Source organism: Rhizobium sp. P1_E6 (genome assembly GCF_056405875.1).
The window spans coordinates 1-57,417 of record NZ_JBFUBG010000066.1; the positions used below are offsets into that span (position 1 = coordinate 1).

Genomic DNA, 57,417 nt, shown 5'->3' on the forward strand with positions numbered 1-57,417 from the left:
ATTTAAAGGCTTTCAATTTAAAGGCTTTCAGGCGCCGCGTGGTACAGCATCATGCTCCTTGCGTGCTATCACCGTGGCGACGACAAAGACGAGCAGCGCGCCGACGGCAAGGCAGACTGACAGGAAGAACATCGGCGCAATCGTGCTTCCAGTCGCATCCTTGATCCAGGGCACGACGTTCTGGGCGACGAAGCCGCCAAGATTGCCGACGGAATTGATGGCGGCGAGGCCGGCTGCAGCCCCGGCCCCCTTCAGGAAGCGTGACGGAAGGCTCCAGAAGACCGGCTGCGGCGCGAAGATGCCGGCTGCGGCAATGCAGAGGAATATGAACTGCACCGTGTTGTTCGGCACGAGCGCGGAGAGCAGCAGGCAAGCCGCCCCAATGAAGGCCGGGATGACGATATAGGGCGTCTTTACCTTCACCTTGTCGGCAGCAGCCGGCACCGCCCAGAGTGCAATCGCGACCAGTATCCATGGGATGATGTTGATGAAGCCGTTTACCGTGTTGCTGACACCGAATGACTTCACGATGGTCGGCAACCAGTAGCTGAGGCCGTAAGCTGCGAGCGGAAAGGCGATGTAGCAGAGCGCCATCAACAGGACGCGGGGATCGACAAGCGCCTTGAAGCCGTTTCCGGCATTGTGGTCCATGCCGGAATTTTCGGATGCAAGCCGGTTTGCAAGCCAGCCCTTCTCCTCGTCACTGAGGAAACTTGCACTTTCGGGCCGGTCATAGAGATAGAAGAAGGTGACGATGCCGGCGATGACGGCCGGAATGCCGGTTGCCAGAAACACCCATTGCCAGCCGGCATGGCCAAGGAAGCCGTCAAGATCGAGCAGCATGCCGCCGACCGGCGCTCCGACGGCATTGGCAAGCGCGCTGAAGATCATGAAGAGCCCCACCATGCGGCCGCGATAATCCGAAGGGAACCAGAGTGTCAGAAGGTAGAGGACGCCCGGAAAGAAGCCCGCCTCGCAGACGCCGAGCAGGAAGCGCAGGATATAGAACATCGTCGCGTTCTGCGTATAGGAGAGCAGGATGGTGACGACACCCCAGGAGACTAGGATGCGCGCGAACCAGACGCGTGCGCCGAACCTGTCGAGAAACAGGTTGCTCGGCACTTCGAAGAGGAAATAGCCGATGAAAAAGAGCGAGGCGCCAAGGCCGTAGGCATATTCGCTCATACCGAGCGCATCGACCATTTCCAGCTTGGCGAAACTCACGTTTTGACGATCGATATAGGCAATGAGGTAAAGGATTCCGAGGAATGGCATGAGGCGCCAGGTAATCTTCGAGATCAACTGCTGTTCGTTGACCATTGCAAATTCTCCAAATGATTGTTGCTTTTCCCCCGAATAGATAGCGCGGCCCGACGATTATCAATCGCACCGAGAGGATAGTTGCCTTCGAGATTGACAATCCATATGCCGTCAGTCCAAGCGTAGGGAAGCGGTAAGCTTCCCCTCCTGTCGTATCTCAAGAGAGATCATCATGGCCCTGTCCTCTCCCCGCGAGTTCCTCACCAGCCTGTTTTCCGCGGCCGTTCGCGCCGCCGATCCGGTGACCGGCATCAAGGCGCATCTGCCGGAAAAGCCTGGCGGCAAGACGGTTGTGATCGGCGCCGGCAAGGGTGCTGCGCAGATGGCGCGCGCACTGGAAAGCGTGTGGGACGGCCCGCTCGAAGGCGTGGTCGTCACCCGCTACGGCTACGGCTGTGAAACACAGAATATCGACATCATCGAAGCCGCCCATCCGGTTCCCGATGCCGCCGGTCTTGCTGCCAGTAAACGCCTGATGGAAGCAGTCGCCGGCCTTGGCGAAAACGATCTCGTCATCGCCCTGATCTGCGGCGGCGGCTCGGCGCTCCTGCCCTCCCCGCCCGAGGGCCTGACGCTGCAGGACGAGATCCTGCTCAACGAGCTGCTGCTCGCCTCCGGCGCACCGATCTCTGCCATGAACGTCGTGCGCAAGCATCTTTCCACCATCAAGGGCGGCCGGCTCGCCGCTGCGACCAAAGCCCGCGTCGTCAGCCTGATCGTCTCGGATATTCCCGGCGACAACCCGGCCCATGTCGCCTCGGGCCCAACCGTTCCTGACGGCTCGACCCGTCACGACGCGCTTCAAATCATCAAGCAATACAGCCTTAAATTGCCCCAGGCGGCGATCGATCATCTGAACTCCCCCAAGGCCGATGCGCCGCACCCGAACGATCCGGTCTTTGCCCGTCATGAACATCACATCATCGCCTCGGCCGGCGTGTCGCTCGAAGCGGCCGCCGAACTGGCCCGTTCTGAGGGTATAACGCCGGCAATCCTGTCGGATTCCGTCGAAGGGGAATCGCGCGACGTGGCACAGGTGCATGCGGCGATCGCCCGCGAGGTAGCCGGTCGCGACCGGCCTTTCACCAAGCCTGTCGTCATCCTCTCCGGCGGCGAGACGACGGTGACGCTGCGCGTCAGGGGCGGCAAAGGCGGCCGCAACGGCGAATTCGCGCTCGCACTCGCATTGGCAATCGACGGGCATGACGCCATTCACGTGCTTGCCGCCGATACCGATGGCATCGACGGTTCGGAAGACAATGCCGGCGCATTCTCGGATGGCGGCACGGTCAAGAGATTGCGCGCAGCCGGCCTCGACCCGCGCCGCGTGCTTGACGGCAATGACAGCTATTCCGGCTTCACGGCCATCGGCGACCTGTTCGAAACCGGCCCGACCGGCACCAATGTCAACGACTTCAGGGCAATCCTGATCGTCTGACCGCTCGTCCACGAAAGCCCGTGCGGTTCACCGCTTTACCGATGCGTTCTCGGATAGGGATTGGGCTCCGGCGGCGTCCAGTTGGCGAGCGTCGCGGGATCGGGCTTCCATACCTCGACTTTCAAAGGATAGCAGGCGGCCGCATCACTGGAATGACTTGCGCTACAATCGCCTCCCGGGCAGGCAGACAGGGCACCGAAAAGATCGATCTCAGCAAAGAATTCGATGAAGTCTCCCGGACGCACAGGGCTGGCCTTCATGAAATACTGATGTGTATCCCTGGTGAAGCCGGTGCACATGAAGACATTCAGCACGTCATGGACATGCATCTCGGCCTGCTCGATCGGTATGCCGCAGTCGGCGGCAAGCGCCCGTGTCAGGTTCGAATGGCAGCAGTGATGATAATCGCCACCTTCCAGCAACCGGTTGGTATAGGGATCGCAGCGTGTTCCGATGACATCGTGAACGCCGGCGCCATCATCGTCCCAGCCGTACCAGCCGAGGCTGTCGTAGGTGATGGTTGCCATGGGACGCAGATATGGCAGCGTGCTCCAGAGACGATCACCAATGCCAACATGGGTGGCGTGCAAGGCCCGCGTCTTGCCGCTGAAAAAACGTTCGGTGAGATCGCCGGCATTCCACAGATTGAGATCGCCGACCTGAGGGCCCTCCATGCTGACGATGCGGAAGAAATGCCCCTGCGCAACGTGGAAGCTGCCTGCTTCGCGCGGCGGCACGATCACCTCGGTGACCTTCGTCAGCGTTTGGCGGGCGGCCGCAAGCAGCTCGAGATCGGCGGAGGGAAGCGTTTCTACGGGATAGACGACCACGGGCGGCGCTGAACGTCGCTCGGCTGCGTCAGAAGGGCTTGGCATCATGGACTGCTTCGACATCTTGTTGTTTCCGCTCGGCTGGCGATCTTCGGGTGCTCCGCCCCGCGACACGCGATAAGTCGACGAGCACTCTTAGCGCGGTTGCACCATGGGGCAACCGAGATGTTTCTTGCTCAATGGGCAAGTTTTGCTTAGCCATCTCACATGAGAAACCTTCCCATCGCATCATTGCGGGCATTCGAAGCCGCCGCACGTCATGAAAGCTTCGTCAGGGCAGCTGCCGAATTAAACCTGAAGCCCGCCGGCATCAGCCAGCATGTGAGGGCGATAGAGAACTGGCTTTGTATTCCCTTGTTTTTGCGCCATAGCCGCGGCGTGACGCTGACAGCCGCCGGCAGGGAATTCGGCGCAGCCGTCACGCATGCATTGGCGCATATCGAAATCGCCGCCGGGCAATTACGGCTGGAGGCGAACAGCCGTCCTGTCAGCGTTGCGTGCATTCCCTCCATGGCGGTGCGATGGCTCATTCCGCAGCTGCCGAGGCTGAGAATTGCTTCTCCTGATATCCGGATCAACATCGTCTATGCGCTCGATGCCAAGACGCCGGAAGCGGCCGGCGCCGACCTGCTGATCTGCCACGGGATGCGGCCGAGTTCCGGCGCCATCAAGCTCTTGGATGCCGAGACCAGACCAACCTGCTCGGCGGAATTCCTCGCTCGACATGGTCCCTTTCATACGCCTGCCGACCTGCTTGGTTGCGAAATCCTGCACGACGAGACGACCGATGCCTGGGCACGCTGGTTGTCAGGCACCGGCATCCATTCCGCACCGAAGCTCGGACCTGTTTTTGCCGACTTCAATCTCATGATCGGCTCGTTGATCGGTGGCCAGGGTGTCGGCCTTTGCCCGACAGCGCTGATCGCAGACGAGATCGCGGCGGGTTCGCTCATTTCCCTCTTCGAGAGGGCGTCCGATACGGACAAGGCCTACTGGCTCATCGAGGCGAAAGGCCTCTCGCGCGAGGCAAAAACGCTTCGGGATTGGCTGCTTGCGGCAAGACAGGACGAGGGCTGACGATCCGGCCGGGACCGATCAGGCCTTGGCTCGCTTTGGAATATGCAAATCCTCAGACATCATGCGCCAGGTATTGCGACCGCCGGCCTTGGCACGATAGAGCGCCCGATCCGCCTCCTGCATGAGGGCCTCGCCGTCCAGCCCTTCAGCAGCAGCAATGCCGATGCTGACGCCAAGGCGGATGGCAAGACCATTGATGGCAAAGGGCTGCTCGAAGGCGGCGATGCAGCGCTCGGCCAGATCAACTGCGTCGACCCGTTCTCCCGTCATCAGGATTGCGAATTCATCGCCCCCGAGGCGGGCGACCAGATGGCCAGGCGCATGCACTTCCAGCCTGTGGGCGACATTTTTCAGTACTTCATCGCCAGCAGCATGGCCAAACGTGTCATTGACGGGCTTAAAGCCATCCAGATCCAGGCAGCAGATAACGACATTTTCACGTTCATCCGATGCCAGTGCTTTTCCGAGTGCCTTGTAGAATTGCATCCTGTTGGGCAAGCCTGTCAGAATGTCGTGATGTGCCAGACGATTGGCTTCAGTTTCGGCAAGGATTCTGTCGCTGACATCAGCCACGGTGAGCAGCAGCCGGCGCTCGGATCCCTCGTCCAGGAGCCGAATATAGATCAGCACGTGGCGCTCCAATCCGTCGCTCGTCTTCTGACGCCAGATCGTCCGGGCGTCACAGTCACCGTCGAGATTAAGGAGGGCCTTCTCGAATGCCCGGAGCTCGCTATCGGCATGCATGTCGCAGGCCCGCTTAGACTGCAGCACCGCGGGCTGGACTCCATAGAAATCAACGGCTGCCCTATTGGCTTGCAGAATGGCGAGACTATCGCCATCGCACAAAAGCATCGGCATTGGATTGGCGTCGAACAATTGGCGAAGCCAGTCCTCCCGCTGCTTGAGGCCGGTAATATCGATGCGCATGCCGATCGCGCCTCCATCAGGCGTGCGCCGGTCGTCATGGCGCAGCCATCGGCCGTCCCGCAACTGCTGTTCGTCCTGGGAAACCGGCTGATGGAATTTCTGCATGCGGGCGCTGAGCCAAGCCTCCTTGTCGTCGACAAGTTCGCGCATCCCGTCGCCGGCGAGGCTGGTCCTCAAAATATCCTCAAAGGCGACACCAGGTCTGAGGTGCTCGGCTATGTCGGCATAGAGCTCTGCATATTTCTGGTTCCAGAGCACATAGCGGTCGTTGGCGTCGAACACGCAGACCGCCTCCGGCAACATTTCGATGACATAGCGCAGGCGCAGATTGGCCTCGCGCGCCGCATGGCCTGCCCGAGGCTCGTCATCGACAGGCTCGAGGAAAGCTGCCGTTGCCGTCTCCGTGCCTGTGGGCCAGCTCAAGACTTGTACGCGACATAGCCGACGCTGACCGAGACGATCGCTGATGAATACGGTGGAGATGCCTGGCAACAACGGCCATTCCGGCATGAGTTCGCCAACATCGGCGCCGGCAAGCCGGTCTTCGAGATCAAGGAGATGTTCGGCTTGGGCGTTGGCAAACATGACCTGCCCAGCGGCGTCGAGCACGAGCACCGCCATCGGACACGCCTCCAGGAATGCAACGATCTCAGCACCAAGCATCGTTATCCCAACCGTAAAGTCGCTGCAGCAGTTTCGGGTGTGACTTTAACAGCGGAACGTAAAGGAATGTAACCATGTCTCGCAGCAGGAGATTTTCATGCCACCTCCGAAGCAAGACAGGGTTTCCAGAAAATTAAGAGAAGATCCGGTTGTACGGTTCCATGACGAACGGCTTGACGATTGCATTCGCTTCACTGCAGTGACTTCGCTCTGATCACAACTTCAGGCCGCATCTTCTCGCCGAGACCAAGATCACCCCGCCCTCGACAAGCAACACGGGAATCCGCCATGTCTTTTACGCTTGGTAGGATTTTTCATTAACCGGCGAACGAAAGGAATAAATAGTCTATAGATTTCATAGAGAATTCGACACCCTTTCCGTCATCGCTCCCTGACACTGCGACCTGAAACGGGAAACATCAACGATGACACTGGCAAAAACATTGGGAACGGCCGTGCTCGGCCTCATCTCCCTCGGCATGTTCGGCAACGTGGCGGCGGCCGAGACGAGCGCACCGCTGCTCGACAAGGTGCCGCCGGGAACGGTGCTGACGATCGGTGATCCGGTCACGCAGAAAGCTCTGGAGGTTTCCGGCCTCATCAAGGAACTCACCTTCGAGGTCAAATGGGCCAATCTCAGCGGTGGTCCACAAACCTCGGAAGCCTTCCGCGCGCATGCGCTCGATGTTGGTTCCGTCGCCGAAATCCCGTCGATCTTCGCCACCTGGAACAACCTGCCCGTCCGCAACATCGCCTATCGCGAACGAAAAGACCCGATTGCCAATCCGATCTACCGTTTCGGCATTGCACCCGGTGTCGACGTCAAGTCACTGGCGGATTTCCGCGGCAAGCGCATCGCTTTCAGCCCCGGCCAGGCACAGGGGACACTCGTGCTTCGTGCGCTGCATGCCGCAGGCCTGACAAAGAAAGACGCCACGCTGGTCGAGCTGCCGAGCACGGGCGACGTCTATCCGAAGGCTCTCGCCAGCAAACAGGTCGATATTGCACCGATCGGTGGCGTCAATATCCGCCGCTACGTCACCCAGTATGGCCCTGACGGCGCGAGCCTCGTCGAGCACGGCCTGCGGGACGACCCCTCCCATCTCTACGCACCGCAATGGGTTCTCGACGATCCCGCAAAGGCAGCTGCCCTTGCCGAATATGTCCGCCTCTGGGCGCGCGCAACCGAATGGATCGATCAGAATCCGGAGATCTGGATCAAGGAATATTACATCGGCCAGCAGGGCCTGAGCCGCGAAGACGCCGATTTTCTCGTCAAGCTCACAGGCACCCAGGTGATCCCCGATAGCTGGGCCGACGTGAAGAGGCGCCACCAGGAAACCATTAACCTCTTGGCCGACGAGCTTGGCTACAAGCCCTTCGACGTCGAACAAATCTTCGACAATCGCTTCGAGAAAATCGCGGCAGGCGCTCTGACGAGAAGCCAGTGATCGCACGTGCCGTTTCATAGCGAAGAGAGGAGATCGCAAGCATGGCAACCACTTGGGACGCCGATAACGTCAAGACATCACGGATATCGCAGCGTGAAAGCGCTGGCGTAACACCCACGGTAAAACCCGCGGCCTCCCGCGCTCGCCGCAGGCTCGGGCCCGGACGCGAGATACCCTTCGGATTGCAGATCGGCCCGGCCTTGCTGGTGCTGGCCTGGGTTGCCGGATCGGCACTCGGCTGGATCGACCCGCGCATTCTCTCGGCACCCTGGACGGTCGTCGAGGCCTTCGGACGGCTGATCGCCGAGGGCCGCCTGCAGGATAACTTCGTGACCTCTGCGACCCGCGCGTTGCTCGGCCTCAGCATCGGCCTCGTCATCGGCACAGCCCTTGCGGTCATTGCTGGCCTCTCCCGTGTCGGCGAGGCGCTGATCGATGGGCCGATCCAGATCAAGCGCGCCATCCCGACGCTTGCGCTGATCCCGCTTTTCATCCTGTGGTTCGGGATCGGCGAAGGCATGAAGGTGACGACCATCGTGCTTGCCGTCATCATCCCCATCTACATCCACACGCATAATGCGCTGCGCAGCATCGACAGCCGCTATGTCGAACTCGCCGAAACGTTGCGCATGAGCCAGAAGGATTTCATCTTCCAGGTCGTGCTGCCCGGCGCCTTGCCCGGCTTCCTTCTCGGCCTGCGCTTTGCCGTCACTCTCTGCTGGGTTTCGCTGGTGGTGGTCGAACAGATCAACTCCACCAGCGGCCTTGGCTACATGATCGATCTCGCCCGCACCTATGGCCAGACAGACGTCATTCTCGTCGGACTCGTGGTCTATGTGCTGCTTGGCCTCGCCTCGGACGGTCTCGTCCGCCTCATCGAACGGAGGGCTCTCTCATGGCGCCGCACCCTGGCCAACTGAAACCAGCTGTCCACGTCGAAAACCTCGTCCGCCGCTTCGCCGCAAAGACGATCCTCGACGACGTGGATCTCGATATCGGAGAAGGCGAGTTCGTGGCCCTCCTAGGGAAAAGCGGCTCGGGCAAGAGCACCTTCCTGCGCGCCCTTGCCGGCCTTGACCACGAGGTCGAGGGAACCGGCACGCTGGAAACACCCGAAAAACTCTCGGTGGTGTTTCAGGACGCCCGTCTGCTGCCCTGGCGCACAGTCATCCAAAACGTCACGCTCGGCCTGCCGGGCAATACCGGACAGGAAGCAGGCAGGAAAGCACTGGCAGAAGTGGGTCTCGAAGGACGGGAAAGTGCGTGGCCGAACCAGCTTTCCGGCGGCGAACAGCAGAGGGTGGCGCTTGCCCGCTCGCTGGTGCGGGAGCCGGCCCTGCTTCTGGCCGACGAACCGTTCGGCGCTCTCGATGCGCTGACCCGGCTGAAAATGCACGACCTGTTGCGCGAACTCTGCGCCAGGCATCGTCCCGCCGTTCTCCTCGTAACCCACGATGTCGATGAAGCGATCTCGCTTGCCGACCGTATCCTGGTGCTCGACGAGGGACGTTTCGTGGAGGACTTGCACATCGATCTGCCGGCGCCACGCGATCACGGCGATCCGCGTTTCGCGCAAATTCGAACCCGTCTTCTGAGACGGCTCGGGGTTGATGTTCCCGGCCGTCGCGCCGCCTGAAATCCAACGGAGACCGTCATCATGGCCACGCAGAAACGACAAATGCGGCTTGGCGCGTTCATCATGGCCACCGGCCATCATGTCGCTGCCTGGCGCCATCCGAATGCACAGGCCGACGCCGGTCTGAACATCGATCACTATCGTGAGCTCGTCCAGACCGCCGAACGCGGTAAATTCGATCTGGTCTTCGTTGCCGACAGTCCCGCTGGCTGGGAGCGCGCCAAGGATCCAGAAGCACTGCGCCGCACCTCCCAGGGCGCCCATTTCGAGCCGGTGACCCTGTGGGCAGCGCTCTCGCAGGCGACAAGCCGTATCGGCTTCGTCGCGACAGCCTCCACCACTTACGAAGACCCCTACCTGCTTGCCCGCAAGTTCGCCTCGCTCGATTATATCTCCAAGGGGCGCGCGGCCTGGAACGTCGTCACCACAGGTGCCGATGTCTCCAAGAACTTCTCGATCCCCGGCCATCCGGCCCATGCCGACCGTTATGCGCGAGCCGAGGAATTCGTTGATCTGGTGAAAGGCTTGTGGGATTCCTACGAGGACGATGCCTTCATCCGCGACAAGGAAAGCGGCGTTTACCTCAATCCGGACAAGGTGCATCAGCTCGATCACAAGGGTCAGTTCTTCTCCGTCAGCGGTCCCCTGAATGTCGGCCGCCCCGTCCAGGGTTATCCCGTCATTGTTCAGGCCGGCGCATCCGAGCCGGGACGCGAGCTGGCAGCGCGCACCGCCGAGATGATCTTCACCGCCAACCAGACGCTGGAAGATGCCCAGGAATTCTACTCGGACGTCAAGGGCAGGCTCGCCCGCTATGGGCGCACCCCCGACGAACTGCTGATCAGCCCGGGCATCTTTCCGGTTCTCGGCGGCACGGAGGCGGAAGCCAAAGAAAATTACGACTATATCCAGTCGCTGGTTCACCCCTCGATCGCCTGGAACATCCTGTCACGCCACTACAAGGGCGTCGATCTCTCGGGCTATTCGCTCGACGATCCGGCACCGCCGCTGCCTGACAATACCGAGCTCAACAAGAGCCGCCTGAAGCTCGTCACCGATCTGGTATCGCGCAACAATCTGACGCTGCGCGAATTCTACCTGGCAGTCGCGACCGCGCGCGGACACCGCACGGTCGTCGGCACGCCAGAGCAGGTGGCAGACGCGATGCAGGAATGGTTCGACTACGGCGCGGCGGACGCTTTCAACATCATGCCGCCGATCCTGCCGACGGGACTGACAGACTTCGTCGATCAGGTCGTGCCGATCCTGCGCAAGCGAGGCCTGTTCCGTGAGGAATACGAAGGCACGACGCTGCGCGAAAACCTCGGTCTTCGCCGTCCACCTAATGCGCTGGCGCTCAAGGCGCGACAGGGCGAAGCGGTGCGAGCCGCCGGATAAGCCTTGCCCCAAGAAATGTGAGATGGGCGGGCATAGCAAGGGAGCCCGGCCACCCTATCCTTCGTCTTCGTCGTTCAATCACAAAGAAGTGCAGGCGCATCGCATGAGCAGCAATCCGGAATTTCTCTGGTATATCCCCAATGCCGTCAAGCCCGGCCATCGCGGCGATTCCACGGCCGAAGACCACAACAGCCTGGAAACACTGACCAGCCATGCCAAGGCTCTGGAAGACCACGGTTGGAAGGGTGCTCTCATCGGCACCGGCTGGGGTCGCCCGGATACCTTCACACTTGCCACCGCGCTTGCGGCACGCACCACCACCTTCGAGCCGCTGATCGCCATCCGCCCCGGCTACTGGCGGCCGGCGAATTTCGCGTCGGCAGCGGCCTCGCTTGACCATCTCACCGGCGGCCGCGTGCGCGTCAACATCGTCTCGGGCAAAGACAATCTTGCCGCCTATGGCGACAGCGAGGGCGACCAGGCGCACCGCTACGGCCGCACCAAGGAATTCATGCGACTGGTGCGAAAACTATGGATCGAAGAGAACGTCACCTATTCCGGCGAGCACTTCGGGGTCACCGAATCCACGGTCGTTCCCCGCATCGAGGCCCGCGGCGAGCGCCGTCATCCGAAGCTCTATTTCGGCGGTGCATCGGAAGCAGCCGAGCGCGTATCGGCCACGGAAGCCGATGTCCAGCTCTTCTGGGGTGAACCGCTTGATGGCGTGCGGGAACGGATCGAGCGCCTGAAGCGGCTAAGCCGGGACCTCGACCGCGATCTGCCGCCGCTTCAATTCGGGCTAAGGATAACGACGCTGGTGCGCGACACCACAGAAGAGGCCTGGGCCGATGCCGAGGCGAAGGTCGCCGAAATGGCGAAGAACGCCGGTGCCGGCTGGCACGACCACCAGCGGGCGGTCGCTGTCGGCCAGCAGCGCCTACTCGATCTTCATCAGCGCGGTGAAGTGCTCGACGACAATCTCTATACCACGCCCGGCAAATTCGGCGGCGGAGGGGCGGGCACGACCTGGCTGGTCGGCTCCGCCGCAGATGTCGCCCGCTCGCTGCGCAAATACCAGGACCTCGGCATCACTCATTTCGTGCTGTCCGACACGCCCTATCTTTCGGAAATCAAACGGCAGGGCGCACAGCTGCTGCCCTTGCTCAATGCCGCATAACGGTGCGCGACAAGCATATCTCCGTCACCGTTAATCGGGCTACACGAGACGCAACGAAAAACGGGCCCGTCGGGCCCGTTTCCGTGTCAGTCGGGCGCCTCAATGGGCGCCAGCACCTCCGCCGCCTTGCGGCTTCTTGGTGAAAAGCAGGGCAATTGCTGCCAGCACCAGCACCACACCGATGACAGCAAATGTATCGCTGAAGCCCATGATCAGTGCCTGGCGCTTGACGATCTGACCGAGGGCGACGATCGCCTTCTGCGATGCGACGGCCGGGTCGGTGACACCGTGCTGCGTGAAATAGCCCGACAGTTGGGTCAGGCGATCACGCACCTCATCACGGGTCAGCGTAATCGACTGGCCGATGATGTTCGAATGGAACTGCTCGCGCTTGGTCAGGATCGTGCCGAGCGAAGCCGTGCCGACCGCCCCGCCGAGATTGCGCAGCATGTTGGTCAGACCCGAGGCTGCGGCGGCATCGGCGGCCGCGATACCGGCCGTGGTGATGGCGGTGATCGGGGTCAGCACCAGGGCCTGGCCGATGGCGCGCACGATATTCGGGATCAAGAACTGGTCACCGGCATTGTTGGCCGAGAGCGTGATGTTCATGAAGCAGCTGATTGCGAAGATCGAGATACCGAGAAAGCCGATATAGCGAGCATCAAAGCGCTTCATCAAAACAGGCACGAGCGGGATGAGCAAGAGCTGCGGCAGGCCGGTCCAGGCAAGCACGTTACCGATCTGCTCGGCATTGTAGCGCTGCACCTGGCCGAGATATTGCGGCAGGATATAGACGGTGCCGAAGAGCGCCACGCCAACAAGCACATTGACCAGCACGCCGATGCCGAAATTGCGCTGGGTGAGCAGGCTCAGCTTTACGAGCGGCTTCTTGACGGTCAACTCGATCCAGATGAAGGCGGCCAGGAAGACGAACGCGACGATGGCGAGCTTGACGATGAAGGGCGATGAGAACCAATCGTCCTTGTTGCCTTCCTCCAGCACGGTCTGCAGGGCGGAAAGGCCGATGGCCATGGTGACGATGCCGGCCCAGTCGCCTTCCTTTAGAAGATGCAGCTGCATCGGCTGCTTTTCGAGCGTCAGCGCGAGAGCCGCCGCCATGATGAGGCTCGGGATGGTGTTGATGAAGAAAATCGTCTGCCATCCGTAATTTTCCGTCAGGTAACCGCCGATCGTCGGGCCGATGGCCGGGGCGAAGGTAACCGACAGAGCAAAGACGGCAAGGCCGAGCGGCTGCTGGTTCTTCGGCAGCTTGGTCAGCACCATGGTGAAGGCCATGGGGATCAAGACGCCGCCGGCAAAACCCTGAAGGCCGCGCAGCAGGATCATAGTGCCCAAATCATGCGCGAAGGCGCAGGCCATGGAGAAGAGCGGGAACAGGATGGAATTGACGAGGATATAACGGCGGAACGAGAAGACATTGCTGAAATAGGCCGTCAGCGGAATGACGACGATCTCACCGATCAGATAGGAAGTGGAGATCCAGGCGCCATTATCGACGCCTGTGCCGATGCCGCCCTCGATATCGAGAAGCGAGGCATTGGTGATCTGGATATTGAGGATCGCCATGAAGGCGCCGATCATACCGGCGAGAACGGCGATCCATTCCCTGGTACTGGCCTTGCTGCTGGCGCCCGGCTGCGGGATGGCGCCGGCTGTTGTTGCGATACTGGACATGACACGGATCTCCTGCCCTTTCGCTTAGTTGCTGCCGGCATCGGCTTTGATGTCGATGCTCGGCTGGACGGACATGCCGGGGCGCAGGTCGCCTTTTTCGGCGGCATCGCCATCAAGCACGATCTTCACCGGGATGCGCTGAACGACCTTGGTGAAGTTGCCGGTGGCGTTGTCGGGCGGCAGCAGCGCGAATTCCTGGCCGCTCGCCGGCGACAGGCTATCGACATGGCCGCGATAGGTGCGACCCGGGAACATATCGACCTCGATATCAACAGGCTGGCCTGCACGGACATCGGTCAGCTGCGTTTCCTTGTAGTTGGCGACGATATAGGCCGCCGTTGTCGGCACCACTGCCATCAGCTGGGTGCCGGCCTGGACATATTGGCCGACGCGTAGCGTGCGGTTGCCGATCGTGCCGTCGACGGGCGCGACGATCGTCGCATAGGAGAGGTTGAGCTCGGCCTGATGCGCGACGGCTTGGTCATGGGCAAGTGTCGCCCTGGCCTGTGCAAGCTCGGCGTTCAGAAGCTCGACCTGCTTGGTTGCGGCATCGAGGGCAGCACTGTCGCGTACGATCGTTGCTTGGGCGGCGGCGATTGCCGAGGCTGCCTGCTGGGCGGTCTGGACCGGCGCATAGCCGTTGGTAGCGAGGTTCGTATAGCGCTTGTTGTTCTGCTCCGCGAAGGTCTCGTTGGCCCGGTCAACGTCGAGCGTGGCACGGGCAGCCGCAATGGTCGACTGCTGGATATCGAGCGAAGCCTGCTTGGCGCTGACGGTGGCGTCAGCAGCGGCGACGTCGGCTTTCGCCTGATCGAGCGCGGTGCGGAAATCGCGGTCATCGATGCGGGCAAGCGGCTGGCCGGCTTTCACCGTTTCATTGTCGCTGACGAGGACCTCGGAAAGATAACCCGAGACCTTCGGTGCGACTGTGGTGCTGTCTGCCTTGACATAGGCATCGTCAGTCGAGACCTCGAAGCGGCCGACCGTCCAGTAATTGTGCCCGTAATAGGCGGCTGCGGCGATGATGGCGATGGCAGCCACACCAATCAGCAGGGAGCGGCCACCGCGCTTGCGGGCCGGTGCTTCTGCGGTCGGAGCGGTGACGGCGGGCTCAGTGACAGGCGGCATCTTGCCGGCATCGAGGGTCGTGGGCGTGGCTTCCGCTGGCGTTTTGCTGACCGACGCATCGGCTGGGGCGGCATTGTTGTTCAGGGCATGCAGCTTGTTGACGGACATCGTCACTCTCCTGGTGGAAGGTCGCTGTCGTCTCGGCCGCGGCCTTGAAATCTGGCTCAAGTCCAATTTAGGAAACTTGCTGTTTTCCAAAATATGAGTTAAAAAAGGGAAGTCAACAAGAATTTGGAAAATTGAGATGGTCCAAAATCACAAAATCGAGAAGAAGCCGCGTGGCAGGCCGCAGGTGCGTTGCGACGAGGATACGCGCGGCGTGCTTATCGAGGCCGCTAACAGGCAGTTTCACGAGAACGGTTATGCCGCGGTGAGCATTGCCGCGATTGCCCAGGAAGCCGGCGTTTCGACGAAGACGCTCTATCGTCTGTTCCCGACGAAGGCAGATCTGTTTTCCGAAATGGTCTCGGATCGGACCGGGCGTTTCCTGCTGGCGCTCGATCCTGGTACGCTGGCGACGGCCGGGCTCCGCCAGGGGTTGGAGCGCATGCTGATGGCCTATGGCATGCTGACGCTTTCGCAGGATACGATCACGATTACCCGTCTCGTCATTGGCGAATCCGACCGCTTCCCCGAACTCGCCACCTCCTTCTACGAAAAGGCGATCGTCCGAACCAACACGTCGATGGAAAACTGGCTGAGCCGTCAGGTGGAACGCGGGCTGATCAAGCTTGAAGACCCGCACGCCGCTTGCGGCATGTTGCGGGGCATGATGATCATGGAACCCCAGCGCGCCGCCATGCTGCGCCAGCTGCCCGCACCCAACATCGAGGAGATCGCCGCAAGGGCAAGAATGTGCGCGGATATCTTTCTAAAGGGATGCTCTGTTTAGGGACATGGGAAATGCGGGTCTGAATGCAGGCTTCCCCAGAACACGGCGCGGCAGTTCCTACCCCTGAAAATCGTCTCGCTGTCGTCTACGTAAGTGACCGCCCACCGTCAAATACAAGACCCGACGAGGAGGAAGGATGACGAACGCATCGTCATTGCCAATCGTCCCGATCACGGTGTTGTTGCTCCTCGTCCTCATGCTCATTTGATCCGGCTTGGATATATGCTGCCGGGCGCGTCCGATCGCGTTGTGTCCTCTGTTCTCTGAGAGGTCTCTCCTCCCGCGCTCAATGGCGGTCTGTTTGCTTTAGCCAGATCGCAAGCATAACCCCGTGGGAAACTGTTGCGCACTCATCCTTTCGGATGGCCGTCGATGTGCCAAATTGCTATTGCCGCGGGCCTTGGCCATGATGGGCCACAAGGGACGGACAAGCCATGCAGTCACGCAGAGATATCGCAGACCGGGCGATCGCCCGGGCCCGAGCCCGCGGGCTGCCGATCGACACCGACCCGCAAATTCTTGCGCTCATCGACCAGTGGGCCGAAGGGGCAATCGACGCAGCCGAGATGCGCCGACGCTACTGCGTGCGGCTCGCCGAACGGGCCGAAGCAAGTCGAATGAGACTAAAGAAACAACCGAGCAATGCCGGCGAGGCCGATTGGCCGGTGTTTCCACTTGACGACACGACAGATACTGCCGACAAACCCGGTCCTGAGTTCGAATAGTCGGGCTCGAAAATCAGGAAGAAGAACGCGCATGCGCACGCCGAGACGCCCCGCTAACCCGCATGAAGCGGCCGAGGCCCTGTTCAAACCCGTCAAGAGATCAGCGACACCAGCCGTCGAGCGGCCCGCTCTGCCGAACGCGAAGGAGCTTGTGACCTTGAAGCTCGACAGCGAGGTTCTCGCCCATTTCCAGGCCGGCGGTCCAGGTTGGCAAGAGCGCATCAACGACGCGTTGCGGGCAGCCATTCTCAACAAGGACTGACCGCACCTTGGTGACGACGCGTCGGGTGCCTTTTTTGGAGAACCGCCGCAAAATCGCGACGGTACCCAAAGCGAATTTCCGCGACGCGTCAGGCCGCCAGAACCCCCGCCTTTTTCGCCGTCCATGTGGCGATCACGTCCATCAGCGTTGGCGACAGGCAATCGTAAGGCTCAAGTCCAACGTCCTTGAGATGCGACCGCACGACGACCATCTTCCCAGGGTCGTATCCGCTTTCGATAATGGACGATACGAAGGCCGCAAAGCCCGGTCCTGCCCAGCCTTTTTCCTGGAACCGTTCGGGGTGGACGAAGGAAAGTCCCTGGAAAGCATGATCGCGCTCGACTGGCCCGTACATGTGAACCCCGCAATCCTTGCAGGCATGGCGCTGGATCAGCGCGGACGCGTCGACGACCGCCAGCTTGTTTCCATTCTCCAGAACCTCGACGTTCTGCGTCGGAGTCACGGCAACCACCGAAAAGACCGCACCCTTCGGCTTCCAGCATTTCGTGCAGCCACAGGCATGGTTATGGGCGATATCGCCCTTGATGCGGACTTTGACCGGGTTGCTCGCGCAGTTGCACACGAGCGTGCCCCCGACAAATGACGCATCGGTCGCCCGGTATCCGGAATCCACGATCGGGTGGATCGCTACATTGTTCATGCGTTGTCTCCTTCCCTTTCTGGGCCGAGGCGGGATGCCGCGGCCAAGCCCTGTGTCATCGCGCAGATCACTAGACGGGGAGCGCGAGATTTATTGCCTCATCGGGTGAGTATATCACCACGTCGCCGATATCGTCCGCTCCTCTGAGCGGTCGACGCGGTCAACATTCCTCTTTGCCGTGCAAAGCGCGTTGTTCCACTCGTCGGCTTTCGCCGTTTCTTGTCATTTGATGTCGGCTACGTGTCGACTGACGAATTTATGTCAACAGCGGGCCGACAAACTCAAGCGGAAAAATTGCATTGCCGCCAACCCGATTTTCTGGCCCAATGCCGCTTATGCGAGCGAAAGGGACTTAACCGACTGACGAGACTGAGGTCGCGACCTTCCCCAAATATGTGGAAGCCCTCGACATCGCGCAGCGAAAGAATACCCGCCTGCAGCGGCGCTGCGCACTGATGCCGACATCAAAGTGATCGCCAAGCGCGACAAGGCATCTGCTACCGCAGTCAAGGCCGGCAGCCACCCGGCGATGTCGAAGGCAAACAAGGAGTTTCATATGGCAGTCGCCTACGCCGGCAAGAACCAGTATCTTGCATCGTTCTATGACAAGCTGCTCTCCCAGGGCCAGCGCATGCTGCACCTGAACTTCGAGTATCTGGAACGAACGCGCGAAGGCTCTCTCTTGACCGACGAGCACAGCCTGATGCTTGAAGCGATCCGGGATCGGAACGTCGATCTTGCCGATGAGCTGGCTCATGCAGATACGCGGCAATTCCAGGACAATTTCATCAACTTCATGCGAGAAAACTATGCGACCGACGTGACGCTCGGACCTCTCAGGGCTGCGGAGTAGGCCATGACAATCACAAGCATCGGCTTCGTCGGAACGGGGGCCATCAGCGAGGCTATGGTGCGCGGTCTTCTCGCCGAACCGGCCTTTGCGTCACAGGTCTATCTCTCCCCTCGCAACCCCGACACCGCGGGCCGGCTTGCATCCGAATTCGATGCAGTCGCGGTCGCGTCGGACAACCAGACGGTCATCGATCGCAGTGACATCGTCGTACTGGCGATACGCCCGCAGATCGCCCGGGAGGTCGTCGGCGATCTCGTCTTTCGGGACGGTCAGTCAGTGATCAGCCTCGTCGCGGCGACCGAGAGGCAGACCCTGCTGGACTGGATCGGAGCAGACGTGCATCTGGTCCAGGCAATCCCCCTGCCCTTCGTCGCCGGGAGGCAGGGCGTCACTGCGATCTATCCTCCCGACACGAGCGTCGCGGCGCTCTTCGATACCCTTGGCAGTGCCGTGCAATGCGCATCGAGGAAGGAATACGATCTTCTTGCCGCCGCGAGCGCGCTGATGTCGACCTACTTCAGCGTGATGGAAATCACAACGGCATGGCTCGAGGAGAATGGGTTGGAGAAATCGAAGGCGAAGGCCTATCTCACGCCTCTCTTCGAAAGCTTGGCAAGGCGGGCTAGCGAGAACTCGGGGGAGGATTTCTTCGACCTAAGCCGCGAGTTCGCCACCAAGGGCGGGCTCAACGAACAGGTTCTAACAGACTTCGAGACCATGGGTGGACGCTTCGCCCTGCATACAGCACTCGACCGGGTGCTCGCGCGCATCGAGGGTCAACCCTAGAACGTCGGCGGTGTGCAGGCGCTGATAACCTCACAGGGCACCGGGCCGACGCATCTGAAGCGATGCGGGCGTCGGCTCTCGAAATAGTAAGCGTCCCCCGGACCAAGGATCCGACGCTCGTTGTCGACGGTAACCTCCAGTCTTCCGGAAAGGACGATCCCGCCTTCCTCCCCCTCGTGGACGAGCGCAACCTTCCCGGTGTCGGCGCCGGGCTGATAACATTCCCTCAGCATCTGCAGACTTCTGCCGAACATGCTCTCTCCGACCTGCCGGTAGGAGATTCCTCCCTTGCCGATCTCGACCAGTTCCTCCGCAGCATAGAACGCCTTCCTCGGCGCCTCCGGCTTGAGAGCGAAGAATTCCGCCAGCCCGATCGGTATCCCATCCAGGATGCGCTTCAACGCACCCACCGAGGGATTCGAGCTGTTCGATTCGATCAATGAGATCGTCGAGTTCGGAACTCCGGTCTTCTTCGCCAGTTCACGTTGGGACATGTTATGGGCGGTGCGCACGTGGCGCAGGCGATTTCCAATATCGATGGACATGAGCGTTGTTCTTGTTGTTCAGAATAGCCAAAATCCTAGATTCGAAATGCCGTTTTTTCAATGGGTTATATCAGAGAAGAAAAGGGCTTGTTCGGTCATGGAAATACCTGAAGTGTTCGTCGAGCCGAAGGAGAGCACAATGGATCAGATCAACATGACGAACGCGCCCATACTCGATAACTTCTGGATGCCGTTCACGGCAAACAGGCAGTTCAAAGCCGCACCGCGTCTCCTCGCATCTGCCGAGGGCATGTACTACACCGACGTCGACGGTAACCGCGTTCTCGACGGAACAGCGGGCCTCTGGTGCTGCAACGCCGGCCACGGGCGCAAGAAAATCTCCCAGGCAGTGGAACGCCAGCTCTCGACGATGGACTTTGCACCGACATTCCAGATGGGGCATCCGATCGCCTTCGACTTCGCCGCCAAGTTGGCGAAGATTGCCCCCGGTGGTGCCGACGCCAAGCTTGATCGTGTCTTTTTCACGGGCTCCGGATCGGAATCGGTCGACACTGCCTTGAAAATCGCGATCGCCTATCAGCGGGCGATCGGCCAGGGCAGCCGCACGCGCCTTATCGGCCGCGAGAAGGGCTATCACGGCGTCGGCTTCGGCGGCATTTCAGTCGGCGGCCTCGTCAACAATCGCCGGATGTTTCCGCAGATTCCCGCCGATCACATGCGTCATACGCTCGACGTAGAGCGCAACGCATTCTCGAAAGGTCTGCCGGACCATGGCGTCGAACTCGCCGACGATCTCGAACGTCTCGTCCAGCTGCATGGCGCCGAAACCATCGCCGCCGTGATTGTCGAGCCGATGTCCGGCTCGGCGGGCGTCATCCTTCCTCCAAAGGGATACCTGCAGAAACTGCGCGCAACCGCCGACAAGTATGGCATCCTGCTGATCTTCGATGAGGTGATCACCGGGTTCGGCCGTCTCGGAACGCCGTTCGCAACAGACTATTTTGGCGTCGTTCCTGATCTCGTCACGACGGCAAAAGGGCTGACGAACGGCACGATCCCGATGGGCGCCGTATTCGCCAGCCGGAAGATCTACGACGGCCTCATGGCCGGTCCGGAAAACGCGATCGAGCTCTTCCACGGCTACACCTATTCCGGCCACCCGGTCGCATGCGCCGCGGGCATTGCTACCCTCGACATCTACGAGGAGGAAGGATTGCTGACCCGCGCTGCGGATCTTGCGGACTATTGGCAGGATGCATTGCATTCACTGAAGGACCATCCTCACGTTGTCGACATCCGCAACCTTGGCCTTGTCGGCGCGGTGGAACTCGCGCCTCGCGACGGAGCGCCGGGAACACGGGCCTACGACGTCTTTGTCGACTGCTTCAAGAAGGGGCTGCTGATCCGCGTGACCGGCGACATCGTCGCGCTCTCTCCGCCGCTGATCGTCGAGAAGAGCGAGATCGACACGATCGTCTCCACGATCGGCGACGCACTGAGCCGCGCGGCTTGACTTCGATTGCGGCGGGGTCGGACGACCGGCCTCGCCGCAAGCAGCACATGCATGCCGCCACGCCCCGCAGTGTGCGTGGAGCGCCGGGCGTTCGATGGCAGATCAGACGTTTCTTGCCTCATCGGCTGTCCGCGCGCTCTCTCGCGTGCCGGAAACGATAATCTCCAGAACTTCATGCTCGTCGGTATTCCTGATGTAGCGATCGCCGACATATTCGCCGCGCTTGAGCACCATGACGCGATCACCCACGGCAAAGATATCGACCAGGCGGTGTGAGATGATGATCTGGGCGACGCCCTGCTTCTTCAGTTCCAGCATGGTTTCGAGCAGCCGTTCCGTCGCCATCACGGAAAGGTTGGCAGTCGGCTCGTCGAGGATCACGACGCGCGGCTCGAACGAGATTGCGCGGGCGATCGCGACGGATTGCTGGCGGCCGCCCGACAGGCTTTCGACCTTCTGGTAGACGGAGTTCACGTCGACCTTGAGCCGTTTCAGCACGCTGTCGGCTTCCGCATACATCTTCCGCCTGTTGACGAAAGGGCCTTTGAGCGGCCAGCGGCCAAGGAAGATGTTCTGGCCGACATCCATGTTGCCGCAGAGCGCGAAATCCTGGTAGATCATCTCGATGCCGACGCTGCGGCTCTCATGCGGGCTCTTGAAGCGTACCGTCTGCCCGGCAACGAGGATATCACCCGCATCGCGCTGATAAGCACCGGTCAGGATCTTCATGAGCGTCGATTTGCCGGCGGAGTTGTCGCCGACCAGGCCGAGAATCTCGCCGGGATAAAGCGTCAGATCGACCTTGCGAAGCGCCTGCACAGCCCCGAAGGCTTTTTCGATGCTCCGCATTTCCACGATCGGCGCGGATGGTGTCGCCTCAGCCATGACTGCTGTCCCCTTTTTGCGCGCCTCTTCTCAGCCGGGTTCGCAGGCGCCCGAAAATATTGGCCTGGCGCACCCATATATCGATCAGCACCGCGACGATGAGGATGACGCCGATAAAGACGTTGATCCAGTGCTGCGGCATGCTGAACCCCTGGACATTGAGTTGAAGCAGTGCGCGCACGAGCGTGATGACGGCAGCACCCGCAAGCGAGCCGATCATCGTGCCGTAACCGCCGAAGATCGATCCGCCGCCGATGATGACAGAAGCGATCGCATCGAGCTCGCGAAACTGGCCGGCAACCGGGTTGAAGCTGCGAAAATAGGCGACATTGATGATCCCGGCCATGGTTGCGCAGAGCGCCGACAGCATGAGCGCGATGAAGCGCACGCGGTTGGTGTTGATGCCGGCATAGGCGGCGGCGCGCACGTTGCCGCCGGCGGCGCAGACCTTCAGCCCGAACGGCGTATAGGCAAGCACGATACCGGCGATCACCGCGATGAAAAACATCCAGATCGTCTGGACGCTGACAACCTCGGCCACCGTGCGAATGATCCCCGGCGGCAATGCAAGGCCGAAATGAAGGAGAACGTCATTCACCTTGCGTCCGAGCAGGTTATAGCCCTCGGGCCAGCCGGTCAGCTGCTGTCCCGCGACGAACCAGGCGGCGAGCCCGCGGGCAATGTAGAACATGCCGAGCGTGGCGATGAAGGCAGGCAGTTTGAAGCCGACGACGACCATGGCGTTGACGGCGCCGGCGGCCATCCCCGCAAACAGGCCCATCGCAACGGCAGTGAGCGGGTCGGCGCCGAGCACCTTCAGGAAATAGGCCGCGGTACTGCCGGCAAGGGCAAGCACGGCACCGACCGAGAGATCGATATCGCCGGCTGCGATGACATAGGTGAGCCCGACCGCAATGAGGGCGAGTTCCGTATAGTTGAGCAGGATGGCAAAGGTGTTGGGCAGGTTCCACCAATAGTCCGGCCTGAGCGCGAGGCCCGTCAGCCACAACACGGCGGTCAGGATGATGGCAAGTGCGTCGCGGCGGGCGAGAAACTTGCCGAGCCCGGTGGCTGACAGCGCCATGTCGGCCGCCATCGCCCCCTTGGTCTGGACACCCTCGATCGCCACGCCACCTATCTCGTAGGCCGGCGGCGGTGGCCGGCCTCTGAGCCAGGCCCATAGCCGGCCCGCAACCTGCCGCCTGATAAGAATGGGCTCGATCAGCACGGCGATGACGAGAAGCAGACCCAGGAAAACCAGCACGGCGCCTGCCGGCAGGGTGAACTTGGCGCCGACTGCGAAGCTTTCACCGTCGATCACGACGGTGCGCGTGATCGGCCATCCCTCGCGCAGCACCTTGTCGATCAGCACGACGACCGCAGCACCGAGGCAAGATCCGATGACACGCCCGCGCCCGCCAAGGATCGATGCTCCGCCGATGACGACGGATGCGATAACGGTGAGTTCCCAGCTGACACCATAGAGAGGGGTGACACCCTTGTCCTGCGCGGCCGACAGGAGAGCTGCAAGGGTCGCGCAAAGCGAGGAGAGCAGATAGGCGCGAATGCGCACCCAGCGTGTGCGAATGCCGGCATAGACCGCCGCCTGCTCGTTTCCGCCGGTGGCGAAAGTCTCGTAGCCCCAGCGGGTCTTTGCAAGCACAGTGGCCCCCACCACGGCGATGAGGAAGAAGATCGCGATCTGGTTGTTGAAGCCGAGGATATTCGTCTCACCCAGGTGGAAGAACAGCGGATGGTCTTTCGCCTTGTCGGAATAATAGATTGCCTGACCATGCGTCAGCGCGAGCACGAAGCCGCGGCCGATGAAGAGGATCGTCAGCGTCGCAATGAAGGCCGGCACTTTCAGGACGGTGACGAGCACGCCGTTGATCAGGCCGATCGCCGTGCCCAAGAGCACGCAGAGGATCGCCGACTGGATCACGCCGAAATCGAGAAAGTTCGGGGCAAAAAGCCTGGCGAAGACCACGGCGACCAGACCGTAGGTCGAACCAACCGAGAGATCGAGATCCCTGTTGGCGATGACGAAAGTCATTCCGACCGCGATGATCCCCACACGAGACGTATCGCGCAGAAGCGCGTGAAGGGCTTCCGTCGATCCGAAGAAGGCCGGATTGACGATGGCCCCGCCGAGGTAAAGCAGCGCAAGAAACATGAGGAGCCCCGCCTCCCAGCCGCCGACGAGCTGGGGCGGCGCACGGCCGAGTGATGTCGTCGTGGCGGGCTCCATGAATTTCTACCGACCGATCCTTGCTGTCGCGTGGCGGGGCGGCTCGCACCCTCCCGCCTTGATTTCAGACGTCTCGAACGGCAGTCAGTTCTCGAAGCGCTTGCCAACGTTGGCGACCGTTTCCTTCGTCACAAGCTGGGCACGCGTGTCGAGATTGGCAGCTGCGATACCGCGATCGATCTGGAGATAGAGCTGCATGACGGGCCAGAAGCCCTGCAGGAAGGGCTGCTGACCGAGCGAGCCGGTCAGGTTCCCCGCTGCGATGCCTTCCTGCTGTGCCGGGCCGAGATCGAAACCATAAGCGCACAACTTGCCGGTCTTCCCCATCTGGGCAACCGCCTTGACGAGCGGCGGCGTGAAGACGTTGTTGGCTGTGAAGGCGCCGACCACGTCGCCGCGGGACTCGAAGAGCGAAACAAGTGCGTTGACGGGGTCGTTCGGGTTCGTGTCGATGCCGACATTCTCCGGACCGGCGTCAACCTTGAAGGCATCGAGCTTGCCGGCGTCCTTCAACGTTTTGACGATGGCATTGAAGGCGGCGGTGACACGGTTGTTCACCTCGATATTGCCCATCGCTGTGGAGGACGGCAGCACGATCGAGCCGCTGGTCGCGCCACTGGCAAGCACGCAATTGGCGAGCGCCTCGCCGCCGATTGCCGCCGCCGACGCATCCTGGCCGGTGTGGCTGATCGCGCTCCGGTGCAGAATGGTGCCGTCGAACGAGTTGGTCGTCGCGATCGGGATGCCGGCCGCCTCGGCAGCCTTGACGATGTCGTTATAGGCGCCGACCTGCGGCGTCGTCATGATGATGCCGTCGATCGTCGGGTCCTGAATGATCTGGTTCAGGATCTCGAGCTCGCGGGCGGGGTCGTCCACCGGCGATTCCGAACCGAGCAGCAATATCTTGGCGCCGATCATATTGCCGGCGACGGTCGCGCCGACATAGACAGGGTCAAAGAAGCCATTGCCTGCCGTATGCGTTACGATCGCGAAGGTCAAATGCCCGTCAGCCGAATGGAAATCCTTCGTGCCGGGGGCCTCTTTTGCGGCTTCCTCGAAGTTGTAGCCGCCAACCGCTTTCTCGACGCCGCCCGACTGCGCAAATGCATGCGAGACGCCGAGCGACAGTATCGCGGCCGATGCCGCGTAGAACAATACCCGCCTCATGATTGGTCCTCCCTTGTAACCAAGGGAGGAAAGCCGTTCGAGCGCAATGTATCGAGAGTGGGGCCGAAGGCTTATCCTCCCATTTGCTAATATTCTGCGCAATTCTGTTTCAAGTAAACAGTAATCCCATCGTGCTTGCGAATTTGTTCGCTATGGAAGAGCCCGCAGATCAACCAAGCCAATTGACGAAGGCGACAGCATTACTCGCTCAATATCTCAAGCAGCAGGCTGCCTAAAGGCGGAGACTATGTGTCCCTCTCAGGCCGCCAGGAATATTTGGAACAGAGCCATCCTGCCCATGACTGGGCGGTCGAAGAACTCGCAAGGATAGCGTGTCGGCGCGATTGCCGAACGACTCGGCTATGAATCCGAGGTCTCGTTCAGCCATGCATTCAAGCGCATCATCGGCGCTCCGCCTGTAACATTTCGCTCGCGTGCCGATCCGCGCCCCGGGTCAACTCGCATCCTGAATAACGACCGACGGACTGCGTCTGGAACGGCACTCGCCCTACTGCGATTTCACCAGTCCCGAGAAACCGGCGACGGCCAGAAGGCTGAGCGCCCAGCCAATCACCGACTGGAAGAAATAGTAATTCAAGGTGAAGGTGCCGTTTGGTTTCAGGGAGTCCGGCCGCCAGTATTCCTTTTGCCCGATCGACGCCACCGGCAGGAGAACATCCAGCGAATACATCAGTGCATTGAATTCCGGGTAGCTTGCTGCCTCCGGCTGATTGCGAAAGCAGGTCAGCTGGTTCTGACCGACCTCGGCACGTCCGGTCAGATCCTGTCCGGCATTTGGCATGAAGCGGGTTTCGGTTCGTTGCAGATCGCACATCGTCCATTCGGGGGAGCGCAGCACGACCGGGCTGTTTGGTTTCATCGCGCCGCCTCGGTAGGCAATCGCAAAGACCCCGGTACCGATCGCCCAGAAGAGCATCAGCCAGACCAGCGCCAGGAGAGGCTGCCGCCCGTAGCGCAGCGTCACCGCGAGAATGGCGTCCATAACCGCCAGGGCGACCCTCAAGGCGGGGTTTTTGGCACGCGCCCGACGTGCCTTTCGCTGCAGCCGCTCCTTGGTGATGAGGACAGCGCGGGCTTCCTCGTCATGGCCCATTTCCCTCAGGACCTTCGACAGTTGCTCGTAGGGCTGAGGCCAGAAGTCCGCCTTCCAGCGTTCAGGGGTTTGGCGTGCCAGCCAGTCAAGGCGGCTTTCCGCGTCCGCAGGACCACCGATGAAAGCACCATACCGGCAGCGGTTTAGAAGCAGGTCGCCGGTTTTCGGCCAGCTCGCCGGCTCATCATCAATCGCACCGATCGTCGTGGCCGTCAGGTCGAGCGTGCCCTCAACAGACGCGTTCTGTCGCAAAAAGAACGCGCCGTCGATTGTGGTTCGATTGAGCCTCAATGCGTAGCCCCCCGGCTGCGAAAGTGAGGCCGACGTGCAATCAATGTCGCCACCGAAACGGGCACCGAGCAGACGCGTCTCACCGACAATGGTCGTCCCTCTTAAAGCGAGGTCCCCTGCTGCCACAATCCCGTCACCGTTCAGCACGACTTCGCCCGGCCGCTCCAAGCGAGCGCCGACCGCGTTGACATCGCCACCAAGGCGGACCGCAGAAAGATTGAGGCCACCGCGCACATCGGCACCGCGCAGCAGAATGCCGCCGCCGGTTTCCAATCCATCTGCGTCGAGCGCGATCCCGTCAGGCGAAGCAATCGAGACGCCATCCGCTTCAATGCTGCCACCGATACGCGCGCCCGGGAGCCGGATTTCGCCAGTTACGATCGCGGCGCGAAGCGAGAGGCAACCGCGTGCTTCGAGCCTATCAGCCTGCAGTCCGGGCAAGGCCGAGCCGTCCAGGAACAGATTGTCGATAATGGCGGAGCGCAATATGGGCGAAGCTTCGAAATGGCAGTCCTTAAGGCCAATGTCGCGAGGAATTCTGCACCCCTCGAGGTCAAGGATACCGGTTATCCACGCTCCAGTCAGCCTCAGCCCTTTTTCATGGAGACGGTATCCATCGCTACCGAGGATGAGATAGCGCAAAACATCCGCCCGCACGGTTCGCTCGGGATCTTCGTCTTCCGGGCGTAGGCCATCGCCCAACCGATCGAAGTCGCCCGTCTGCAGATGTGCAACCACCTTCTCTTCCGCCAAGCTGAGTGGGCGATAATCAGCAAGGCTGGGTGCGACGGGAACGACAGATCCCGATTGCGGGGCTTTCTCGTTCATGAAACCGGCATCCGTTTGGATCTGGCTACATCTATTGCTCCGAAACGGCGCTGCAGAGGAGTAACCGTGCCTGATCTGTGCATCATGTGACCGGCTTGAGAGGCGTGAAAATTCATAACATCGTTCCCTCCAACACGACGCCTACGCTAATCTTCGCCGGTGAGCGTGTCGCCAATCAAATAGGTCGATCGATGTGACACACAGCATGTTCCGGATGTAAGCCTGACGCGCAGCGTGATTGATTTCGCCGTTTTGGATACGGGTCAAGAGATGGCACAAAAATGCGCGGGGATGCGACGRCATATCGGACCCCAAGCATAGTTTCTGGATTCAGTGCCGATCACAGCCCGATGCAGCCGATGCTAATGTGGCGTCAAGACCCACCAAGCTCGTGGTGACCGGCAAAACGCCGGATCGAAATCGGCCCGTGGGGGAAGATGCATGAACTTAACCCCGCCTACCCAGACTGCACGCCACCACTCCACTCGAACCCATCGAAAGCCTGCGCGATGCCAGAAAATCGAGCAACACTCCAACCACGCCCGTCGGGATTGTCACAGGGCCTGATCCTTCTCTCGGGTTTCCTGTTTGTCGTCTGGCTGGTGGTCAATTCATCTATGGAGGCCCCGATCGTGGCCGTCGGCGCGCTGGTATCTTTGGTCCTGGCGTCGATTTTCATGCGTCGCGGCGATGTCTGGAAAATCACGGTAACGCCTGCCAAGGTCCTGCATTTCATTGCCTATACCGGCGTTTTCCTGGTTGAACTGGTAAAGGCGAATATGAACATGCTGCGCTACGTTTACGCGCCGCGTATCATTATTCATCCAGGGATCGTCAAGGTGAAGATGCCGCTCAAGTCGCCGATCGGTCGGCTGGCGCTTGCCAATTCAATCGCGCTTACGCCCGGCTCGCTTGTCATGGATCTCAAAGGAGATACCCTCTTCATTCATTGGCTTGACGTAAAGACCACCGACCCGGAGGAAGCAAGCCAGATGATCATCGGCCCTTTTGAAAAGCACCTGGGGGCGGTATTTGGCTGAGATTATCCTGCAGATTGCCGTGGTTCTGATCTTCTTCAGCATCGTTTTTGGGGTGCTGCGGCTGATAATCGGCCGCACGGCGATTGATCGTGTGGTGGCGATCGACATGCTGACCGTTGTCACAATCTCGTTGATAGCGCTCTATGCCCACATATCGGGCCGCTTTGTCTATATCGACGTTGCTCTTGTCTACGGACTGCTCAGCTTTCTGGCGGTTCTTGCCATTGCCGGCTTCCTGGAAAAAGGGCCGTAGCCGCCATGCTCGAGATGCTGATCCTGTTGGTTTGCGGCAGCATTCTGGTGAGCGGAGTGCTGGCCGTCTTGCTCACCAATCTGATGGCGGCGATGGTCAGCGCGGGTCTTGCAAGACTGTTTGCGGCAGCATCTTATGTGCTCCTGGCCGCGCCTGATGTCGCCATGGCCGAAGCCGCGATCGGCTCGGGCCTGGCAACGCTGATCTTCCTTTATGCGATCCGCAAGACCAGAGGCGGAGGACCTGTCGATGAATGAGTTGGTCGGCAGTCTGACGATCCTCGTTGGGGCGTTCTTCCTCTTTTCCGCGGGTGTCGGCCTGCTGCGCATGCCCGATGTCTTCACCCGCATTCAAGCGGGCACCAAGGCCTCGACCTTGGGCAATATTCTCGTTCTAGCCGGACTTGGCGTCTATCATCCGGACTGGTCGTTGAAGCTGTTGATCATCGCCTACTTCGTGCTGATGACCAATCCGCTGTCGTCACATGCGCTGTCGCGGGCCGCGCATGCAATCCGCACGCCGATGGCGGCTGCAACCATCATTGACGCCCTGCGTGACGAGAACGACGGCGCCGGCAAAGAGGGCTCGGCATGAGGCGCGCGTTTAGCCTGCTCGGCGTGCTGATATTCGGCATCATCTTCGCTTCACTCGTCAGCAACTATGACGAGCGCCAGACGCTTTCGGCACTGGCGGTGCACTATCTGACCGAGGTCCCCGCCGATCTTGGTGCGCCAAACGTCGTGACCGGAATTCTGATTACCTTTCGCGGGTTTGATACGCTCGGCGAAGTCGCGGTACTGTTCATGGTGGCGGCAAGTGTCGGCCTGCTGCTTGCGAGTGACACGGGCGAGAAGACACTTTCCCGCAACAGCGGATCCGATGGTACCGGACACGGTCCGAGCGAACTGGTGCGCAACGGTGCAGAGGTTGTCCTTCCGCTGATATTCCTCTTTGGCGCCTATGTCATCATGAATGGTCACCTGTCGGCCGGCGGTGGTTTTCAGGGGGGCGCAGTCGTTGCCTCCGGTGTCATGCTCCTAATGCTCGCCTATCCCTCCGGATCGATCAACCACGGCTTTCTCAGCACAACGGAATCGCTTGCAGGCGTGTTTTACGTCCTGATCGGCATCGTCGGCATCGCCTTCGGCAGCGGCTTTCTCGACAGCCATATTCTACCGCGGGGCAATTTTGGGAAGCTGTTCAGTGCCGGGGCGATCCCGCTGATTTCGGCTCTGCTGGGCATCAAGGTCGGCGCGGAACTGAGTGTCATTATCGACCGGTTTCGCAGCTAGACGAGATGGGGAGCGCCATGGGGCTGCCGATATCACACATACTTCTGGCCACGGGATTTCTTCTCATCCTCATTGGTTTCTGGGGGATGCTGAGGCATCGCAACATCCTTCGCATCATCATCGGCTTTTCGCTGATCGACACCGGCATGCACATGGTCCTCGTGGCGACCGGCTATGTCACCGGTGGGACCGCGCCGATTGTCGACGAAGCGCTCAACGCATCAGATGCGGCCAAGCACGCCGTCGACCCGATTCCGGCCGCGCTCGTCGTGACGGCCATTGTCATCGGCTTTTCGGTGACCGCAATCATGCTGTCCTTCGCGATCAGACTCCACGCCGTGAGGAAAACACTCTCGATCGACGCGCTGACGGAGTCCAAATGGTAGACAGCCTTCTGCAGCCGCTGAACATTTTCCTGCTTGGCCTTGGTGGAGGATTTCTCATCCCCCTGCTCTATCGCATCGCCAAGCCATTGCCGGCGATCGGTTTTGTCGTGGCGCTTCTAGGAATGACCGTCATTTCATGCGTCTGCCTTTGGCGTATCCACAATGGCGGGCCGACCTTCGAGATCCTGACCGCCGGCAGCGTCCCGCCGTTCTCGATCAATCTGCGTTTTGGTCCGTGGGAGGGTTTTTTCTCGGTTTGCGTCAATGTCGTCGCGCTTCTCGGCGCCTGGCACCTCTGGCAGCGACTGCGCTCAAACTATTCGACGCTTCTGCTCTACCTGATCCTGATCATGGGCATCAACGGGATGGTGATGACCCGCGACCTCTTCAACCAATTCGTTTTCCTGGAGATCATGTCGATCGGGACCTATGGGCTTCTTGGACTGGAGCGGACGCCCGCAGCGCTTGCAGCCAGCTTCAAGTACATCATGGCGACGGTGCTCGCCTCCTCATTCTTTCTTTTGGGTGCCGGGCTCCTCTACCATGTGACCGGCACACTCAATATCGACGAGATGATCGCCAACCGGGCGGCGATATTCGGCCCGATCGGGGCGACTGCACTGCTGTTCGTGCTTACCTGTCTCGTACTCGAGCTGAAGCCGTTCCCTGCCAACGGGTGGGGGCTCGACGTCTACGAGACGGCCCATAGCGGCATCGCGGCACTTTCCTCCGTCGGAGTGTCGGCCGGCGTATTCTTTGCTCTTTTCAAGCTGCTGCCGCTTTTTGACGATCATCTGGGCATTCTCGCTGTCTCGGGCGGCATAACCTTCCTGTTCTCCAATCTCGTCGGGCTCAGGCAGACAAGCGTGCAACGAATGCTTGGCTATTCCTCGATCGCACAGATGGGACTTCTGGTACTGGCACTTGCGCTGCTCCATCAGCTCAAAGCGGAGCAGTCACTGCCGCTGGTTGTCGGGGGGCTCTTCGTCAATCATCTACTGGCCAAGGCCGGCCTGTTCTGGCTTGCCGGCATCGTCGAGCGCACCCAGGTCGACGGGTGGTCCGAGATTGCCGGAAATCGTCTTTTGCTCTCGATCCTTGCAGTGTTCTTGGTCGCTATTTCCGGGTTGCCTCCATTCCCAGGATTCTGGGCGAAATGGGAGCTCGTGATGCAGGCTGCGGCTGGCGAGCGATCTGTCTGGATAGCCGTCATCCTGGTCGGATCGCTGCTTGAGGCAGCCTATATGTTCCGCTGGTTCAAGCAGGCGACGCGACCGCCGTCGAACGCGACACACACCGGCTTTCTGACCGGCCCCCCTGCCTCGTTCAGCCTTGATCCGTCCAGGTTGGTTCCGGTGGTGGCCAGCGCTGTTTTGCTGTTTGTGAGCGGCTACGTGGCGGCAGTTTTTGCGGGCGCAGTGTCGCTATGGCTTGTCGCACCCCTTTGTGTCGGTGGCGTTCTTTGCCTTCTCGATGGCCTTCCCGGTAGGATCAAGTGCGTATTGACACTGGCGGCGGTGCTGGTTGTCGGAGCGTGGATCACTGCCGACCTCGAAGGTTTGCCTCGATTGTTTGCCGCACTTCTTCTTGCCGGCGGCCTGGTCATTGCTTTTGCCAGTCTCTATCGCACCGATCCTCGCCGAGGCTTCTATCCAATGATGGCGATCCTGCTTTTGTCGATCGCCAGTCTGTTACGCGCCACTACCAGCCTGGAGTTTTTCTTCCATTGGGAAATCATCACTCTCTCTTCCTATTTCCTGATCGCGCAACGGCCCGGTGCTCACTCCTACGTGCTGCAGTTCCTGCTTTTTTCCCTGGTATCGGCCTTTTGCCTGCTCGCAGGCTTCGGCATTGCCACCGATGCCAACGGCAGCACCGCACTTTCGGCGTTCGCTACGGCCGGCCCGGATGCGGCACCTGCCTTCATGTTCCTCGCGATCGGCTTTCTGATCAAGGCCGGCGCGGTTGGCGTCCATGTCTGGCTGCCCGGCGCTTATGCCGAGGCCGACGATGACCTGTCGGCAATGCTTTCCGCCGTGATCAGCAAGGTGGCGGTCTTCGGATTGTTCATGGTGACATACCTCGCCATTCGCTCCGACGTCGGGCTCGAGATGGCACACGTGATGGGTTGGATCGGACTTCTGACGACCATTGCTGGGGCTGTTATGGCTTTCCAGCAAACCGATCTGAAACGAATGCTCGGCTATTCCAGCATGAGCCAGATCGGCTACATCATCACTGCGATTGCGTTGATGAGCCATCTCGGCTGGGTCACGGCCTTCTACCTTGTTGCCAATCACCTGATGGTCAAGGGCGTCCTCTTTCTTGCAGCCGCGGGCGTCATCTTGCGTACCAATACCAGGTTGTTCGATGAGACCGGTGGCCTCGCCAGAGAAATGCCGCTCACCTTTGCTTGCGTGATTGTTGCACTTGTCTCGATGTCCGGTCTGCCGCCGCTTGCCGGCTTCGGCGGCAAATGGCTGCTGCTGAGCGCGATGATGGACAGGGGCTGGTATGGTCTCGCGATCGTTGGCGTTCTCGCGACTTTCATCGGTTTTCTATACATGTTCAGATTTGGCTATTCGATCTTCCTTGGTCCGCGAAGGCCCGCAGCTGCGGCGGAGGCGCCCTTGCCGCTTCTGGTCGCGCAGTTCGTTCTGATCCTCGCAATTGTCTTGCTGTCGTTTTTTCCGAAACTGGTAATGGATCCCGTGTCTGCCGCGATCGATCCCTATTTCGCCTCGACGCTGGTCTGGCAGGGTATGTCGCTTGAGACCATCTATGGCTACTGGAATCCTGTCCCTGTGATGGCGGTCACTGTCGCGATCACAGTGGTCCTCTTCGGGGGCTTCGTATTGGTCTATCGAACCGGTCACGGGCGCTCCATTCCCGTGAGCACGGCGCATTTTTACGCCTTCTATCGATCGGCGTTTGCTCCACTCGTCACCCCAATTGCAAACTTTATCTGGGATGGAATCTGCGATCTGACGGTCGGCGCGGCGGGACTAGTGCGAAGGGTCTACACGGGCAACGGCCAGACATACGTGCTCTATGTGCTCTATTATGCAATCGCGATCTATCTGCTGGGGACTTTCAGGATTCCAATCTGATGTGCCAGCAAGCAGGCTAACAATCTTGCCCTCACGGCCGCTATTGGCTGGCGGCTGCCTGTGCGATCCCACCCAGAATGCGGCTCGGAAGGAAAATTATCAGTGATGCAGCACCCTCGATCACCGATGCGCCGTCGGCGAGCATTGTCTGGCTGGCAGGTCCCTGGTCCTCTCTAAGTACACTGCGTATCAAGGCATCGTTGTTGACCACGTCCATCAGTGTCGGTGAACTGGCAAAGACGCTGTGCCTGCCGCCATCGATATCAGAGACATCGATAACCGCGATCTCTCTCTTTTGAAGGACGGCGACGTCGGAGCCGCTGCCGACACGCGGGTGGCCGCCCGCCAATCGCCGGGAAAACCCGAGAGCGCGATCGCGCTGTGAGACGATGATTGCAAACGGTCGCGGGATGTCACCAATGTCGTCGATCTGGCTCAGGAAGACGTCGACATCGATATCAGGTGCGGCGAGAACCACGCCACCCAGGCGCTTCAACGTGCTGGTGCGTCCCCTGAGGGCAAGATCGCGCAAAGCTTCCGTGACGACATAGGCGCCCATGGAATGGCCAACCACAATAATTCTCTTCGCATTGGTCTCTGCCGCGATCTCGATCGTCTCGGCAAGTCCTCGCCGGCCAACAAGGGCGCTGTCGCGATCAAAGACGTAAAGCGGGATCGATGCTCCTGACGGCCAGGCGTAATGCAGCGAGACCGACTTGATACCGTAGTCATAGCTGATCTGGGCGTTGCGGAAGACGCTGTCGGCGAAGTTGTTGTTGTATCCGTGGACGAAAATGAAGATCTCGCGATTTTCCGGCGAGCGTTGCGCGAGCGCGACATTTAGCTGCCTGATGAAGTCCTGCCGCTCGGCAATCGGCTGATAGGTCCGCGCTGAAAAGTGCCTGCTTGGATCAGGGCTCCGTCCGCTTTTCTCGACGCGGCCGGCAACGTGGTTTTGCGGGATACCAATGTCTAGTTTCGCAAAATTCAACGTCTTCGACCGCTCGGCCGAATATGGCAGGGAAAGATTGTTGGATCGGGTACGCGTGGTCGCGACGTAGATCGGAACGATTGCCCGCGGTTCTGCTCCTGACGATGATGCGATGGGAAGGCCAAGCACCGCGCGTGGTCCGCCACAGCCGACGAGAGCCAACAGAATGATCACAATGACGGACAATCGAATTGAGGACATGGGCTCGATCTAGTTCCCTGGGAAGCCGTTAAAATCGTTCAACAAGAAAGACAATCGGTTCGGATCGCTCACGCTGGCCACACGCATGAGGCGAAGCACTTCCTTGTTCTAAGCTATCCGCAGCGGGTGCGGTAGATGAATTCCAGTTGTTACTTGCAGTATTCAGATTTCCGTGTCGGTCGGGCGACAAAAAATGATGCTGAACTCAGGACTTCTACCGTTCGCGTTGATCACCGACACAGATCGATTGATGTGTGATGGGCGTATATTTCCAATGCCCCGTCACGCATCAAGCCCGACCAAATGCATATATCTCATTGAACCGATGTCATTTTTACAGCTGTCTGCGCATCGAAAAACGCCATCGCGCCGGTAGGTATTCGGGGGAACCGTCCATGAAGATGCATCTGGCTGCTTCGAAAGCCCGCGCAATGTTTGGCGTGTCGGTCGCTATACTGGCAGCCATCCTCCTGGCAGGTTGCCGAGACGAGGAGGAGGCTTCAGAGCGTCCACCAAGACCGGTCAGAACAGTGGCTGTTTCATTCAACCCCGAGGATACTTACGGGTCGCTCGTCGGCGAGATCCGACCGCGCACAGAAACCAGCTTCAGCTTCCGGCAGGGTGGCGAGGTTCGCGAGCGCGACGTCGAGATTGGCGACCTCGTGAAAGTAGACACTGTTCTCGCCCGCCTTGATACCGAGGACGCGCAGGACGCAATGCGAAAGGCCGAAGCAAATCTCTTTGCGGCTCAGGCTCAATCCCAGAACGCAGAGACCGAGCGCGCGCGTCAGCAGCAGCTTTACCCACGCACATCCACCCGTCAGGCTTTCGATGCAGCGACCGCCCAGGCGAGTATGGCACAGGCTGGCGTAGACGCGGCACAAGCCGGTCTGAGGATAGCGCAGACCAATCTTGATAACCGCGTCCTGAAGGCAAATGCCGCAGGCGTCGTTACCGCGATTGGAGGTGAAGTGGGACAGATCGTCGGCGGTGGACAAATGGTGGTGCGCGTTGCACAGCTTGGAACACGTGATGCCGTCTTCCAGGTTCCCGAAGCCACGATCCAGACGACCGGAGGCGATGCCCGCGTCGACGTGCAGCTTCTCAGCAATCCGAGCATCAAGGCGACAGGAACGGTTCGAGAGATTTCGCCGACCGCTGATCCGATCACCCGCAACTTTACGGTCCGTATCGGGCTTGATAGCGCGCCGGACGAATTCCGCTTCGGAAGCGCCGTGCGTGGCAGCATCCGGCTTTCCGGTGAGCCGGCGGCGCGGCTGCCGATAACGGCATTGTTCAGCCAAGGAAACGAAAGTGCCGTCTGGGTTGTCGATGCGGCCAGCAAGACGACAAAGCTTGTGCCGGTCGAGGTGCATCGCTTCGACACGAAGGATTTCCTTGTGACCAGGGGCCTTTCAAGCGGAGACAATGTGGTGATTGCCGGAGTGCAGCAACTGCGTCCCGGCATGCCCGTTCGCTTGCTTGAAGGAAGCGTCGAATGAAGGAGGGCTTCAATCTATCGGGCTGGGCGATCCAGCGACAGAGCCTTGTCATTTTCCTCGTGGTTCTAAGCGCCATAGCGGGCATTCTTGCCTACATCAATCTGGGACGCGACGAGGACCCGGAGTTCACCTTCAAGACAATGATCGTATCGGCCGGATGGCCGGGCGGGACGATCGAGCAGACCACTGATCAGATCACCGACCGTCTGGAAAGGACGCTCGAAGAAGTGCCTCATCTCGACAGTCTGCGCAGCCTGACAACGGCCGGGCAATCGATCGTCTATGTCACGCTCGACGATTCCACGCCGCCCGATCAGGTCGGAGAATCCTGGTACCAGGCCCGCAAGAAAGTCGGAGACATGATATCGACGCTGCCGGCAGGCGTGCGCGGCCCTTTCTTCAACGATGACTTCGGCGACACCTTTGGCATAATCTATGGCTTCACATCCGATGGCTTTACCGATCGCGAGGTCCGCGATTGGGCCTACGAAGCCCGTACCCGGCTGCTCAAGATCGATAATATCGGAAAAGTCCAGCTTATCGGGACCCAGGACGAGACGATCTATATCGAATTCTCAACCGGGCGGCTTGCAAGCCTCGGCCTCAGTGCCGCGACAGTGATCGGAACCATACAGGCGCAGAACGCCGTCCTGCCTGCAGGTCTCATCACCTCGGCGCAGGATCGAACAATTCTTCAGGTTTCCGGCAGTCTCGCCGACGAGGCAACCCTCCGGCAGCTGAACATTCCAACCGCATCCGGCTTTGTGCGCCTCGGAGATATTGCCAGCGTCGTGCGCGGAACGGTGGATCCGCCCCAGCCACGATTCCGCATCAAGGGTAAACCGGCTATCGGTATCGCCATCTCCATGGCGTCGGGAGGCGACATTCTGCAGCTTGGCCAGAATATCGAAGCGACGATGCAGAAGCTTGAGGACGATCTGCCCATTGGCATCAACCTCACACACGTCGCGAGCCAGCCTGCGGTCGTCAAGACAGCGATCCGGGGTTTCACAACCTCGCTCGGTCAAGCTGTCGTCATCGTTCTTGGTGTGAGTTTCCTGGCTCTCGGGATACGAGCCGGCATCGCGGTTGCGGTGTCAATCCCGCTTGTTCTTGCCCTAACCTTCCTGTTCATGGACATCACCGGCATTGCACTACAGCGCGTATCGCTGGGAGCATTGATCATCGCGCTGACGCTGATGATCGATGACACGATGGTKACCGTCGAGACGATGATGGCGAAGCTTGAGCAGGGTTACGAGCGGGTTCAGGCCGCGTCCCACGCCTACACGTCAACAGCATTTCCGATGCTGGCCGGCACGCTGGTAACGATTGCCGGCTTCATTCCTGTCGGTTTTGCAAGCAGCTCTTCGGGCGAGTATGCGCGATCCCTTTTTCTGGTGATCGGCTTCGCGCTTATCGTGTCGTGGCTGGTGGCGGTATTGTTGACACCGATCGTTGGTCTTGCCGTCCTCAAATCAGGGGCTGCAACGGGTCCGAAGGAGGATGGAGCACTCATCCGCGGCTTCAAGAACCTCTTGTATGCCTGCATGCGAATGCGCCTCTTGGTCGTGCTTGCCACCGTCGCTTTGTTTGTGGCAGCTCTCCTTGGATCGTCCGCCATGAAACGGCAGTTCTTTCCGGCGTCCGACAGGCCGGAGCTTATCCTGCAGCTAACCCTGCCGCAGAGCGCGTCGCAGGAGGCAACCGCTGTCGAAGTCTCGAAAGCGGAAGAAGTTCTTGCCGCTGACGAGGATGTGGCCGACTGGAGTTTTTATATCGGCTCCGATCCGGTTCGTTTCTATTTGTCGATGGACCTGCAGGCTCCAGCACCGTCCCGTGCCCAGGCGGTGGTGATCGCCAAGAGCGTTGGCGTGCGTGAGGCGCTGCAGGCACGCTTGCAAAAGGCACTCGACGAGAAATTACCCGATATCATCGTGCGCGTTTCACCGCTGGAAATGGGACCGCCGGTCGGCTGGCCCGTTCAGTATCGCGTCAGCGGACCTGATATTCCCGGCGTGCGGAATGTCGCCTGGCAGGTCGCCGATGCCATCAGCAAGGTTCCCGGCGTCGTTCAGCCGAACCTCGACTGGAGTGAACCGGTTCGAAAAATCGTCATCAATGTCGATCAGGATCGTGCCCGACTGGTGGGTCTCAATTCCTCTGTGATCGCCCAGACGCTGTTTGCCACGGCATCGGGAATTCCGATCACACAGGTTCGAGACTCGATCTACCTCATCAATGTGGTAGCCAGAGCGGCTGCCGACGAGCGCGTCGACATCAGCACCATCCGCACGCTGCAGATCCCGGTCGGCCCCAACAATACGGTACCCCTCTCCAGCATCGCCACGATCGACTATCGGACCACACAGCCTGTCATCTGGCGTCGCGACGGCTCGACGACCATCACCGTCCAGGCAGATACCGCCGAAGGCGTGCTGGCGGCCGGTGTCGTCGAAGCTGCCGCCGCCAAGATCGACGAGCTGCGCAAGGCCAACCCGCGCTATCCGATCGAGGTTGGCGGTGCAGTCGAAGGTGCAGAAGAAGGGCTCGCGTCAGTTGTTGAGATGCTTCCAGTGATGGCAGTCATCATCCTGATCGTGCTGATGTTTCAGCTGCAGAGCGTACAGCGACTGCTTCTGGTCATCAGCGTTGTGCCTCTGGGGCTGATCGGCGTGGTGCTGATCATGCTGATAACTAATACGCCGGTGGGTTTCATCGCCGTTCTGGGGATGATTGCCCTCATCGGTATGATCACCCGAAATTCCGTGGTGCTCATCGACCAGATCGACCTTGCCATTGAAGAAAAAGGCCGGACGTGGCGCAGTGTGATTGATGTTACCGCCCAGCGTCTGCGACCGGTCTTTCTGACCGCGGGATCGACCGTACTCGGAATGCTGCCAATCATCCGCGATCCCTTCTGGTCACCCCTTGCCTTTACCGTCATCGGCGGTCTGGTGGTCGCCGCGGCGCTGACACTGATCTTCCTGCCGGTGCTCTACGTTCTGTGGTTTCGCATTCCGGCCAAAGCCAAAACCGAGAATATCGAAACCTCAGCAACGAGACCGGCCGCCGCTGGGGGGTGAGAGCTCTCCAGCCGCAACCATCCTGGAACCCAAGAATGACCAACATTTCCAATCCGACACAAGCAGGTCTCATATAGGAGAAGTAGGCATGTCTACCTTGATTGCAATTGTTTATCCTACCGAAGCCAAAGCTGAAGAAGTGCGTCAGCGCTTGTTCGCAATGCAGAAGGAATACCTGATCAAAGTCGGGGATGCCGTGATCGCGACGAAGACCGAAGGCGGAAAGATCAAATTGAATCAGCTGGTCAATACCACGGCCGCCGGTGCTGCATCGGGCAGCTTCTGGGGCTTGCTGATCGGTGTTCTGTTTCTCAATCCACTTTTGGGCGTAGCCATGGGTGCTGCATCCGGTGCGATCGGCGGAGCTCTGACGGACGTCGGTATAAACGACGTCTTCATGAAGGATCTCGCTGCCAATCTTGAGCCGGGTAAAGGAGCCTTGTTCGTGCTGATCCAGGAGATGACAGCAGATAAGGTGCTGAAGGAAATATCCTCTTATGGCGGCGTCGTGCTCAAGACCTCGCTCGACGAGACGAAGGAGCAGGTTTTGCGTGACGCGTTGCAAAAGGCAACCGCCGTCAGCTAGTGCAGTCGTGAGGTGTATCTGGCGCCTTTACATGACAGGGCAGACGACTGACTGCCGGGTCTCAGAGAGGGCCTTTCTTAGTGCATTCCTATGCGAGCCCAAGCTCCGCCACTATCAGCCGGAGCTTGGAAATTAGATCAATATTCAAGGGGCGAGTATGCAGGAAGCCAGCGGCAGTCGCATGATCGGTTCGGTAACAGCCGGTATTCTTGTGCTTGCTTTGCTATATGTCGCCCAATCGATCTTCGCACCGCTCATCTTTTCCTTGTTCGTCATTGCCCTGGTCTGGCCATGTCAGGCGGCCTTGCAGTGCTGGCTTCCAAAGCTTGTTGCCCTTCTCATCACGCTGGTCGTCACCATGGTTGTTATTGTGGCCATCGGGTCCTCGGTGGCATGGGGGTTTGGCAAGCTAGGGCAGTGGCTGTTCGTTAACGCGGACCGTTTCCAGGCGATCTATGTCGACTGGACAAATTGGCTGGAAGGGCACGGCGTTGCAGTCGCGGGTCCCTTGGCCGACCGCTTCGATGTTGCCTGGCTGGTGCGGTTTGTGCAGGGGATGGCCGGCCGCGTAAACAGCTTCGCCGGTTTCGCACTGCTGGTCTTTATCTTCGTCATGCTCGGCCTCCTTGAGGTCGAGGACTTCAACAGCCGGCTTGTCGCGCCCGCAGCCCAACCCCATGGAATACGCATCCTGACGGCCAATCGCGTGATTGGTGCAAAGCTGCGTCGTTTCATGATCGTGCGGACGTTTGCCAGTATCCTGACCGGGTTGGTGGTCTGGCTTTTTGCGCTGGGCGCAGGGCTTGAACTTGCCACCGCTTGGGGCGCAATTGCTTTCGCGCTCAACTACATCCCTTTCCTCGGGCCGTTTGTCGCAACCGCGCTTCCAACGCTGTTTGCAATTGCCCAATTCGACAACTGGCAGACGGCAGTCCTCATTTTCGCGAGCCTGAACGTCATCCAATTCATCATCGGGAGCTATCTGGAGCCGCGGCTTACCGGTGCCTCGCTGGCAATATCCCCCTTCGCCGTTATTTTCTCAGTCTTTTTCTGGAGCTTCATGTGGGGCATATCGGGGGCCTTCATCGGCGTGCCTATCCTGATCGCGTTCACTGTCTATTGCGCAGGCACACCATCTGGAAAGTGGGTCGCAACGCTACTGTCGGGCGGCTCTAAGGCAGACGCGGACGATGGATCATGAAGCAGGATCTCCAGCGGGCACAGAGATACGTTAGACCCCACTAAATCAACTTGAAAACGCCATAAACGACGCCGCCTGACGCTTGTGCATCTGACGGTTGAGAAAAGACGTCGAAAGGGGTAGATTGCGGCAGGGAGGAATATCGAGTGACACGGCAGCTTTGACGCAAGACAGAGACGAAGGCTGAAGAACCGGCTTTGGCCGCGCAAAGTGGTCTCGCTTCAACCGCTGGCAAACCACTACGCATCATTCAGACATCATCCGACCCTCGCTCTTGGGGCCAAGAGGAGAGTAAGAATGAACTGCATAACCGTTCTCTCAAGCAGCCTATCGATCAGTGCATACTTGGCTCGGAATCTCGAACTCGAAAGGATCGTCGCCATTTCGAGCGTGGTTTTTAATGCAAACCCGAGGGACACCAGTCAGCGCTTCCCACTCCTGCACGGAAGCCTTCATCACTAAGCCTGGTAGGATAAGTCGGCAAGACGGCGACAATATGGTTACCGGGCAAGCAGCGCCAGACGGTGCCGTCTTGCCTCCGGTCAACTGGAGGTGACGCGATGACAACCGAAGACGTCATGACGTATGCCAGATTGCCGGAACGGCAACTGGACCACGCGAACCTTGCGAGCTTGGATTGCGAGGCAGTTGATACGATGCCGGAGGAAGGCAGACCTTCGTTCCTGCCTTCCTTTGAATTTTCGACCGAGGGGCTGTCGCGACCGGATCAGTTTGCAGCATGGCATAATAGCTTCGCACCTATGCTCGAGCTTTCTGACACCGATCCAATGACGGCCAACTTTAGCGGGCGGCAGGAGCTTTGGGACCTTGGCAGTTTTGTACTTGCTAGGATCAGCACTGACAGCCTGGCTTTTTCCAGCCTTCCAGGACATGTTCGGCGAGATCCGGTCGACCACTGGACGATGACAGTCTTGCTGTCCGGGAAAATTAGCACTGAAACGGCAAGACACGCGTTTTCCGCCGGTTTAGGTGAAGTGCAGATCCATTCGCTTGGTCGCTCTTTCACCGGCATCGTCGATAAAAGCGAGATGCTTATGCTGTTCGTGCCGCGAGATCTTTCTCTCGAAACGGCGGCCACGCTTGGCTCGGCCGAATTCTCGACGCTTGGGACAGGCATGGGACGACTGTTCTCTGACTATCTGATTGACGTGGGCAATCGCCTGCCGATGTTGGCCCAGGCTGACCTGCCTGGGCTGGCCGCAGCCACACGGGCAATGATCCTTGCCTGCGTTTCACCATCCGCAGACCATATCAAGGCGGCAGAAGGGCCGATTGCCAATGTGCTTCTCGAAAGGGCGCGGCAGCTGGTGCAATGCCGGTTACTCGACCCAAAACTCGGTAGTGAATTGGTACGCCGGGAGCTCGGCATCTCGCGCACCCGGCTGTACAACTTGTTCGAGCCCTTCGGTGGGGTAATGCACTACATTCAGCATCGTCGATTGCTCAGCGCTTACGCCGCTTTAACCGACCCCAACGAGCGGCGTCTCATATTCCAGATTGCCGAAGAGCGCGGGTTTAGCGACGGCGCCGAGTTTGGCCGCGCGTTCAAGCGGGCGTTTGGCCATAGCCCGAGCGAGGTCAGGAACCGAGGTGGTGGCGGCATTCCACTTCGCCCAGACCTCGAGGATTGCCCGTCTGAGGAAAGACTTGGCGTGCTACTGAGGAGGTTGCAGGGTTAGCCCTGACCGTGCACCCGGGCGAATTGAGCACCGGCGCACACCTTTGCAAGAACCGGCATTTGCGAGCGTTCTCGATGATCCTTGCCGGCAGGTGGAGCCTTGCTCGGATTCAAGGCTTGAAGCCCGTAATTTCACCGGACAAGAAAGCCAAGAGCCGCAGCGTTGGCAAGGTCGATAAAGAAAGCCGAAACGAGAGGCAGGATGATGAACGCGATCGTTGCGGCACCATGGATTTTGGTCACTGCGGTCATATTCGCGATCGCTGTGGGGGTCGCACCCAGTGAAATGCCGCAGAACCCGGCCGAAATGACCGCCGCCTCATAGTTGCGCCCCATAGCCGGAAACACCACGAAAAGGATATAGGCCACGGCCACGATCGTCTGGATTGCCAGGACGATGATGAGCGCCAGCCCGAGCCCGCCTAATCCCCACAATTGCATGCTCATCAGCGACATTGCGAGAAACACATTCAACGAGAGATCTGAGATAAGTGAGAGCGCGCGGCTGCGCGTTGGCCAAGGGAGGTTCGGCGCCACGGACGGGATGGTGTTCGTCATCACAATAGCGACCAGCAAGCAGACAACGAAGAGCGGAAGATTGATGCCGGCGTCCAGGATAATTTCATGCAATGCGTATCCCATGAGGATAGCGATATTGGTGACGAGGAGAACGCGCAAAAGGCCGATGTAGCTCACCTCGTCATCGTGAGTGCGGGCTGCTGTGCTTGACACTCCTATTGTAAGTTCTTCGTCTTTGCGCCCGCTCAGTCGATAACGGGTGATGAGGTACTGCGCGATCGGTCCACCGATGAGACTGGCAATCACGAGACCAAGTGTAGCGCTGGCAATGCCCACCTCCAGAGCGCTCGTCAGTCCGAAACGATTGGTGATGATCGGAGCCCATGCGATGGTGGTGCCATGACCGCCGATAAGGGACGTCGATCCCAGCAGTATCGCCATCCCCGGGGGGAGACCAAGCAGATTGCTGGTTCCGATGGCAATTGCGTTCTGGATGACAAGGAAGACAAGCGTGATGGCGAGGAGGATGAGAAGTGGCTTTCCGCCTGCTACAAGATCGGAAAGCCTGGCGTTCAGCCCGACGCCCGTGAAGAAGTAGAGAAGCAGCATGTCGCGTGCGGCAAGCGTAAAACTGATCTCGACGGAAAAGAATTCGTAGGCAACGAGCGTCGCCAACGCCGCGAGAAGCCCGCCGGTGACTGCTTCGGGAATGCTCCAGCGCGCAAGTGCGGGAATGACGCGATTGAGATTGGCACCAGTAAAGAAGACGAGAATTGCGATGGTAAAGGACAATAGTCCCGGAACCTGTATCAGCGACATGTGTTACCCTTGCTGACGTCGCGGCCTTGCCGCATTTGCGGTAGTAGGATCAACTGTTGATTAAACCCGCGTCCGCCCGGATAGCCGGCAGCTTAAAAGCGCCAGATCAGGGGTACGATGAATACTGAGACGACAAAGAACCAGATCAGCAACGGCAAGCCGAGCTTCCAGTAGTCGTTGAAGGCATAGCCCCCCGGTCCCATCACCATCAGGTTCGTCGGTGTCGCAATCGGTGTCAGGAAGGCGCCAGCTGCTGCAACGGCCGTGCTCATAAGGACTGGACGCGGAGAAATTCCCATGGCGGCCGCCGCTGCAACACCGATCGGGATGACAATCAATGCGGTTGCGGTGTTGGAGATGAGTTGCCCCATGATTGCCGTCAGGACAAAAAGTCCGGCGAGCAGCGCAACTGGACCGGCGTCACCCACGAGGTTCACAAGATGCTCCGCCATTAGCTTCGCCGCACCTGTTTCTACCATTGCCGTCGAAAGCGGCATCATCGCCCCAACGAGAATGACAGTCGTCCAGCCCACAGCCCGATAGGCTTGCTCGACATTCATGATACCTGACAGGATGATCGCACCTGCAGCAAGCAAACCAGCCACCGCCGGCGGCACGATACCGGTGGCAAGCAGCAGAACCATCGCGATCAGGATGATAACGGCCTGACGCGCGCCAGGACCCATCGGGACCGCCTGGCGTCGGACAAGCTCGGGCGAATTGACGACCAGAATGTCGGGATCGTTCAGATGCACATCGAGCGCCTTCCACGTTCCCTGCAACAACATTGTATCGCCTGCCTGCAGGACGATGCCGCCTGCTTCCTTTGTTGCTCTGCCGGGCGATAATCCGGTGCCGGCGCGCTGGACTGCCAGAATGATCAGATCGCCGCTCTCGGTGACCATGCCGGGAAAAACTGTTTCACCGATGAGGCCGGAGCGCGGTGGGATGACGACCTCGGCAAGCCCCGAGCTGCGATTAAACAAGGTTTCCTCGCCCTGACCGGTCGCCTTGTCGTCGCGAAAGGCGAGGTGCATTTCGGCGGTGAACGCTGCGGCGACTTCAGGCTCGCCGCGCACGAGAAGATGATCGCCCTCGGCGATGACGGGCCGGCGCAGTGGACCGGCCGTTTCGCCCTCTTGAATCGCGACGATCTGCAATCCCGGATGGGCCGAAAGATCCAGATCGCTGGCGGCTTTGCCGACATAGGGTGAGCTTGCACGCACTCGCATCTGGTAGATGCCGCTTGCGAGGCCGTATTGCTCGACAAGCGTCTTGGCATGGTGACTGAAATCGGCCGGCATGGTTGCGCCGTTACGCTCGGGAAGCAGTTGCTTTCCGAAGAGAATGATGATGACCATGGTGCCTGCCAGGAGCGGAATGCCCGCAAGTGCAAATTCGAAGAAGCCGAACCCACCGACGCCTGCGTCGAGCCCTGCTTCCGAAACCAGCACGTTGACCGGTGTTCCGGTCAGGGCCAGCATCGAGCCCGCATGCGCGGAAAACACCAGCGGCATCAGCAGCTGCGACGAACTGCGCCGGAGGCGGACAGCTATGACAACCACAACCGGCAGCAGGGCGGCGACAGCGCCATTGACGCTGATCAACGCGGTCAGAAGCGATACAAGTGCCATCGTCAGGAGGAGAAGGCGTGTCCGGCTTTCCTCGCCGGCGCCGCGGATCAGCAACTGTCCGGCCCAGGCAGTCACTCCGGTGACCTCGAGCCCGGAGCTGACGACGAAAAGAGTGGCGATGAAGATGACAGCTGGATCGCCGAAACCGCCAAGAGCCTGTCCCAGCGTCAGGACGCCGCTCGCCCACAGTGCAAGCGCCGTCAGCATGGCCACGAAGACGACCGGTAGCTTGTTCCAGACGAACAGTAAGACGGCAGCGGCGATGATAGTTGCTGTGTATGCTATTGGACTCAACCGCCCTGCTCCCTCTTGCCTTTGCCCTAACCGTACAAATCAAGCAGGCCTAGCGCAGACCTCCATGAGCGCCGGGGCGACTGCGGCCGACCAAATCAACCTTCCAGAACACGTCAATCGCCGAGTGTCGCCATGAGTATGCCCAGACGGCAGCCCTTCTCGTATTCCTTGAGGTTCACATATTCCTTGATGGTGTGAATCTCGGCCTGCCCGGCGCCGATGGTGATGGTTGGTACGCCATGCTTGTCGAGCCAGTTGGCATCCAAACCCCCGTTCGAGAAGACATAGACCGGCTCGATGTCGAGCATCTGCAACGCTTTCGTCGCGCGCTTCACGATCGGCGTGTCCTTGCCCAACTCAAATGGCGGATAGGATGGCTTGTGGCTGAACGTCACCTCTGCCGTGTCGCCCTGATCGGCGGTCACTTCGCTCTGGGCTTTGGCGAACGCTTCCTTGTAGCCGTTGGCGATCTTCGTCGCGAAGGCAGCTTCAGGGCTGCGCGCTTCACCCTTGATGAAAGCGTAATCGGTCACGACGTTGGTCGCATCCCCGGCAGGCTTGTTGTCCTTGCCACCGAAAATTCCGACGTTGCTTGTGCCGCGGCCGTCCGGTTTGACAACTTTGCCGAACCAGCCGTTATGTTTTGCTTCCGCCAACGCCATGGCGCCAACCAGCGTTGCCGAAATACCCTTCTCTGGCGCCACGCCGGCATGCGACGCGCGACCTTTGATTTCGACTTCCCAGTTTTCCTGCCCAACAGCGCCGACGATAAGTTCCGCAGCCATCTGGCCATCGACATTGATGCACATAGCCGCTCCGTTGAGATCAGCAGGGTTGAGTTCCCGTGCCCCATGCAGCCCGCTCTCCTCGCGCACGGTAAACAAAAGCGTGATTGGCGGATGTGGCAGCTTGTGCTTGATCACCGTCTCGGCAACCACGACAAGAAGGGCCACTCCGGTTCGGGCATCGCCGCCAAGTGCAGTGGCACCGTCGGACACGATGCGGTCACCCTCGCGCTTTGGTTTGGCGCCCGCGCAAAGTGGCACGGTGTCAAGGTGGGTGGAAAAGAGAAGCCGTGGCCCCGGCCGCGTTCCCGGGATATCCACGATGAGATTGCCTGTTTCGGTCGGCAGCGGAATGCGCTTGTTGGCATCGTCGAAGCGAATAGCCGATTCCGGGACGCCGATCTTCTTCAGGGCGTCGCAGACGGCAAGGCCGATGTTCTTCTCTTGTCCGGTGACACCTTCCACTGAGAGGAAGCGCATGAGGTGGTCTTCAGCTGCGGCGACGTCGAGAGGAATTGAGATGTTGCTCATGATGTCCATCCATTCATTCGAGTGTTTATTCGTTTACGGATTGCCGGCCTGGCGTCACAGGCCCCATGGCAGCCCGAGAGCCTTCCAGACCGCAAAGAGGCCAGTCCACAGCACGAATATCAGCACGACATACGGAAGCATCAGAGAGACGATCGTGCCGACACCAGCAGACTTGTCGTATTTCTGGGCAAAGCCGACGACCAGCGCGAAATATGCATTGAGCGGGGTGATCGCGTTCATCGGTGAATCACCGACGCGATAGGCGGCAAGCACAGCTTCCGGTTCGACGCCGAGCTTCATCAGAAGCGGGACGAAGACCGGAGCGAAGATAGCCCATTTCGCAATGGCGCCGGTGAGCAGAAGATCGATGATTGCGACCACGACGATAAAGCCGATCAGCAGTGGCAACGCGCCAATATTGGCCGCCTGCAACACGCCCGAGAGGCTGAGCGCCATAACGGTGCCGATGTTCGTATAGGTGAAATAGGCAACAAACTGGCTGAGAACGAAGAACAGGAAGATTGTGCCGCCCATGTTCTTGATCGACTTTTCGATCGCCGCGATGACCTCGGCAAGCGTTTTCAACGTACCGGCGCCGATGCCGTAGGTCCATCCGGTCACCAGGAAGATTAGCATGATCAGAGCAATCAGGCCGTTCATGAAGGGTGAGTTGCCGATGAGCTCTCCGGTATCGGGATTGCGCAAAGGCGCGCCGCTCGGGACGGTCAGTAGCAAAAAAACAACCAGAAGGCCGATCAGGCCATACAGTGCGAACCGCAAACCGCGCGATTCCTGCTCCGAAAGGGTAGCCCCCTGAGCCTGCACACCGCCTTCCGCCGCTGCCGGATCATACTCTCCAAGCCTGGGGGCGATCATGCGATCGGTGATAAAGGCAATCAGAACGGTCAGGAACAGCACCGAGGCGATGGAAAACCAAACATTGGACGCCAGACCGATTGACCGTCCCGGATCAACAAGATGCGCCGCGTCATTGGTGAATTCAACGAGCACGGCATCGAGCGGTTTGATCAGCATGTTGACCGTAAAGGCACCGGCCACGGCGGCAAAACCAAGCGCAAGACCAGCCAACGGGTGCCGCCCGACTGCCAGATAGGCAACACCGGCGAGCGGTATCAGCACGAGATAACCGGCATCTGCCGCGATACTTGCGAGGATACCGACGAAAGCCAGGATATAGGTCAACGCCCAGCTCGGGGAGACAATGACGAGCTTGCGGATCAGCGCCGTGACGAGACCGGATTCTTCGGCGACGCCCGCACCGATCATGGCAGCAATCATCAACCCGACAGCCGTGAAGCTCATGAAGTTCGGAATGAGGGATGAATATAGAAAGCGAATACCCTCCACATTCAGAAGGCTTCGGATCGATGTCGACGCCTGCTCGATCTCATGCGTATCAGGATTAATGCGCTCGTAGCTCACGCCCATTCCGAAAGCGCCAAGCACGGCTGACAAGAGGATGACGATGCCAATCAGGATCAGGAAGATGATCACAGGATGGGGAACCATGTTTCCCACCTTTTCGACGCCGTCGAGGAACCTCTGCATCGTGGTCTTTGATGCGGCATTGGCAGTGGCCATGTCTTGCCTCCAGTTGAACCGACGTGTGTCGCACCCAAAGGGGTGATCAATAAGCTCGGCTTGATGCGTTGCCTTAACAGTGGTCGACCGGCGAATTGGCGCGGCTCTCAATGCGTGTCCGTCGCCCGAATGGAGCGCTATGGATCCACCGCTCTTTCGTGCCGACGGCAATTAAGGCCTTTGCATGCACGGAACAAAAAGACGAAATAATTCAATATACTAAGCGCTACTATTGCCTGCCCGTTCACCATAGCCGGCCGCAACATATGTCAAGATCAGCCCGATCATTCGGTGACGAGAATGCCGGGTATCGCAAAAATCCAGCCGGCGTCAGGATTGCCCGCGTTGAGAATTTGTTGGCCCATAAGCCGCTCACGTGAATGACGCCGACCATGTTTCATATTCATCATCCGTCAGCGTGGGCACGCTGCGATGTAGCGCCGACCGTTGCGATCCCGAAACTCGCACTGCCCAGGACGACCGGCCACATTGCCGATCACGGCGCCGGAAGCTCCACCGATCGCAGCGCCAACGGCGGCGCCACGAACATCGTTCGTGACGACACCGCCAACCACCGCTCCCGTCGCGGCACCAATACCCGCACCCTGTTGCGTAGGCGTGCAGCTCGCAAGCGCCAAGCTTGCCATGAAGCACAGCAGCAATCTGTTCATTGTTCTCCCCTTTACGAAGCTCGACCAGTCCGAAGACGGTAGGAGAAGGGCATCCTTCGCAGTGACTATAGTGTGGCCAAGATGTCTGTGATCGGCATAGAATCCAAAAACCAAGCTCTGAGTTCAAATCTCTTGACGAAGTGGCTGGCCGATCAGGTCGGATGCATCGGAAACGAGGCCGCCGTTCTGCAAGTACGGCGTGGGCGCTTCTGACGACCCGCAGTGTATAACCGTGGCCTCGATGTTGTTCTAATGTCAGGACGCTTCCCACTTCCCAGACATGCTCGAATTGGAAAGCGGTGAATCTAGCTGATTGAGCCGGTGTTGCTATGTAGCGCAAGCGCCACGGCGTCGGTCATAAAAATTATTATATTACTTTCGGTTGCATTTTGGTGCAAACATCGCAATGATCATCCGGTGACCGGAGGTTCCAGCCATGAAGGCCAAATCGCCCACATCGATCGATGTCTATGTCGGCAGCAGAGTAAGAGCGCGCCGCAAGCTGCTCAGGTTATCGCAGGTCGGACTTGCCGAACAGATCGGCGTCACCTTCCAGCAGATCCAGAAGTATGAAAAAGGCATAAACCGCATTGGCGCGAGCCGGCTGCAAACGATCGCCAAGACATTGGGTGTACCCGTTCAATTCTTCTTCGAAAATGACACGGAGCCTGCCGCCTACAGCCTTGTTAGCAACGGCCGCGATGACGTGAATGCTTTTTTGATGTCGAAGGATGCTCAGGCACTCAACCGCGCCTTCATGGCGATCGAGAGCCCAGAGATTCGGCAGAAGCTCATTGGCCTGGCCAAGAGCCTCGCCAGGAACACGACGTCCGACATTGATGCCGTCACCCACCCAGAGGCCGGAGCCTGAGGAATTTTCGTGATCCATCTCCAGACCTTTGGCGAGTTGCGACTGACGGACGGCCTCGGCACGCCGATCCGTTATCCGGTCAAGGCTCTGGTGATGTTGGCCTATCTATATTGCTCGCCGGATCAGCAGCGCAGCCGACAAGAGCTTGCGCGGTTCTTGTGGAACGAGACAGGAGATCATCTTGCGGATCTCAATTTGCGCAAGCTGATTTCACGCATTCGCGACACAACGTCCATTACCGACGAACAGATACTGAGTTTCGGGCCGCCTTTCGTCGGCCTGAACAAGAACATCCTATCGGTTGATCTCGACATATTGCGCCGGGAAGAGCAGCCGGTGGCGCAACTGGCCGTCGTCAGCGACCTGGTGCAACGTGGCTTCATTCCCGGTCTCAGCGCGTCAACCAAGGCAATCGATGGATGGATCGAGCGGGAACGGCAGCTGCATTTGCTCACCCTGAGGGACATCTTCGTGAGGGCGGCGGATCATATTCGCAACGATGAGCAGCGCCGCCTTCTGCGACGCTCGGGTCTTCAACTTCTTGAAGCCTTTCCCGGTGACGATCAGATCCGCTCTATCCTTCGTGGTACGGCAGATGATCATTCGCAAAGCCGCCCGCCAGCGGCGAGAGCCGTGGCAACGGCGCGCAGTCGCATCGTCGAGCAGCAAGACGCCGGCTTGCCGCAAATCATAACCACGACATCTGTGCCGCGGCTGGTACTGCTGCCCCCCGGTGCGGCTGGCCTGACACGGGAGGCGGCAATTGCCGACGCCCTTATCGAGGATGTCACGATCGAGCTCTGCGCTCTACGCAACATATCCGTCGTCGCACCCCATACGGCCGAGCAGATCCGCCGCGACTCCGACAAGGCGACCATCGTTCAACGGCATTCGATTTCCTACCTCCTGGACACACGGCTTTCCGGAGAGGGGCTTTTTGCACAGCTTATCTATTTTCCAACCGACGAGATTTTGTGGGCAGCCCGATTTGACATGGCGGTCGAAACGCTGCCGACACAGAGGCGCTTGATCGCCCAAAAACTTGCCGATGCCGTCTCCGGACAATTGAAGCGAAACGAAAGCATTCGCCTTCGTAACGAGGCGGATCCGCAAGCCTATCATTCCTATCTCATCGGCGCCGGCCTGCTCACCAAGCTCAGCCTGCCGGATATCCGGCGCGCACGGAAATCCTTCAAGCGCGCACTGCATTTTTCTCCGGACTATGCCCCGGCTTTCACGGGTCTGTCACGGACATTCACCAGCGAGTGGCTGTTGACCACGCAAGGCGATCCCGCCCTGCTGCAGCTAGCGGAGGATCAAGCACTTCGGGCGATTGAGAGGGATTCAGAATCGGCAGCCGGGCATCGGGAACTTGGCGTAACGAAGCTTTACCAGGGTGCTGTCGATGACAGCGTTGCAGCACTCGACCTCGCCGAAAGCCTCAGCCCGCATTATGCCGATGTGATCTATAGCCATGCGGACACGCTGGTCCATGCATCGCGGCCGCAAGATGCGCTGGAGAAAATCAAGAAAGCGATCTCGCTCAATCCGATCGCACCCGACGCCTACCTCTGGTGCGCGGCTGGGGCGAGCTACTTCCTCGAACACTACGAGGAAGCACTCGCCTATGTCGACCGGATGAAAGACAAGGCACCGGCCTATCGCATCGCGGCCGCCAGCTGCGCGATGATCGGCGATCGAAAACGGGCACAGTTTTATCGGCAACGCGCCGAGCTCCTCAATCCTGCTTTCGAGGTCGAGAAGTGGCTCGCCTTGGTGCCCTTCAAGGAGCAGTGGCAAAAAGAGCTTTACCGAGACGGTCTTTTCAAGGCCGGATTTTCAAAAACCTGAAGGAGAATATTATGGCAAAAGTTGTTGTATTGGGTGTAACAGGCGAAAAGGGACTCTGGCTCGTGGATATCGCCGCGGGCACAGTAACACCGGTGCAGGTGCCTGCCAGCGGCGATCTGGCTGCAGCCGTCAAGCAGCGCGATGCTGGCGGCGTATTCATCAAGAATGTCGATTTCGCAATTGCCGTCTCCTCGGCTGATACGGTCTTCTCCGGCCACGTGGACGGCTAAGGCGCGCGACGCTGGCCGGTCATTCCGACCTTTATTCCGACCGAACAATTGCGCCGCGGGACACATTGTCCCGCGTCGCTCCCTATTTGGAGGCGATGGGTATCACCCGCCTGTCACGACAGACTGATCTCGATTGTGTCGGTCTTCCGGTCTGGTGCGCCTTTACCCCAAACTCCCGCTCCATTGTCATCGCGCAGGGCAAGGGACTTGAGGATATCGACGCCAAAGTTTCGGCGGCGATGGAGGCTCTGGAACGCGCGGTGGCGGGCGAACCCATCACCGTCACCACGGTTTCGTCGGTACGAGAGCTCAGACGCCGGAGCGATTGCGCCGAACCGCTCGACTGCCTGATCGCAAGCGGCGAGCAGGTCGTAGGCGAAGACGAGCAATTGGCCTGGAGTCTGGCAACCGAGCTGCTTCACGACCAGCCGATTTATGTCCCGCAGGATGCCGCCGTCCTCGACCGAACGCGGCATAACCGGTTCTGGATGTCGTCGGATGGTCTTGCCTCGGGCAACGCCATGGAAGAAGCAATATTCCATGGCATTCTGGAGCGCATCGAACGCGATGCCCATGTGCTTTGGCAGATTGCCAGCGATGACAAGCGCGACGCATGCTGCGTCGATCCCAAGAGTTTTGGCGACGCCGCGCTCTCGGGCCTGATCGACAGGATCGAGGCCGCCGGGCTCGTCTTGAAACTCTTCGATATCACGAGCGATATCGGTATCCCCTGCTATACCGCGCTCGTCGCCCCATCAACGGTCAACGGCAAAGTGCCGCTCCGGTTCGTCGAGGTCACCGGCGGCAGCGGCGCTCATCCCTGGGCCGTGCGGGCGGCAATCCGCGCCGTAACGGAAGCGCTTCAGTCTAGACTGACCTATATCAGCGGCGCCCGCGACGATGTCTGGCCCGAATTGTTCACGACGCCGCTTCCGGCACAAACCCGTAGCGCATTTCTCGCCACCCCCGTTTCTGTACCTGCGGCTGGCATCATAAGACCGGCCGGGAATATATCCCTCCTGTTGCGTGAACTGCTGACGAGACTTCGCGCCAGCGGGATCGGCTCGGTGATTGCCCTTCCCCTGACGCCTGCGAACCTGCCATTTTCGGTGGTGAAGATATTCATACCCGATCTTGAGAACCCCGAGGGCAACAGGCTCCATCGTTTCGGTCAACGCGCCCTTGCAAGGGCGATGCGCTGGTGAAGGTCGTCTTCATTGGCCCGAGCTTGCCTGACGCAGCAAGCCACGCCGCTACGGATGTCGTTTTCCGGCCCCCCGCTGTTCAGGGAGATGTGTTAAGGGCGGTGGAAGATGGCGCAAACATTATCGGTTTGGTCGATGGCGGCTTTGAAAATACCGCGCCGGTTTGGCATAAGGAAATTCTCTTCGCTCTCTCCCTCAATGTCGCGGTCCTGGGCGCCGCCAGCATGGGCGCCTTGCGCGCCGCCGAATGCCAAGCGTTTGGAATGATCGGCGTTGGCCGGATTTTCAACGACTATGTCAGCGGAACAATCGTCGACGACGCCGATGTCGCGCTTCTGCACGAACCGATGGAATTGGGCGGCAGAGCGCTGACCGTGCCGATGGTCAATGTGAGAAGCACTTTGGACGAGATGGAAAGGCTGGAGCTCTTCGACAAAGCCTTTCGCAAGGCTCTCGAACGAACCGCCGCAAACCTCTTCTTCAAGAAGAGAAGCTGGGCACTCATCGCTTCCGCATGTGCGGCAATACCGGCATCGCAAAAGCAGTATTGGCTGGCCATGCTGAAGACCCACGCGATCGATCAGAAACGGATCGATGCCTTGGCTCTTCTCGAAGCTGTTCGCGACGCGGATGATCAGCGCGTGCCGATAAATCGCCATTGGGAATTCAGGAAAACCACGCTGTGGTCAAAACAACTGTCCCGCTCAAAGGCTTCGGTCATATTACACCCATAAGGTGTTTCACGCGTTTTTCACGCACTTTAGTACTGAACTTTCCCTATGGTCATTCCGTCATCTGGAGAATCGATATGTCGGTCATAGGGTCGGGAAAGCTTCAGCACGCAGCGGCGACAGCCATGGATGATCTTGACGAGCTCACGGCTTTGGCTCGGATGATCACCTATGCAAAGGCGGTAGCGGAAGATCTGAAGATCGAACTAGGGGCTCAGTCTCTCGATCTGGCGTTGACGGCGGTTACGCGGGAACTGCGCAGGGCGACGGATGCAGATCTTCCTGGTCTGGAACCGTTGCTCGCGGATGTGAGTATCGAGCTGCACTGATCGACCCTGCGACTAATATCTCGGTCATTGTTTCACTAAAACTCGTTGAGCGCTCTCTCATCCAAGATTCGTTGGCGCGGAAACAAAGCTGGCAGAACGGACTGKGACTCGGTGGCTGATTTCGTGGGCTGATTTCGTGCCTGTCGATGCGGTCAGCCGAAGGCTGCATCCAAACGATTCCGAGAAGGAATCCCGATCGCGCTTGGTGCTCAGGACGGGTCTTCGCGTCAAAATAAAGTCAGATCGTCAATTTTGAGTTCACCGCGATACTGTCGCGGCGAATGAACCGGCTTGGAATAACGACGCGAAGTTCTCGTCTCTCTTCCGACTTTTCCATCCTGGCAATCAGGAATTCTGTCGCGGTCTCCCCCAGAGCCTCCATGGGTTGCTCAATCGTCGAGAGCGGAGGCGCGCAATATTCACAGACCGGAGATCCGTCGAACGAGACAATCGACAGATCCTCGGGTACACGCCATCCCATCTTCTGAATCTTGCTCATGAAGGAGATTGCCATATCGTCGCTCGTCGCCACGACGGCGGTCGGCTTTTCGTCGAGTCTTGCAAAGTCCTCGGCAGCCTGCAGACCCGTTTCAAATCCGAACTGGAAGGTGAATTCGCCACCGGCGCGCGTTACATGCCGTTCGGAAAGCCCCTCCTCCTGCAAGGCCTCGACGAGACCGGCATAGCGTTCGATATCGTGATAGTTGCCCGTTGGACCGGCGATGTAGAAGAAACGGCKGTGCCCGAGCGCCAGGAGCTCACGGCCAGCCTCTTTGACAGCTTCTCTGTCGTTGGTGATGATGCTTGGAACAGAAGTGTCGCTCATATCGAGCAAAAGCGAGACGATCGGCAGACCAGCCTCGGCAAGCGATCTGTTTGCGACCACCGGCAGCTGCGACGACAGGATCAGAGCCCCCCTCACCGTCCCTCCGAAGGCAAGGTCAAGGATATGCCGCTCGGAACTTTCGTCGCGGTCGAGGTTGGCAATCATCAGATTGTAGCCGTTGCGGATGACTGTACGATTCACGGCCTCCAGAACCTGGGGGATGATCTGGGATGCGCCATAATGCAACGAACCCGGAAGGATGATCATGATCACGTTGGATTTGCCGACGCGCAGATTGCGGGCCGCGGCGTTGGGCGTGTAGCCAAGCTGTTCGGCTGCCGCTGCAATCCTTGCCCTGGTCTTTTCGTTGACTCGCCCCGGGTTGGCCAGAGCACGGCTGACGGTAGACGTCGCCACGCCGGCAAGGCGCGCGACGTCGGCCATCAGGGCAGATGATCCCTCTGTGGATAGGCTCTCTACGGTTTTCTTCATCATTCCATCCACTTAGCCCAGCGCTGGCGCGATCAACCACACCTACGATTCCTGTTATAGCAAACGATTGCCAAAAACCCGAAGAAATGGATTGCATATTTTATCGGCTTGTCTAATATCGAGGCATGGCAATCGATTGCCAATTGCCAATACATTGAATAATCTCAATAAAATCTGGCGCGAAAAACTCTCTTCGCGACGGATAACCTATGCCTGATTGGAGGGACAGTAATGGCCGCGAGTGATAATCTGCGTTTTGGTGTGGACCTGGTTACCTTCTTTCATCCGGGCTTCTGGGGCGTCGACAGCTACGACGCAATCGTCGAACATGCGAAGGCTCAGCCGCGGCAGTTCTGGGACAAGATCCTCGACAGTGTGCAGGCCTCGGGCGTGACCGGCGTCGAACTCACCTTCTCTCCCTTCAACTGGCAGGACGCGATCAAGACCTATGGGTCTGTGGAGGCCTTCGGCGCCGAGCTATCCGCTCGCGGACTTCAACTGGCCTCCGGCTTCTTCGCGGAACTGGAGGGTTCCGGCGATTTCACCGAGGCTCCCGCACAGGCGGCCATCATCGCCAAGGCCGAACAATATGCCGATTTCATCAAGGCGTCTGGCGGCGATATCATGGTCATCGGTGCGCCGATGCGCCAGACACCGGGCGAAGAGCCCGTGCATTTTCGCGATTTCGACCAGGCCAAGGTCATCGCCGATTTCCTGAACCGGCTAGGTGCCATCCTTTACAAGAAGGGCGTCAAGCTCGCCTTACACACGGAAGCGCATTCGATCTTTGCCGCTGCCCGCGACGTCGATCTTCTGATGCTGCTGACGGATCCGGCTTACGTGCATATGTGCCCGGACACGGCGCACATCATTCTCGAGGGTTCCGACCCGATCCAACTCGTCGATCGCCATCACGAGCGCATGATCATCGCCCACTGGAAGGATGCAACCGGCAAGATGCCGGCAGACACGCCGATCGGCGCCGACATCCATGAGCGCCACCGACCCTTCTTCTGCGGCTTCGGCCTTGGCCGCGTCGACTGGCCGGCCTGGATCCGCCTCTTGCGGGACCGCCAGTTCAATGGCTGGGCAATCCTCGAACTCGATGCCGCTGCCGATCCCGTTGGCGACATTGCCAATGGCCTGACCCTCGTGCGTCAGGCGCTGCTGCCGATCTATCGCTAACCGTACCTTGCAACCAAACGGCCC

At 59.5% G+C, this 57,417-nt stretch carries 49 protein-coding genes and 1 pseudogene; 32 read left to right on the forward strand and 18 right to left on the reverse strand.

What is annotated here, in order from left to right; translation table 11 throughout:
* Positions 1-27: 27 nt before the first annotated feature.
* Complete coding sequence (locus tag AC1D35_RS24755; protein WP_477940447.1) at positions 28-1,320, reverse strand: MFS transporter; 1,293 nt, start codon at positions 1,318-1,320, stop codon at positions 28-30.
* 172 nt (positions 1,321-1,492) lie between these two features.
* On the opposite strand from AC1D35_RS24755, the gene AC1D35_RS24760 reads away from it, so the two are divergent.
* The gene (locus AC1D35_RS24760; RefSeq protein ID WP_477940449.1) at positions 1,493-2,758 is read left to right on the forward strand and encodes a glycerate kinase type-2 family protein; all 1,266 of its coding nucleotides are present in this window, start codon (positions 1,493-1,495) and stop codon (positions 2,756-2,758) included.
* 35 nt (positions 2,759-2,793) lie between these two features.
* Here the strand turns inward: AC1D35_RS24760 and AC1D35_RS24765 are convergent, their stop codons facing one another.
* Entirely contained in the window at positions 2,794-3,651 is an 858-nt protein-coding gene (locus AC1D35_RS24765) for an urea carboxylase-associated family protein (RefSeq protein WP_477940452.1), read from the reverse strand.
* A 144-nt stretch (positions 3,652-3,795) separates the two neighbouring features.
* On the opposite strand from AC1D35_RS24765, the gene AC1D35_RS24770 reads away from it, so the two are divergent.
* Positions 3,796-4,665, forward strand: coding sequence for a LysR substrate-binding domain-containing protein (locus tag AC1D35_RS24770; RefSeq protein WP_477940453.1), 870 nt, complete (start codon positions 3,796-3,798; stop codon positions 4,663-4,665).
* Positions 4,666-4,683: 18 nt separating this feature from the next.
* Here AC1D35_RS24770 and AC1D35_RS24775 read toward each other — a convergent pair whose 3' ends face one another.
* On the reverse strand, positions 4,684-6,255 hold the full coding sequence (locus tag AC1D35_RS24775) for a diguanylate cyclase domain-containing protein (protein WP_477940455.1): 1,572 nt from the start codon (positions 6,253-6,255) through the stop codon (positions 4,684-4,686).
* 425 nt (positions 6,256-6,680) lie between these two features.
* Between AC1D35_RS24775 and AC1D35_RS24780 the strand changes: the two genes are divergently transcribed.
* From AC1D35_RS24780 to AC1D35_RS24800, 5 genes are all read left to right on the forward strand, one after another.
* Positions 6,681-7,706, forward strand: a complete 1,026-nt coding sequence (locus AC1D35_RS24780) for an ABC transporter substrate-binding protein (RefSeq protein ID WP_477940457.1) — start codon at positions 6,681-6,683, stop codon at positions 7,704-7,706.
* Positions 7,707-7,747: 41 nt separating this feature from the next.
* Entirely contained in the window at positions 7,748-8,626 is an 879-nt protein-coding gene (locus tag AC1D35_RS24785; RefSeq protein WP_477940459.1) for an ABC transporter permease, read from the forward strand.
* Positions 8,602-9,342 (forward strand): ABC transporter ATP-binding protein, encoded by a 741-nt coding sequence (locus AC1D35_RS24790; RefSeq protein WP_113296907.1) that lies wholly within the window; start codon positions 8,602-8,604, stop codon positions 9,340-9,342. The genes AC1D35_RS24785 and AC1D35_RS24790 overlap by 25 nt, the downstream gene beginning before the upstream one ends.
* Before the next feature lie 21 nt (positions 9,343-9,363).
* Complete coding sequence (locus tag AC1D35_RS24795; protein WP_477940462.1) at positions 9,364-10,740, forward strand: LLM class flavin-dependent oxidoreductase; 1,377 nt, start codon at positions 9,364-9,366, stop codon at positions 10,738-10,740.
* Positions 10,741-10,843: 103 nt separating this feature from the next.
* Positions 10,844-11,917 carry an LLM class flavin-dependent oxidoreductase gene (locus AC1D35_RS24800; RefSeq protein WP_477940464.1) on the forward strand — a complete coding sequence of 358 codons (1,074 nt, stop codon included), beginning with the start codon at positions 10,844-10,846 and terminating at the stop codon, positions 11,915-11,917.
* Between the two features lie 99 nt (positions 11,918-12,016).
* Here the strand turns inward: AC1D35_RS24800 and AC1D35_RS24805 are convergent, their stop codons facing one another.
* Positions 12,017-13,612: a DHA2 family efflux MFS transporter permease subunit gene (locus AC1D35_RS24805; RefSeq protein ID WP_477940466.1), complete on the reverse strand. Its 1,596-nt coding sequence runs from the start codon at positions 13,610-13,612 to the stop codon at positions 12,017-12,019.
* 24 nt (positions 13,613-13,636) lie between these two features.
* Complete coding sequence (locus tag AC1D35_RS24810) at positions 13,637-14,848, reverse strand: HlyD family secretion protein (RefSeq protein WP_477940467.1); 1,212 nt, start codon at positions 14,846-14,848, stop codon at positions 13,637-13,639.
* Between the two features lie 136 nt (positions 14,849-14,984).
* Between AC1D35_RS24810 and AC1D35_RS24815 the strand changes: the two genes are divergently transcribed.
* The 3 genes from AC1D35_RS24815 (at position 14,985) to AC1D35_RS24825 (ending at position 16,619) form a co-directional block, all read left to right on the forward strand.
* The gene (locus AC1D35_RS24815; RefSeq protein ID WP_113307963.1) at positions 14,985-15,632 is read left to right on the forward strand and encodes a TetR/AcrR family transcriptional regulator; all 648 of its coding nucleotides are present in this window, start codon (positions 14,985-14,987) and stop codon (positions 15,630-15,632) included.
* Between the two features lie 434 nt (positions 15,633-16,066).
* Positions 16,067-16,357 (forward strand): hypothetical protein, encoded by a 291-nt coding sequence (locus AC1D35_RS24820; protein ID WP_113296913.1) that lies wholly within the window; start codon positions 16,067-16,069, stop codon positions 16,355-16,357.
* Between the two features lie 31 nt (positions 16,358-16,388).
* Positions 16,389-16,619, forward strand: coding sequence for a BrnA antitoxin family protein (locus AC1D35_RS24825; protein ID WP_113296914.1), 231 nt, complete (start codon positions 16,389-16,391; stop codon positions 16,617-16,619).
* An 88-nt stretch (positions 16,620-16,707) separates the two neighbouring features.
* Here AC1D35_RS24825 and gfa read toward each other — a convergent pair whose 3' ends face one another.
* Positions 16,708-17,280 carry an S-(hydroxymethyl)glutathione synthase gene (gfa, locus tag AC1D35_RS24830; protein WP_113335051.1) on the reverse strand — a complete coding sequence of 191 codons (573 nt, stop codon included), beginning with the start codon at positions 17,278-17,280 and terminating at the stop codon, positions 16,708-16,710.
* A gap of 371 nt (positions 17,281-17,651) precedes the next feature.
* Here gfa and AC1D35_RS24835 point away from each other — a divergent pair.
* Together AC1D35_RS24835 and AC1D35_RS24840 are read left to right on the forward strand one after the other, a co-directional pair.
* A pseudogene (locus AC1D35_RS24835) lies at positions 17,652-18,133 on the forward strand (FCD domain-containing protein); the annotation flags it as partial.
* Positions 18,134-18,136: 3 nt separating this feature from the next.
* Entirely contained in the window at positions 18,137-18,919 is a 783-nt protein-coding gene (locus tag AC1D35_RS24840; protein ID WP_477940470.1) for a pyrroline-5-carboxylate reductase, read from the forward strand.
* Here AC1D35_RS24840 and AC1D35_RS24845 read toward each other — a convergent pair.
* Positions 18,916-19,464, reverse strand: a complete 549-nt coding sequence (locus AC1D35_RS24845; RefSeq protein ID WP_113508176.1) for a cupin domain-containing protein — start codon at positions 19,462-19,464, stop codon at positions 18,916-18,918. The two genes, AC1D35_RS24840 and AC1D35_RS24845, sit on opposite strands and share 4 nt — an antisense overlap.
* Positions 19,465-19,603: 139 nt before the next feature.
* Between AC1D35_RS24845 and aptA the strand changes: the two genes are divergently transcribed.
* The gene (aptA, locus tag AC1D35_RS24850; RefSeq protein ID WP_477940472.1) at positions 19,604-20,938 is read left to right on the forward strand and encodes an omega-aminotransferase AptA; all 1,335 of its coding nucleotides are present in this window, start codon (positions 19,604-19,606) and stop codon (positions 20,936-20,938) included.
* A 102-nt stretch (positions 20,939-21,040) separates the two neighbouring features.
* On the opposite strand, the gene AC1D35_RS24855 is transcribed toward aptA, so the two are convergent.
* The 4 genes from AC1D35_RS24855 to AC1D35_RS24870 form a co-directional block, all read right to left on the reverse strand.
* The gene (locus AC1D35_RS24855) at positions 21,041-21,823 is read right to left on the reverse strand and encodes a sugar ABC transporter ATP-binding protein (RefSeq protein WP_113307965.1); all 783 of its coding nucleotides are present in this window, start codon (positions 21,821-21,823) and stop codon (positions 21,041-21,043) included.
* The gene (locus tag AC1D35_RS24860; RefSeq protein WP_477940474.1) at positions 21,816-24,071 is read right to left on the reverse strand and encodes an ABC transporter permease; all 2,256 of its coding nucleotides are present in this window, start codon (positions 24,069-24,071) and stop codon (positions 21,816-21,818) included. Before AC1D35_RS24860 ends, AC1D35_RS24855 begins: the two co-directional genes overlap by 8 nt.
* A gap of 84 nt (positions 24,072-24,155) precedes the next feature.
* Complete coding sequence (locus AC1D35_RS24865) at positions 24,156-25,238, reverse strand: substrate-binding domain-containing protein (RefSeq protein WP_113307967.1); 1,083 nt, start codon at positions 25,236-25,238, stop codon at positions 24,156-24,158.
* 508 nt (positions 25,239-25,746) lie between these two features.
* Positions 25,747-27,471 carry a hypothetical protein gene (locus AC1D35_RS24870; RefSeq protein ID WP_477940475.1) on the reverse strand — a complete coding sequence of 575 codons (1,725 nt, stop codon included), beginning with the start codon at positions 27,469-27,471 and terminating at the stop codon, positions 25,747-25,749.
* Between the two features lie 437 nt (positions 27,472-27,908).
* On the opposite strand from AC1D35_RS24870, the gene AC1D35_RS24875 reads away from it, so the two are divergent.
* From AC1D35_RS24875 to AC1D35_RS24905, 7 genes are read left to right on the forward strand one after another with little or no spacing between them, the layout of a single operon-like run.
* Positions 27,909-28,511: a Na+/H+ antiporter subunit E gene (locus AC1D35_RS24875; RefSeq protein WP_477940477.1), complete on the forward strand. Its 603-nt coding sequence runs from the start codon at positions 27,909-27,911 to the stop codon at positions 28,509-28,511.
* The gene (locus AC1D35_RS24880) at positions 28,504-28,764 is read left to right on the forward strand and encodes a monovalent cation/H+ antiporter complex subunit F (RefSeq protein ID WP_113296923.1); all 261 of its coding nucleotides are present in this window, start codon (positions 28,504-28,506) and stop codon (positions 28,762-28,764) included. The genes AC1D35_RS24875 and AC1D35_RS24880 overlap by 8 nt, the downstream gene beginning before the upstream one ends.
* Before the next feature lie 5 nt (positions 28,765-28,769).
* Positions 28,770-29,021, forward strand: a complete 252-nt coding sequence (locus AC1D35_RS24885) for a hydrogenase subunit MbhD domain-containing protein (RefSeq protein ID WP_477940479.1) — start codon at positions 28,770-28,772, stop codon at positions 29,019-29,021.
* Complete coding sequence (gene mnhG, locus AC1D35_RS24890; RefSeq protein ID WP_113307969.1) at positions 29,014-29,358, forward strand: monovalent cation/H(+) antiporter subunit G; 345 nt, start codon at positions 29,014-29,016, stop codon at positions 29,356-29,358. Before AC1D35_RS24885 ends, mnhG begins: the two co-directional genes overlap by 8 nt.
* On the forward strand, positions 29,355-30,056 hold the full coding sequence (mbhE, locus tag AC1D35_RS24895) for a hydrogen gas-evolving membrane-bound hydrogenase subunit E (protein WP_477940482.1): 702 nt from the start codon (positions 29,355-29,357) through the stop codon (positions 30,054-30,056). Before mnhG ends, mbhE begins: the two co-directional genes overlap by 4 nt.
* A 17-nt stretch (positions 30,057-30,073) precedes the next feature.
* Positions 30,074-30,442: a sodium:proton antiporter gene (locus AC1D35_RS24900; protein ID WP_477832908.1), complete on the forward strand. Its 369-nt coding sequence runs from the start codon at positions 30,074-30,076 to the stop codon at positions 30,440-30,442.
* On the forward strand, positions 30,436-33,552 hold the full coding sequence (locus AC1D35_RS24905; protein ID WP_477940484.1) for a complex I subunit 5 family protein: 3,117 nt from the start codon (positions 30,436-30,438) through the stop codon (positions 33,550-33,552). The genes AC1D35_RS24900 and AC1D35_RS24905 overlap by 7 nt, the downstream gene beginning before the upstream one ends.
* A 40-nt stretch (positions 33,553-33,592) precedes the next feature.
* Here the strand turns inward: AC1D35_RS24905 and AC1D35_RS24910 are convergent, their stop codons facing one another.
* Positions 33,593-34,744, reverse strand: a complete 1,152-nt coding sequence (locus AC1D35_RS24910) for an alpha/beta hydrolase (protein ID WP_477854646.1) — start codon at positions 34,742-34,744, stop codon at positions 33,593-33,595.
* Positions 34,745-35,139: 395 nt separating this feature from the next.
* On the opposite strand from AC1D35_RS24910, the gene AC1D35_RS24915 reads away from it, so the two are divergent.
* The 5 genes from AC1D35_RS24915 to AC1D35_RS24935 all read left to right on the forward strand — a co-directional run bounded on the left by AC1D35_RS24915 (position 35,140) and on the right by AC1D35_RS24935 (position 42,819).
* On the forward strand, positions 35,140-36,246 hold the full coding sequence (locus tag AC1D35_RS24915) for an efflux RND transporter periplasmic adaptor subunit (protein WP_113296930.1): 1,107 nt from the start codon (positions 35,140-35,142) through the stop codon (positions 36,244-36,246).
* Entirely contained in the window at positions 36,243-39,332 is a 3,090-nt protein-coding gene (locus AC1D35_RS24920; protein WP_477940488.1) for an efflux RND transporter permease subunit, read from the forward strand. The genes AC1D35_RS24915 and AC1D35_RS24920 overlap by 4 nt, the downstream gene beginning before the upstream one ends.
* A gap of 88 nt (positions 39,333-39,420) precedes the next feature.
* Positions 39,421-39,918, forward strand: a complete 498-nt coding sequence (locus AC1D35_RS24925) for a DUF1269 domain-containing protein (RefSeq protein WP_113296932.1) — start codon at positions 39,421-39,423, stop codon at positions 39,916-39,918.
* A gap of 157 nt (positions 39,919-40,075) precedes the next feature.
* Entirely contained in the window at positions 40,076-41,119 is a 1,044-nt protein-coding gene (locus AC1D35_RS24930; protein ID WP_477940490.1) for an AI-2E family transporter, read from the forward strand.
* Between the two features lie 560 nt (positions 41,120-41,679).
* Positions 41,680-42,819, forward strand: a complete 1,140-nt coding sequence (locus AC1D35_RS24935) for a helix-turn-helix domain-containing protein (RefSeq protein ID WP_477940492.1) — start codon at positions 41,680-41,682, stop codon at positions 42,817-42,819.
* Between the two features lie 131 nt (positions 42,820-42,950).
* Here the strand turns inward: AC1D35_RS24935 and gltS are convergent, their stop codons facing one another.
* The 5 genes from gltS to AC1D35_RS24960 all read right to left on the reverse strand — a co-directional run bounded on the left by gltS (position 42,951) and on the right by AC1D35_RS24960 (position 49,673).
* A complete protein-coding gene (gene gltS, locus AC1D35_RS24940) occupies positions 42,951-44,156 on the reverse strand; it encodes a sodium/glutamate symporter (RefSeq protein WP_477940494.1) in 1,206 nt (401 codons plus the stop codon).
* A 92-nt stretch (positions 44,157-44,248) separates the two neighbouring features.
* Positions 44,249-46,084, reverse strand: a complete 1,836-nt coding sequence (locus tag AC1D35_RS24945) for an SLC13 family permease (protein ID WP_477940496.1) — start codon at positions 46,082-46,084, stop codon at positions 44,249-44,251.
* A 113-nt stretch (positions 46,085-46,197) separates the two neighbouring features.
* Positions 46,198-47,400: a M20/M25/M40 family metallo-hydrolase gene (locus tag AC1D35_RS24950; protein WP_477940528.1), complete on the reverse strand. Its 1,203-nt coding sequence runs from the start codon at positions 47,398-47,400 to the stop codon at positions 46,198-46,200.
* 54 nt (positions 47,401-47,454) lie between these two features.
* Positions 47,455-49,002: an AbgT family transporter gene (locus AC1D35_RS24955; protein ID WP_113296937.1), complete on the reverse strand. Its 1,548-nt coding sequence runs from the start codon at positions 49,000-49,002 to the stop codon at positions 47,455-47,457.
* Positions 49,003-49,415: 413 nt separating this feature from the next.
* Positions 49,416-49,673: a YMGG-like glycine zipper-containing protein gene (locus AC1D35_RS24960; RefSeq protein WP_113296938.1), complete on the reverse strand. Its 258-nt coding sequence runs from the start codon at positions 49,671-49,673 to the stop codon at positions 49,416-49,418.
* 436 nt (positions 49,674-50,109) lie between these two features.
* On the opposite strand from AC1D35_RS24960, the gene AC1D35_RS24965 reads away from it, so the two are divergent.
* The 6 genes from AC1D35_RS24965 (at position 50,110) to AC1D35_RS24990 (ending at position 54,890) form a co-directional block, all read left to right on the forward strand.
* On the forward strand, positions 50,110-50,544 hold the full coding sequence (locus AC1D35_RS24965; RefSeq protein WP_113296939.1) for a helix-turn-helix domain-containing protein: 435 nt from the start codon (positions 50,110-50,112) through the stop codon (positions 50,542-50,544).
* Positions 50,545-50,553: 9 nt separating this feature from the next.
* Entirely contained in the window at positions 50,554-52,395 is a 1,842-nt protein-coding gene (locus AC1D35_RS24970) for a peptide antibiotic resistance protein (protein ID WP_113307978.1), read from the forward strand.
* Positions 52,396-52,406: 11 nt separating this feature from the next.
* Positions 52,407-52,625: a hypothetical protein gene (locus AC1D35_RS24975; RefSeq protein ID WP_007815536.1), complete on the forward strand. Its 219-nt coding sequence runs from the start codon at positions 52,407-52,409 to the stop codon at positions 52,623-52,625.
* 47 nt (positions 52,626-52,672) lie between these two features.
* Positions 52,673-53,830, forward strand: coding sequence for a YcaO-like family protein (locus AC1D35_RS24980; protein WP_477940530.1), 1,158 nt, complete (start codon positions 52,673-52,675; stop codon positions 53,828-53,830).
* On the forward strand, positions 53,827-54,564 hold the full coding sequence (locus AC1D35_RS24985) for a TfuA-like protein (protein ID WP_477940500.1): 738 nt from the start codon (positions 53,827-53,829) through the stop codon (positions 54,562-54,564). Before AC1D35_RS24980 ends, AC1D35_RS24985 begins: the two co-directional genes overlap by 4 nt.
* Positions 54,565-54,686: 122 nt before the next feature.
* Entirely contained in the window at positions 54,687-54,890 is a 204-nt protein-coding gene (locus AC1D35_RS24990) for a hypothetical protein (RefSeq protein ID WP_162747081.1), read from the forward strand.
* A gap of 238 nt (positions 54,891-55,128) precedes the next feature.
* Here the strand turns inward: AC1D35_RS24990 and AC1D35_RS24995 are convergent, their stop codons facing one another.
* Complete coding sequence (locus AC1D35_RS24995; protein WP_477940502.1) at positions 55,129-56,208, reverse strand: LacI family DNA-binding transcriptional regulator; 1,080 nt, start codon at positions 56,206-56,208, stop codon at positions 55,129-55,131.
* Between the two features lie 231 nt (positions 56,209-56,439).
* Between AC1D35_RS24995 and AC1D35_RS25000 the strand changes: the two genes are divergently transcribed.
* Positions 56,440-57,393, forward strand: a complete 954-nt coding sequence (locus tag AC1D35_RS25000) for a sugar phosphate isomerase/epimerase family protein (protein ID WP_477940504.1) — start codon at positions 56,440-56,442, stop codon at positions 57,391-57,393.
* Positions 57,394-57,417: the final 24 nt, after the last annotated feature.

What these genes read in the sequence shown, in the direction of transcription:
- AC1D35_RS24755 (WP_477940447.1), bottom strand. Translation starts at nt 1,320, where the DNA reads ATGGTCAACGAACAGCAGTTGATCTCGAAGATTACCTGGCGCCTCATG.
- AC1D35_RS24760 (WP_477940449.1), top strand. Translation starts at nt 1,493, where the DNA reads ATGGCCCTGTCCTCTCCCCGCGAGTTCCTCACCAGCCTGTTTTCCGCG.
- AC1D35_RS24765 (WP_477940452.1), bottom strand. Translation starts at nt 3,651, where the DNA reads ATGTCGAAGCAGTCCATGATGCCAAGCCCTTCTGACGCAGCCGAGCGA.
- AC1D35_RS24770 (WP_477940453.1), top strand. Translation starts at nt 3,796, where the DNA reads ATGAGAAACCTTCCCATCGCATCATTGCGGGCATTCGAAGCCGCCGCA.
- AC1D35_RS24775 (WP_477940455.1), bottom strand. Translation starts at nt 6,255, where the DNA reads ATGCTTGGTGCTGAGATCGTTGCATTCCTGGAGGCGTGTCCGATGGCG.
- AC1D35_RS24780 (WP_477940457.1), top strand. Translation starts at nt 6,681, where the DNA reads ATGACACTGGCAAAAACATTGGGAACGGCCGTGCTCGGCCTCATCTCC.
- AC1D35_RS24785 (WP_477940459.1), top strand. Translation starts at nt 7,748, where the DNA reads ATGGCAACCACTTGGGACGCCGATAACGTCAAGACATCACGGATATCG.
- AC1D35_RS24790 (WP_113296907.1), top strand. Translation starts at nt 8,602, where the DNA reads ATGGCGCCGCACCCTGGCCAACTGAAACCAGCTGTCCACGTCGAAAAC.
- AC1D35_RS24795 (WP_477940462.1), top strand. Translation starts at nt 9,364, where the DNA reads ATGGCCACGCAGAAACGACAAATGCGGCTTGGCGCGTTCATCATGGCC.
- AC1D35_RS24800 (WP_477940464.1), top strand. Translation starts at nt 10,844, where the DNA reads ATGAGCAGCAATCCGGAATTTCTCTGGTATATCCCCAATGCCGTCAAG.
- AC1D35_RS24805 (WP_477940466.1), bottom strand. Translation starts at nt 13,612, where the DNA reads ATGTCCAGTATCGCAACAACAGCCGGCGCCATCCCGCAGCCGGGCGCC.
- AC1D35_RS24810 (WP_477940467.1), bottom strand. Translation starts at nt 14,848, where the DNA reads ATGTCCGTCAACAAGCTGCATGCCCTGAACAACAATGCCGCCCCAGCC.
- AC1D35_RS24815 (WP_113307963.1), top strand. Translation starts at nt 14,985, where the DNA reads ATGGTCCAAAATCACAAAATCGAGAAGAAGCCGCGTGGCAGGCCGCAG.
- AC1D35_RS24820 (WP_113296913.1), top strand. Translation starts at nt 16,067, where the DNA reads ATGCAGTCACGCAGAGATATCGCAGACCGGGCGATCGCCCGGGCCCGA.
- AC1D35_RS24825 (WP_113296914.1), top strand. Translation starts at nt 16,389, where the DNA reads ATGCGCACGCCGAGACGCCCCGCTAACCCGCATGAAGCGGCCGAGGCC.
- gfa (WP_113335051.1), bottom strand. Translation starts at nt 17,280, where the DNA reads ATGAACAATGTAGCGATCCACCCGATCGTGGATTCCGGATACCGGGCG.
- AC1D35_RS24840 (WP_477940470.1), top strand. Translation starts at nt 18,137, where the DNA reads ATGACAATCACAAGCATCGGCTTCGTCGGAACGGGGGCCATCAGCGAG.
- AC1D35_RS24845 (WP_113508176.1), bottom strand. Translation starts at nt 19,464, where the DNA reads ATGTCCATCGATATTGGAAATCGCCTGCGCCACGTGCGCACCGCCCAT.
- aptA (WP_477940472.1), top strand. Translation starts at nt 19,604, where the DNA reads ATGGATCAGATCAACATGACGAACGCGCCCATACTCGATAACTTCTGG.
- AC1D35_RS24855 (WP_113307965.1), bottom strand. Translation starts at nt 21,823, where the DNA reads ATGGCTGAGGCGACACCATCCGCGCCGATCGTGGAAATGCGGAGCATC.
- AC1D35_RS24860 (WP_477940474.1), bottom strand. Translation starts at nt 24,071, where the DNA reads ATGGAGCCCGCCACGACGACATCACTCGGCCGTGCGCCGCCCCAGCTC.
- AC1D35_RS24865 (WP_113307967.1), bottom strand. Translation starts at nt 25,238, where the DNA reads ATGAGGCGGGTATTGTTCTACGCGGCATCGGCCGCGATACTGTCGCTC.
- AC1D35_RS24870 (WP_477940475.1), bottom strand. Translation starts at nt 27,471, where the DNA reads ATGAACGAGAAAGCCCCGCAATCGGGATCTGTCGTTCCCGTCGCACCC.
- AC1D35_RS24875 (WP_477940477.1), top strand. Translation starts at nt 27,909, where the DNA reads ATGCATGAACTTAACCCCGCCTACCCAGACTGCACGCCACCACTCCAC.
- AC1D35_RS24885 (WP_477940479.1), top strand. Translation starts at nt 28,770, where the DNA reads ATGCTCGAGATGCTGATCCTGTTGGTTTGCGGCAGCATTCTGGTGAGC.
- mnhG (WP_113307969.1), top strand. Translation starts at nt 29,014, where the DNA reads ATGAATGAGTTGGTCGGCAGTCTGACGATCCTCGTTGGGGCGTTCTTC.
- mbhE (WP_477940482.1), top strand. Translation starts at nt 29,355, where the DNA reads ATGAGGCGCGCGTTTAGCCTGCTCGGCGTGCTGATATTCGGCATCATC.
- AC1D35_RS24900 (WP_477832908.1), top strand. Translation starts at nt 30,074, where the DNA reads ATGGGGCTGCCGATATCACACATACTTCTGGCCACGGGATTTCTTCTC.
- AC1D35_RS24905 (WP_477940484.1), top strand. Translation starts at nt 30,436, where the DNA reads ATGGTAGACAGCCTTCTGCAGCCGCTGAACATTTTCCTGCTTGGCCTT.
- AC1D35_RS24910 (WP_477854646.1), bottom strand. Translation starts at nt 34,744, where the DNA reads ATGTCCTCAATTCGATTGTCCGTCATTGTGATCATTCTGTTGGCTCTC.
- AC1D35_RS24915 (WP_113296930.1), top strand. Translation starts at nt 35,140, where the DNA reads ATGAAGATGCATCTGGCTGCTTCGAAAGCCCGCGCAATGTTTGGCGTG.
- AC1D35_RS24925 (WP_113296932.1), top strand. Translation starts at nt 39,421, where the DNA reads ATGTCTACCTTGATTGCAATTGTTTATCCTACCGAAGCCAAAGCTGAA.
- AC1D35_RS24930 (WP_477940490.1), top strand. Translation starts at nt 40,076, where the DNA reads ATGCAGGAAGCCAGCGGCAGTCGCATGATCGGTTCGGTAACAGCCGGT.
- AC1D35_RS24935 (WP_477940492.1), top strand. Translation starts at nt 41,680, where the DNA reads ATGACAACCGAAGACGTCATGACGTATGCCAGATTGCCGGAACGGCAA.
- gltS (WP_477940494.1), bottom strand. Translation starts at nt 44,156, where the DNA reads ATGTCGCTGATACAGGTTCCGGGACTATTGTCCTTTACCATCGCAATT.
- AC1D35_RS24950 (WP_477940528.1), bottom strand. Translation starts at nt 47,400, where the DNA reads ATGAGCAACATCTCAATTCCTCTCGACGTCGCCGCAGCTGAAGACCAC.
- AC1D35_RS24955 (WP_113296937.1), bottom strand. Translation starts at nt 49,002, where the DNA reads ATGGCCACTGCCAATGCCGCATCAAAGACCACGATGCAGAGGTTCCTC.
- AC1D35_RS24960 (WP_113296938.1), bottom strand. Translation starts at nt 49,673, where the DNA reads ATGAACAGATTGCTGCTGTGCTTCATGGCAAGCTTGGCGCTTGCGAGC.
- AC1D35_RS24965 (WP_113296939.1), top strand. Translation starts at nt 50,110, where the DNA reads ATGAAGGCCAAATCGCCCACATCGATCGATGTCTATGTCGGCAGCAGA.
- AC1D35_RS24975 (WP_007815536.1), top strand. Translation starts at nt 52,407, where the DNA reads ATGGCAAAAGTTGTTGTATTGGGTGTAACAGGCGAAAAGGGACTCTGG.
- AC1D35_RS24990 (WP_162747081.1), top strand. Translation starts at nt 54,687, where the DNA reads ATGGATGATCTTGACGAGCTCACGGCTTTGGCTCGGATGATCACCTAT.
- AC1D35_RS25000 (WP_477940504.1), top strand. Translation starts at nt 56,440, where the DNA reads ATGGCCGCGAGTGATAATCTGCGTTTTGGTGTGGACCTGGTTACCTTC.